Source organism: Streptomyces sp. NPDC126497 (assembly GCF_040302425.1).
Lineage (GTDB): Bacteria > Actinomycetota > Actinomycetes > Streptomycetales > Streptomycetaceae > Streptomyces.
The window spans coordinates 1-45,810 of record NZ_JBEORT010000056.1; the positions used below are offsets into that span (position 1 = coordinate 1).

Annotated in this window: 43 protein-coding genes and 1 pseudogene; 21 read left to right on the forward strand and 23 right to left on the reverse strand. The window is 73.2% G+C overall.

Annotated elements, in window-relative coordinates:
• The first annotated feature begins 330 nt into the window (after positions 1–330).
• From ABTY20_RS22220 to ABTY20_RS22230, 3 genes are read left to right on the forward strand one after another with little or no spacing between them, the layout of a single operon-like run.
• Complete coding sequence (locus tag ABTY20_RS22220) at positions 331–1,629, forward strand: bifunctional glycosyltransferase family 2/GtrA family protein (RefSeq protein ID WP_351998754.1); 1,299 nt, start codon at positions 331–333, stop codon at positions 1,627–1,629.
• Positions 1,626–2,900 carry a putative hexosyltransferase gene (locus tag ABTY20_RS22225; RefSeq protein WP_351998755.1) on the forward strand — a complete coding sequence of 425 codons (1,275 nt, stop codon included), beginning with the start codon at positions 1,626–1,628 and terminating at the stop codon, positions 2,898–2,900. Before ABTY20_RS22220 ends, ABTY20_RS22225 begins: the two co-directional genes overlap by 4 nt.
• A 15-nt stretch (positions 2,901–2,915) precedes the next feature.
• Positions 2,916–4,016: a CapA family protein gene (locus ABTY20_RS22230; protein ID WP_351998756.1), complete on the forward strand. Its 1,101-nt coding sequence runs from the start codon at positions 2,916–2,918 to the stop codon at positions 4,014–4,016.
• Between the two features lie 75 nt (positions 4,017–4,091).
• On the opposite strand, the gene ABTY20_RS22235 is transcribed toward ABTY20_RS22230, so the two are convergent.
• The 4 genes from ABTY20_RS22235 to ABTY20_RS22250 all read right to left on the reverse strand — a co-directional run bounded on the left by ABTY20_RS22235 (position 4,092) and on the right by ABTY20_RS22250 (position 8,969).
• Positions 4,092–5,111, reverse strand: a complete 1,020-nt coding sequence (locus ABTY20_RS22235) for a hemolysin family protein (protein WP_351998757.1) — start codon at positions 5,109–5,111, stop codon at positions 4,092–4,094.
• Positions 5,108–6,445, reverse strand: a complete 1,338-nt coding sequence (locus tag ABTY20_RS22240; protein ID WP_351998758.1) for a hemolysin family protein — start codon at positions 6,443–6,445, stop codon at positions 5,108–5,110. The genes ABTY20_RS22235 and ABTY20_RS22240 overlap by 4 nt, the downstream gene beginning before the upstream one ends.
• Before the next feature lie 164 nt (positions 6,446–6,609).
• Entirely contained in the window at positions 6,610–7,635 is a 1,026-nt protein-coding gene (locus ABTY20_RS22245; RefSeq protein WP_351998759.1) for a hemolysin family protein, read from the reverse strand.
• Entirely contained in the window at positions 7,632–8,969 is a 1,338-nt protein-coding gene (locus ABTY20_RS22250) for a hemolysin family protein (protein ID WP_351998760.1), read from the reverse strand. The genes ABTY20_RS22245 and ABTY20_RS22250 overlap by 4 nt, the downstream gene beginning before the upstream one ends.
• Before the next feature lie 280 nt (positions 8,970–9,249).
• Between ABTY20_RS22250 and ABTY20_RS22255 the strand changes: the two genes are divergently transcribed.
• The 4 genes from ABTY20_RS22255 to ABTY20_RS22270 all read left to right on the forward strand — a co-directional run bounded on the left by ABTY20_RS22255 (position 9,250) and on the right by ABTY20_RS22270 (position 12,428).
• Entirely contained in the window at positions 9,250–10,206 is a 957-nt protein-coding gene (locus tag ABTY20_RS22255; protein ID WP_351998793.1) for a sporulation protein, read from the forward strand.
• Positions 10,207–10,281: 75 nt separating this feature from the next.
• On the forward strand, positions 10,282–10,737 hold the full coding sequence (locus ABTY20_RS22260) for a tellurite resistance TerB family protein (RefSeq protein WP_351998761.1): 456 nt from the start codon (positions 10,282–10,284) through the stop codon (positions 10,735–10,737).
• Between the two features lie 290 nt (positions 10,738–11,027).
• Positions 11,028–11,663 carry a TetR/AcrR family transcriptional regulator gene (locus ABTY20_RS22265; RefSeq protein ID WP_502991860.1) on the forward strand — a complete coding sequence of 212 codons (636 nt, stop codon included), beginning with the start codon at positions 11,028–11,030 and terminating at the stop codon, positions 11,661–11,663.
• Between the two features lie 33 nt (positions 11,664–11,696).
• The gene (locus tag ABTY20_RS22270; RefSeq protein WP_351998763.1) at positions 11,697–12,428 is read left to right on the forward strand and encodes a Mut7-C RNAse domain-containing protein; all 732 of its coding nucleotides are present in this window, start codon (positions 11,697–11,699) and stop codon (positions 12,426–12,428) included.
• 60 nt (positions 12,429–12,488) lie between these two features.
• Here the strand turns inward: ABTY20_RS22270 and ABTY20_RS22275 are convergent, their stop codons facing one another.
• Entirely contained in the window at positions 12,489–14,576 is a 2,088-nt protein-coding gene (locus tag ABTY20_RS22275) for a thioredoxin domain-containing protein (protein WP_351998764.1), read from the reverse strand.
• Between the two features lie 58 nt (positions 14,577–14,634).
• Here ABTY20_RS22275 and ABTY20_RS22280 point away from each other — a divergent pair.
• Positions 14,635–14,861: pseudogene (locus tag ABTY20_RS22280) on the forward strand (hypothetical protein); the annotation flags it as partial.
• A 168-nt stretch (positions 14,862–15,029) separates the two neighbouring features.
• Here ABTY20_RS22280 and ABTY20_RS22285 read toward each other — a convergent pair.
• Both ABTY20_RS22285 and mca read right to left on the reverse strand, forming a co-directional pair.
• The gene (locus ABTY20_RS22285) at positions 15,030–15,278 is read right to left on the reverse strand and encodes a hypothetical protein (protein WP_351998765.1); all 249 of its coding nucleotides are present in this window, start codon (positions 15,276–15,278) and stop codon (positions 15,030–15,032) included.
• The gene (mca, locus tag ABTY20_RS22290; protein WP_351998766.1) at positions 15,271–16,152 is read right to left on the reverse strand and encodes a mycothiol conjugate amidase Mca; all 882 of its coding nucleotides are present in this window, start codon (positions 16,150–16,152) and stop codon (positions 15,271–15,273) included. Before mca ends, ABTY20_RS22285 begins: the two co-directional genes overlap by 8 nt.
• A gap of 148 nt (positions 16,153–16,300) precedes the next feature.
• Here mca and ABTY20_RS22295 point away from each other — a divergent pair, with 148 nt between their 5' ends.
• Together ABTY20_RS22295 and greA are read left to right on the forward strand one after the other, a co-directional pair.
• On the forward strand, positions 16,301–16,699 hold the full coding sequence (locus ABTY20_RS22295; RefSeq protein ID WP_351998767.1) for a DUF4307 domain-containing protein: 399 nt from the start codon (positions 16,301–16,303) through the stop codon (positions 16,697–16,699).
• Positions 16,700–16,867: 168 nt separating this feature from the next.
• The gene (greA, locus tag ABTY20_RS22300) at positions 16,868–17,365 is read left to right on the forward strand and encodes a transcription elongation factor GreA (RefSeq protein WP_351998768.1); all 498 of its coding nucleotides are present in this window, start codon (positions 16,868–16,870) and stop codon (positions 17,363–17,365) included.
• Between the two features lie 57 nt (positions 17,366–17,422).
• Here the strand turns inward: greA and ABTY20_RS22305 are convergent, their stop codons facing one another.
• The 3 genes from ABTY20_RS22305 to ilvA form a co-directional block, all read right to left on the reverse strand.
• The gene (locus ABTY20_RS22305; RefSeq protein WP_351998769.1) at positions 17,423–18,268 is read right to left on the reverse strand and encodes an ABC transporter permease; all 846 of its coding nucleotides are present in this window, start codon (positions 18,266–18,268) and stop codon (positions 17,423–17,425) included.
• The gene (locus ABTY20_RS22310; protein ID WP_351998770.1) at positions 18,265–19,260 is read right to left on the reverse strand and encodes an ATP-binding cassette domain-containing protein; all 996 of its coding nucleotides are present in this window, start codon (positions 19,258–19,260) and stop codon (positions 18,265–18,267) included. The genes ABTY20_RS22305 and ABTY20_RS22310 overlap by 4 nt, the downstream gene beginning before the upstream one ends.
• Before the next feature lie 187 nt (positions 19,261–19,447).
• On the reverse strand, positions 19,448–20,677 hold the full coding sequence (gene ilvA, locus ABTY20_RS22315; protein WP_351998771.1) for a threonine ammonia-lyase: 1,230 nt from the start codon (positions 20,675–20,677) through the stop codon (positions 19,448–19,450).
• Positions 20,678–20,839: 162 nt separating this feature from the next.
• Between ilvA and ABTY20_RS22320 the strand changes: the two genes are divergently transcribed.
• The 3 genes from ABTY20_RS22320 (at position 20,840) to ABTY20_RS22330 (ending at position 22,288) form a co-directional block, all read left to right on the forward strand.
• On the forward strand, positions 20,840–21,352 hold the full coding sequence (locus tag ABTY20_RS22320; protein ID WP_351998772.1) for a MarR family winged helix-turn-helix transcriptional regulator: 513 nt from the start codon (positions 20,840–20,842) through the stop codon (positions 21,350–21,352).
• Between the two features lie 181 nt (positions 21,353–21,533).
• On the forward strand, positions 21,534–22,043 hold the full coding sequence (locus ABTY20_RS22325) for a sigma factor-like helix-turn-helix DNA-binding protein (protein ID WP_351998773.1): 510 nt from the start codon (positions 21,534–21,536) through the stop codon (positions 22,041–22,043).
• Positions 22,040–22,288, forward strand: coding sequence for a hypothetical protein (locus ABTY20_RS22330; RefSeq protein WP_351998774.1), 249 nt, complete (start codon positions 22,040–22,042; stop codon positions 22,286–22,288). Before ABTY20_RS22325 ends, ABTY20_RS22330 begins: the two co-directional genes overlap by 4 nt.
• A 3-nt stretch (positions 22,289–22,291) precedes the next feature.
• Here ABTY20_RS22330 and ABTY20_RS22335 read toward each other — a convergent pair whose 3' ends face one another.
• Positions 22,292–23,449 carry a cystathionine gamma-synthase gene (locus ABTY20_RS22335; protein ID WP_351998775.1) on the reverse strand — a complete coding sequence of 386 codons (1,158 nt, stop codon included), beginning with the start codon at positions 23,447–23,449 and terminating at the stop codon, positions 22,292–22,294.
• A 143-nt stretch (positions 23,450–23,592) separates the two neighbouring features.
• Between ABTY20_RS22335 and ABTY20_RS22340 the strand changes: the two genes are divergently transcribed.
• Complete coding sequence (locus ABTY20_RS22340) at positions 23,593–24,711, forward strand: hypothetical protein (RefSeq protein WP_351998776.1); 1,119 nt, start codon at positions 23,593–23,595, stop codon at positions 24,709–24,711.
• A gap of 28 nt (positions 24,712–24,739) precedes the next feature.
• On the opposite strand, the gene ABTY20_RS22345 is transcribed toward ABTY20_RS22340, so the two are convergent.
• Entirely contained in the window at positions 24,740–25,780 is a 1,041-nt protein-coding gene (locus tag ABTY20_RS22345) for an NAD(P)-dependent alcohol dehydrogenase (protein WP_351998777.1), read from the reverse strand.
• A gap of 173 nt (positions 25,781–25,953) precedes the next feature.
• Here ABTY20_RS22345 and ABTY20_RS22350 point away from each other — a divergent pair, with 173 nt between their 5' ends.
• Positions 25,954–26,871, forward strand: coding sequence for a helix-turn-helix domain-containing protein (locus ABTY20_RS22350; protein ID WP_351998778.1), 918 nt, complete (start codon positions 25,954–25,956; stop codon positions 26,869–26,871).
• 106 nt (positions 26,872–26,977) lie between these two features.
• On the opposite strand, the gene ABTY20_RS22355 is transcribed toward ABTY20_RS22350, so the two are convergent.
• From ABTY20_RS22355 to ABTY20_RS22375, 5 genes are all read right to left on the reverse strand, one after another.
• On the reverse strand, positions 26,978–30,295 hold the full coding sequence (locus ABTY20_RS22355) for a S8 family peptidase (protein ID WP_351998779.1): 3,318 nt from the start codon (positions 30,293–30,295) through the stop codon (positions 26,978–26,980).
• Between the two features lie 190 nt (positions 30,296–30,485).
• Positions 30,486–31,202, reverse strand: coding sequence for an ABC transporter ATP-binding protein (locus ABTY20_RS22360; protein WP_351998780.1), 717 nt, complete (start codon positions 31,200–31,202; stop codon positions 30,486–30,488).
• Between the two features lie 78 nt (positions 31,203–31,280).
• Entirely contained in the window at positions 31,281–32,735 is a 1,455-nt protein-coding gene (locus tag ABTY20_RS22365) for an ABC transporter permease (RefSeq protein ID WP_351998781.1), read from the reverse strand.
• Between the two features lie 146 nt (positions 32,736–32,881).
• Positions 32,882–34,132: a L,D-transpeptidase gene (locus ABTY20_RS22370; protein WP_351998782.1), complete on the reverse strand. Its 1,251-nt coding sequence runs from the start codon at positions 34,130–34,132 to the stop codon at positions 32,882–32,884.
• Between the two features lie 239 nt (positions 34,133–34,371).
• Positions 34,372–34,776: a hypothetical protein gene (locus tag ABTY20_RS22375; RefSeq protein WP_351998783.1), complete on the reverse strand. Its 405-nt coding sequence runs from the start codon at positions 34,774–34,776 to the stop codon at positions 34,372–34,374.
• A gap of 109 nt (positions 34,777–34,885) precedes the next feature.
• On the opposite strand from ABTY20_RS22375, the gene ABTY20_RS22380 reads away from it, so the two are divergent.
• On the forward strand, positions 34,886–35,203 hold the full coding sequence (locus ABTY20_RS22380; protein WP_351998784.1) for a hypothetical protein: 318 nt from the start codon (positions 34,886–34,888) through the stop codon (positions 35,201–35,203).
• A gap of 45 nt (positions 35,204–35,248) precedes the next feature.
• Here ABTY20_RS22380 and hutH read toward each other — a convergent pair whose 3' ends face one another.
• The 5 genes from hutH to ABTY20_RS22405 form a co-directional block, all read right to left on the reverse strand.
• Entirely contained in the window at positions 35,249–36,787 is a 1,539-nt protein-coding gene (gene hutH, locus ABTY20_RS22385) for a histidine ammonia-lyase (RefSeq protein WP_351998794.1), read from the reverse strand.
• Positions 36,788–36,869: 82 nt separating this feature from the next.
• Positions 36,870–38,018 (reverse strand): GGDEF domain-containing protein, encoded by a 1,149-nt coding sequence (locus ABTY20_RS22390; protein ID WP_351998785.1) that lies wholly within the window; start codon positions 38,016–38,018, stop codon positions 36,870–36,872.
• A 66-nt stretch (positions 38,019–38,084) separates the two neighbouring features.
• Complete coding sequence (locus ABTY20_RS22395; RefSeq protein WP_351998786.1) at positions 38,085–38,885, reverse strand: enoyl-CoA hydratase/isomerase family protein; 801 nt, start codon at positions 38,883–38,885, stop codon at positions 38,085–38,087.
• A gap of 800 nt (positions 38,886–39,685) precedes the next feature.
• Positions 39,686–40,792, reverse strand: a complete 1,107-nt coding sequence (locus ABTY20_RS22400; RefSeq protein WP_351998787.1) for an adenylate/guanylate cyclase domain-containing protein — start codon at positions 40,790–40,792, stop codon at positions 39,686–39,688.
• Between the two features lie 391 nt (positions 40,793–41,183).
• Complete coding sequence (locus ABTY20_RS22405; RefSeq protein WP_351998788.1) at positions 41,184–42,050, reverse strand: biotin--[acetyl-CoA-carboxylase] ligase; 867 nt, start codon at positions 42,048–42,050, stop codon at positions 41,184–41,186.
• 110 nt (positions 42,051–42,160) lie between these two features.
• Between ABTY20_RS22405 and ABTY20_RS22410 the strand changes: the two genes are divergently transcribed.
• From ABTY20_RS22410 to ABTY20_RS22425, 4 genes are all read left to right on the forward strand, one after another.
• Positions 42,161–43,750, forward strand: coding sequence for an acyl-CoA carboxylase subunit beta (locus ABTY20_RS22410; protein ID WP_351998789.1), 1,590 nt, complete (start codon positions 42,161–42,163; stop codon positions 43,748–43,750).
• 9 nt (positions 43,751–43,759) lie between these two features.
• Entirely contained in the window at positions 43,760–43,969 is a 210-nt protein-coding gene (locus tag ABTY20_RS22415) for an acyl-CoA carboxylase epsilon subunit (protein ID WP_351998790.1), read from the forward strand.
• 89 nt (positions 43,970–44,058) lie between these two features.
• Positions 44,059–44,187, forward strand: coding sequence for a morphogenic membrane protein MmpB (mmpB, locus tag ABTY20_RS22420; protein ID WP_279334254.1), 129 nt, complete (start codon positions 44,059–44,061; stop codon positions 44,185–44,187).
• A gap of 31 nt (positions 44,188–44,218) precedes the next feature.
• Positions 44,219–44,839 carry a Maf family protein gene (locus tag ABTY20_RS22425; RefSeq protein WP_351998791.1) on the forward strand — a complete coding sequence of 207 codons (621 nt, stop codon included), beginning with the start codon at positions 44,219–44,221 and terminating at the stop codon, positions 44,837–44,839.
• Here the strand turns inward: ABTY20_RS22425 and ABTY20_RS22430 are convergent.
• The gene (locus tag ABTY20_RS22430; protein WP_351998792.1) at positions 44,808–45,311 is read right to left on the reverse strand and encodes a hypothetical protein; all 504 of its coding nucleotides are present in this window, start codon (positions 45,309–45,311) and stop codon (positions 44,808–44,810) included. The two genes, ABTY20_RS22425 and ABTY20_RS22430, sit on opposite strands and share 32 nt — an antisense overlap.
• 396 nt (positions 45,312–45,707) lie before the next feature.
• Between ABTY20_RS22430 and ABTY20_RS22435 the strand changes: the two genes are divergently transcribed.
• On the forward strand, positions 45,708–45,810 hold a 103-nt coding region (locus ABTY20_RS22435; protein WP_158786612.1), incomplete at its 3' end, for a biotin carboxylase N-terminal domain-containing protein.

Here is a 45,810-nt window from a genome sequence, read left to right on the forward strand (position 1 = left end):
GACCACGGGCGCCGGCTCCACGGCCCCCGGGTCCGGCGGCCCGTCGGCCTCCCTCCCTGCGGCCGCCGCGCCGGGCGCGACCGGGCGTGCCACGACGGCGCCGCCGCCGTCCTCCTCCGCGCCGCCGGCCCCCCCGACCTCCACGCCGTCGGCGCGGGGGCCCTCCGTCTCCGCCGGCGAGGAGCCGGCCCGCGGCGGTTAGCGCCGCCGACCGCCGGCCCGCGGACGCCCCCGTCCCGGGCCGTGTCCCCGACCATCACTCGGGCGCATCCGGCATGCCCGCACCCGGGCCCGTCATGCCGTACGCCGGAAGGAGAATGTGAACCCCTCATGAGAACCGCGAGGCGCCCGGCACCTGCCGGCCGCCGCTCGTCCGCCGCGTCCGCCGCACAGACGGCGCTGCCGCGCCGGGCGCCACTGCCTGCGCACCACCCGGGACCCGTCCTGGACGTGGTGGTGCCCGTGCACAACGAGGAGAACGACCTGGAGCCCTGCGTCCGGCGGCTCCACGCGCACCTGGCGGAGACCTTCCCCTACACCTTCCGGATCACCGTCGCCGACAACGCCAGTACGGACCGCACCCCGGCGATCGCCGAGCGACTGGCCCGGGAGCTGCCGGGGACGGAGTGGATACGGCTGGACGAGAAGGGCCGCGGCCGGGCCCTGCACACCGCCTGGTCCCGGTCGTCCGCGCCGGTGCTCGCCTATCTGGACGTGGACCTGTCCACCGATCTCGCGGCCCTGCTGCCGCTGGTGGCGCCGCTGATCTCCGGGCACTCGGACATCGCGATCGGCACCCGCCTGGCCCGCGGCTCCCGGGTGGTGCGCGGGCCGAAGCGGGAGATCATCTCCCGCTGCTACAACGGGCTGCTGCGCGGCGCCCTCGCGGTGCGGTTCTCCGACGCCCAGTGCGGTTTCAAGGCCGTGCGGCGGGACGTCGCCGAGCGGCTGCTGCCGCTGGTCGAGGACCGGGGGTGGTTCTTCGACACCGAACTGCTGGTGATCGCCGAACGCGCCGGGCTGCGCATCCACGAGGTCCCGGTGGACTGGGTCGACGACCCGGACAGCCGGGTCGACATCCTGTCCACGGCGCTGGCGGACCTGCGCGGCATGGCCCGGCTGGGCCGCGCGCTGGCCGGTGGCCGGCTGCCGCCGGCCGCGCTGCGCCGTCCCGAGGAGCTCGACGAGGCCGCCGGACTGCCGCCCGCCCTGGTCCCGCAGCTGATCCGCTTCGCCGCCGTCGGGGCCGCCAGCACCCTGTTCTACCTGCTGCTGTACAGCGTGCTCCGGCCCGCCGCGGGCGCCCAGGCGGCCAACGCGCTCGCCCTGCTGGTCAGCGCCGTCGCCAACACCGCCGCGAACCGGCGGCTCACCTTCGGGGTGCGGGGCCGGACCGGGGTGCTGCGCCACCAGCTCAAGGGGCTGGCGGCGTTCCTGGTCGGCCTCGCCCTCACCAGCGGTTCGCTGGCCGTGCTGCACCGCACGGCGCCCGGGGCCGGCCCCCGGGTGGAGCTGCCGGCGCTGGTCGCCGCCAACCTCGCCGCGACCCTGCTGCGCTTCCTCCTGCTGCGGGCCTGGGTGTTCCCCGGCCGGCGCCCCCGCCGTACGACAGGGACCTCCGCCTCATGACCACCGCTCCGACCAGTCAGGCCGGTCCGGCCCCCTCCCCCGCGCCCCGTGCCGAGGACGCCCCGCCGGCCGTCCCCGACCCGCGCGAGCGGCTGCGCCGCGCCGTCGCGCGGGTCGGGCCCGTCCTCGCGGTGTACGGCGCGCTGAAGCTCGTCGGCTTCGCCGTCTTCATGTACCTGCTGGACTCGGCCGGCGACTTCCGCGAGAAGCACCCGCGCTTCGGCGGCGGCGCCCACACCTGGGACGTCCTGGGCAGCTGGGACGGCTGGTGGTACCAGCAGATCGCCCTGCACGGCTACGACCCGGCGCTGGAACCCATTCCCGGCGCCACCGGGCTGATCACCCTGGAGGGCAACTCGGCGGCGTTCTTCCCGCTGTACCCGGCGCTGATGCGGTTGGTCTCGGAGGTCACCGGGCTCGGCCCGTACGGCGCCGGCATGACCGTGTCGGTCCTCTCCTCCTTCGTCGCGGCGCTCGGCGTCCACGCCGTCACGGCCCGCCTCGGCGGGTACCGGGCCGGTCTGGTCGCCGTCGGGCTGTGGGCCGTGTGGCCCGGCTCCGGCGCGGAGTGGGCGGTCTACTCCGAGTCCGTGTACACGGCGCTGGCCGCCTGGGCCTGCTACGCCGTGATGACCCGCCACTGGCTCACCGCCGGGGTGCTGACCTTCACCGCCGGCCTCGCCCGGCCCACCGCCGTCACCCTGGTCGCCGCCCTCGCCGTCGCCGGACTGCTCGCGGTGTGGCGCCGCGAGGAGGGCGTGCGCCGCCCGCTGGCCGCGGTGGCGATCGCCCCGCTGGGCGTGGCCGGCTACCTGGGCTGGGTCGGCTACCGGATGGGCGACTGGGGCGGCTACAACAAGCTCCAGGACGGGGCCTGGGCCCACAAGTTCGACTGGGGCCGGCACAGCCTCGACGTGCTGACCTCGGTACCCGTCGGGCACTTCGACTACCGGTTCGCGATGCCCGTGGAGGACCTGATCGGGGTCGGGGTGGTGCTGCTGGTGCCGGTGCTGACGGTGCTGCTGGTACGGCTGCGCCCGCCCGCCGTCCTCGTCGTGTACACGGTGCTGTCGTACCTGATGGTGATGGCGACCCAGCAGTACTTCGGCAACGTCTCCCGCTACCTGCTCCCCCTGTTCCCGCTGTTCGTGCCGCTCGCCCTGGCGATGCGCCGGCTGAGCCGGCCCTCGCTGGCCACGGTGCTGGGCACGGCCGCCCTGGCCTCCGGCTCGTACGCGGGCTACGTCCTGTTCGAACTGGGCGTGCCGTAGTCCTACGCTGGAGGCGTGGACGCCGGGGCGGTGAGGCTGTTCCTGTGCGGGGACGTGATGCTCGGGCGCGGGGTCGACCAGATCCTCCCGCACCCGGGCGATCCCGCGCTGCGGGAGGACTTCGTCCGGGACGCCCGCGGCTACGTGGAGCTGGCCCGGGCCGTGAACGGCCCGGTCCCCCGGCCGGTCCCGTTCTCGTGGCCGTGGGGCCGGGCGCTGGAGGTACTGGCGGAGGCCGCCCCGGACGTGCGGATCGTCAATCTGGAGACCTCGGTGACGCGGAGCGACGCGTTCGCGCCGGGGAAGGCCGTCCACTACCGGATGAGCCCGGCCAACGTGCCCGCCGTGGCGGTGGCACGGCCCGACGTGTGCGTCCTGGCCAACAACCACGTGCTCGACTTCGGGCGCCCGGGGCTCCGGGAGACGCTGGACGTGCTGCACGGCGCGGGCCTGCGGACGGCGGGCGCGGGACGGGACGCCGAGGAGGCGTACGCGCCGGCGGTGGTCCCCGTCGACGGCGGCCGGGTGCTGGTGTTCGCCCTGGGGGCGATGTCGAGCGGCATCCCGCCGGACTGGGCGGCGACGGCGGAGCGGTCCGGAGTGGCCTACCTCGCGGAACCCTCGGCCGCCGCGGCGGAGGCGGTCCTCCGGCGGGTACGGCGGGTGAAGCGTCCCGGTGACGTCGCGGTGGTGTCCGTGCACTGGGGCTCGAACTGGGGCCACCGCGTCCCGCGGAGCCATGTCGGCTTCGCCCACGCGCTGGTCGACGGGGGCGTCGACGTCGTCCACGGCCACTCCTCGCACCACCCCCGCCCGGTCGAGGCGTACCGGGGCCGGCTGGTCCTGTACGGCTGCGGCGACTTCGTCGACGACTACGAGGGCATCGCCGGACACGAGGAGTACCGCGACGACCTGCGGCTCGCCTGCCTGCTGTCGGTCGCCCCGGACGGCGGGCGGCCGTCCGGGCTGCGCATGGTGCCGCTGCGGGCGCGGCGGATGCGGCTGGAACCCGCCGCGGAGGACGAGCGGATCTGGCTGCGGGAGACGCTCGAGCGGATCAGCGGCGCGGACGTCGTCCTCGGCGCCGACGGCGCGCTCGTCCTCGCCTCCCGGTGACCGCTTCGGCCGGGCCTCCCGGGGGCGCCCCCGCCCGGCCGGGGCCGGTGGGCGGGGCGTCCCCGGCGGCGTCGGTCACGCCGTCTGCGGCTGCAGGAAGCGGGCCAGCAGGTCGTCCAGGCTCACCATGCCGGTGAGCCGCCCGGAGCCGTCGCGGACCACGGCCAGCGAGGCACGGCGGCGGCGCAGCAGGTCGATCGCGTCGGCGACCGTGGCGTCGTCGGTCAGCTCGGGCACCGGACGGGCCAGGGCGCGGGCGCCGGCCGCCCGCCCCCGGGCGCGCGCCACCAGGGCGTCCCGGGCGTGCACCGAGCCGAGGACCAGGCCGTGCTCGCGGACCAGGAGCCGGGTGCGGTCGCGGGCCGCGGCGACGCGCAGGATCTCGTCGACGTCGGCGCCGCCGCCCACCGAGACGATCTCGTCCGCCGGCACCTGCAGCTCCCGCACCGGGGTCTGGGGCTCGGTCAGCGACCGCGTCAGCAGCTCCGAGTCCGTCTCGCTGATCAGGCCGAGCCGCTCGGACTCCGCCACCAGGTGGGCGAGCTGCTCCCGGTCGTGGACGGGGGCCAGCTCGTCGCGCGGGGTGACCCGGCACAGCCGCACCAGGGCGTTGCTCACCGCGTTGAGCAGCCGGATCAGCGGCCGGACGGCCTTCACCACGGCCCGGAAGGGCGGCGACAGCAGCATCGCGGACCGCTCCGGGTGGGCGATGGCCCACGACTTGGGGGCCATCTCGCCGACCACCATGTGCAGGAACACGACCGCGATCATGGCGACGGCGAAGGCGACGCCGTAGCTGACCGCTCCCGGCAGGCCCAGCCCGCGCAGCAGCGGGTCGAGTTCGTGGGAGATCGCGGGCTTGGACACCGAGCCCAGGCCCAGGGTGCACACGGTGATGCCCAGCTGGGCGCCGGCCAGCATCAGGGACAGCTCACGCATGCCCGCCAGGGCCGCCCCGGCGCCGCGCCGGCCTTCGGCCGCGGCCTTCTCCATGCGGTGCCGCTTGGCGGCGACCAGCGCGAACTCGGCGGCCACGAAGAATCCGCTGCCGATCAGCAGCAGCACGGTGACGAAGAGCGCCGTAGGGAAACTCATACCTGCTCCTCCGTCCTGCGGACCGTCCGCTCGACGCGCACGCGGTCGGGCACGTGCCGGTCGAGGGTGCGCACGTCGACCACGGCGGCGGTGCCGTCGGGCAGCTCGACCGTGAGCCGGTCCCCGACGGCGGGGAAGCGGCCGAGCCGGTCGACGACCAGGCCGGCCACGGTGTCGTAGTCCTCCTCCGCGGGCAGTTCGACGCCGGTGGCCTCGGCCACCTCGTCCAGCCGGCGGCCGGCGTCCACCAGCCAGCCGTCGCCGTCCGCGACGGCGACGGCGGTGACGGTGTCGGTCTCGTCCGCGATGTCGCCGACGAGTTCCTCGGCGATGTCCTCGTAGGTGACGATGCCGGCCACGCCGCCGTGCTCGTCCAGGACGACCGCGAACTCGTCGCCGCGCTCGCGCATCTGGGTCACGGCGTCGGGCAGCGGGAGGGTGTCCGGCAGCAGCAGGGGGCGCCGGGCGAGAGCGCCGGCCGTGGTGGCGGTGAGGCGGTCGGCGGGCAGGCGCATCAGCTCGGCCACGCCGAGGACGCCGCCGACGTCGTCGGGGTGGTCGCCGAGGACGGGGTAGTTGGAGTGACCGTGCTCGGCGATCAGGCCGACCGCTTCGGCGGCGGTGGCGTCCTCGCGGACGAAGACGGCGTCCACGCGGGGCACCATCACCTCGTCCAGCGTCCGGTCGGAGAACTCCAGGGCGTGGTCGAGCAGCGCGGCGGTGTCCTCGGGCAGCGCGCCCTGCTCGTGGGACTCGCCGATCAGGTGGCCCAGCTCCTCCAGGGTGGCGCCGTGGTGCAGCTCCTCCACCGGTTCGATGCCGACCCGGCGCAGCAGCCTGTTCGCCGCCGCGTCGAAGACGTGCACGAGGGGGCCGACGACCTTCAGGTAGGCGAGCGTGGAGCCGGCCAGCGCCTTCGCCAGCCGTTCCGGCACGGCGATGGCGAGGTTCTTCGGGGCCAGCTCGCCGAGCACCATCTGCACGACCGTGGCCAGCACGAAGGCCAGGACGACCGCGATGCCGCTCACGGCGGCGCCGGGGAGGCCGATGCCGGACAGTGCGGGCCGCAGCAGCGCGGAGACCGACGGCTCGGCGATGAAGCCGACGACCAGTCCGGTCACGGTGATGCCGAGCTGGGCGCCCGACAGCATGAAGGACAGCCGCTCCAGCACCTTCAGGGCGCGGGCGGCCCTGCGGTCGCCGTTCCCGGCCTCGCGGGCCAGGGCGAGGCGGTCGGCGGAGACGTAGGCGAATTCCTGGGCGACGAAGTATCCGGTGCCGGCGGTCAGGACGAAGACGGCCAGCAGCCCCAGGAGGGCGTTCGCGGCACTCATCGAACACCATCCCGCCGCGTGCCGAGCTCAGGAAGTGCCTGGCGGGATGGTCGGGGACTGTGCCCCGGGGGGTCCGTCGGTCTGGCGGACAAGGACGTGCTCCTTCGGTGGGTGTGCGGTGTGCCAACGATTGCGGCCGGCGTGTTGTTCCCGGCCGGGGCGGGTCAGGCGGTGGCCGGGGCCGCCGGTCCGACCAGTTCGGACAGGACGTCCTCCATGGTCACGAAGCCGAGGACGGTGCCGCCCTCCCCCACGACGGCGGCCAGGTGGCTGCCCTCGGCGCGCAGGGCGGTGAGGGTGTCGTCCAGCGGGGTGTCGATGCGCACCCGGGTGACCTTGTGCAGCGCGGTGCGCGGGAAGGGCCGGTCGCGGTCGGTGACGCCGAGGGTGTCCTTGACGTGCAGGTAGCCCAGGACGGCGCCGTCGGGGCCGGTGACCGGGAAGCGGGAGAAGCCCGCCTCGGCGGCGAGGCGTTCCAGTCCGGCGGGGGTGATCGTGTGCGCGGCGGTGCGCATCCGGGGTGCGGGGACCAGGATCTCGCCCACCGGGCGGGTGCCCAGCTCCAGCGCGTCGCGCAGCCGTTCCCCGTCGGCGGGGCCGAGCAGCCCGGCCTCGCTGGAGTCGACGACCATCCGGGCGAGCTGGTCGTCGGTGAAGACGGAGTCGACCTCGTCCTTCGGTTCGACGCGCAACAGCCGCAGCAGGACGTTGGCGAAGGCGTTGACGCCGAAGACGAACGGCCGCAGCGCCCGGGTCAGCGCCGCCAGCGGCGGGCCCAGCAGCAGGGCGCTCGGCACGGGCGCGGCGAGCGCGATGTTCTTGGGCACCATCTCGCCGATCAGCATGTGCAGATAGGTGGCGAGGGTCAGGGCGATGACGAACGCGATCGGGTGCACCAGGCCGTGCGGCACGCGCACCGCCTCGAAGGCGGGCTCCAGCAGACGCGCGACGGCGGGTTCGGCGACCGCGCCGAGCACCAGGGAGGAGACGGTGATGCCGAGCTGGGCGGTGGCCATCATCGCGGACAGGTGCTCCAGCGCCCACAGCGTCATCCGGGCGCGCTTCTCGCCCGCCCGGGCACGGGGTTCGATCTGGCTGCGGCGCACCGAGATCAGGGCGAACTCGGCGCCGACGAAGAACGCGTTGGTCAGCAGGGTCAGGGCGCCGACGGCGAGCTGCAGGACGGTCATCGGACCGCCTCCCCGGTCCGGGGGAGCCGCGCCGTGACCGGTGCGGTGATGCGTATGCGGTCGGCGCGGTGGTGCTCGACCTCCAGCACCTCGAGCCGCCAGCCGTCGAGGTCCACCACGTCCCCCGGGACGGGGATGCGGGCCAGGCGGGTGGCGATCAGTCCGGCCACGGTCTCGTAGGGGCCCTCGGGCGCGGTGAGCCCCACGTCCGCGAGCCGGTCGGGGCGGACGCTGCCGCCGGCCTCCCAGACCGCGCGCCCGTCCGCCGTCGCCGGGGCGGACACCAGGTCGGGGACCTCCAGGGGGTCGTGCTCGTCGCGGACCTCGCCGACGACCTCCTCGACGATGTCCTCCACGGTGGCCACGCCCGCCGTGCCGCCGTACTCGTCGATGACCACGGCCATGGTGCGGTGCGCGCGCATCCGTTCCAGCAGCCGGTCGGCGGTGAGGCTGTCGGGGACCAGCAGGGGCGGTGCGGTCAGGCCGGTGACGGGTGTGCCGGCGCGCTTCTCCGGGTCCAGGGCGAGCACGTCGCGGATGTGGACGGTGCCGACCACCTCGTCGAGGGTGTCGCGGTAGACCGGGAAGCGGGACAGGCCGGTGGCGTGACTGAGGGCGGCCGCGTCGGCCGCGGTGGCGTGCGCCTCCAGCGCCTTGACGTCGACCCGCGGGGTCATCACGTTCTCCGCGGTCAGCTCGCTCAGGTGCAGGGTGCGGACGAAGAGTTCGGCGGAGTCCGCCTCCAGGGCGCCCTCTGCGGCCGAGTGCCGGGCCAGTGCGCCCAGTTCCTCGGCGGTGCGGGCGGAGGCCAGCTCCTCGGCGGGCTCCAGGCCGAAACGCCGTACGAAACGGTTGGCGGTGCCGTTCAGATGGCCGATGAACGGACCGAAGGCGGCGGTGAAGGCGCGCTGCGGGCCCGCCACCACCTTCGCGACCGCGGCCGGCCGGGAGATCGCCCAGTTCTTCGGCACCAGTTCGCCGACGACCATCAGCACCACCGTGGACACCAGGACGCCGAGCACGGTGGCCGCCGTCGGGGCGGCGTCGCCCAGGCCGGCCGCCCGCAGCGGTCCGCGCAGCAGCGCCGCGAGGGACGGCTCCGCCAGCATGCCGATCACCAGTGAGGTGACGGTGATGCCGAGCTGGGCGCCGGACAGCTGCAGCGTCAGCTGCCGTACGGCGTTCAGCGCGCCCTCGGCGCCGCGCTCGCCGGCCGCGGCGGCACGCTCCAGGTCACCGCGCTCGACGGTGGTCAGGGAGAACTCGGCCGCGACGAACACCGCGCACGCCAGGGTCAGCAGCAGGGCGAGCAGGAGCAGCAGGAGCTCGGTCACCGCGCCACCCCCGCTCCCTCGGTGGCCGGACGGCGGGAGGTGGCGCGGCTGCCACCGGGAGGATCACCCATCGGGAGACCGTCGCTCCTTCTCGGACGCGGGGGACGACATGTGTGGAAGCAGGATGTCCTGGCTCCGCACCAACTGTAAAGGAGACGCAAAGTGCCCCCGATCGATCCCCTATGCTTCTACTCGTTTGTAGAAGTTATAGCGCGTGCCGCCGTGTGCGCGGCACGCGCCCCCCATGGATCACACGCACGTTGAAGGAGTGGACGCCACCATGGTGTTCAAACGACTGCTCGGCTCGCTCGGCGTGGGCGGCCCCACCGTCGACACGGTGCTCGACCCCGGTCCGGTCCGGCCCGGCGGCGCGCTCACCGGCCAGGTCCACCTCAAGGGCGGTCAGGCCGGTTTCGACATCGAGGGCATCACCCTGGAGCTGGTGGCACGGGTCGAGGCCGAGCACGAGGAGGGCGAACGGGAGGGCGTCGTCGCCTTCGACCGGTTCACCGTCGGCGGCGGCTTCCGGCTCGCGGAGGGCGAGGAGCGGAGCGTGCCGTTCAGCGTGACGCTGCCCTGGGAGACCCCGGTCACCGAGCTGTACGGACAGCCGCTGGGCGTCGTGCTCGGCGTGCGCACCGAACTGTCGGTGGCGGGGGCGCGGGACAAGGGGGACCTGGACCCGCTGACCGTCGCGCCACTGCCCGCCCAGGAGGCGGTCCTGGAGGCGTTCGGCGCGCTCGGCTTCGCCTTCCGGTCGGCCGACCTGGAGTACGGCCGCATCGGCGGCACGGGGCAGCGGCTGCCCTTCTACCAGGAGATCGAGATCGTCCCGTCGCCGCAGTACGCGGACCGGGTGAACGAGGTCGAGGTGACCTTCCTGGCCGGTCCGGGCGGCATGGAGGTCGTCCTGGAGGCCGACAAGCGCGGCGGCCTCCTCTCCGGCGGCCACGACGCGCTGGCCAGGTTCACCGTCGGCCACCACGACAGCCGCGACTGGACCGCCGAGGTCGACGGCTGGATGCGGGAGCTGGTCGAACGCCGGGCGTCCCACGCCCCGTACGGTCACGCCCACGCTCCGTACGGCTCCCACGACGATCACCACCGGTCCGGCCCCGGCGTGGGGACCGCGATCGCCGCGGGCGCCGCCGGACTGGCGGTCGGCGTGGTCGGGGGCATGGTCGCGGCGGAGGTCGTGGACGAGGTCGGGGACTTCTTCGAGGGCGAGGAGGAGTAATTTCTACACTACTGTAGAAGTAATGGCGTCCGGGGCACTCGCGCCCGGACGCCTCCCGACACGTACGGAGTGCTCATGGCCCTGTGGGACCGCCTCAAGGAGTCCGCGTCGACGATGCAGACCCAGCTCATGGCGAAGAAGAACGATCTGAGGAGCGGCGCCTTCCGCGACGCGAGCATGGCGATGTGCGCCCTGGTGGCGGCCGCCGACGGCACGGTCGACCCGTCCGAGCGGCAGCGCGTGGCCCAGCTCATCGCCACCAACGAGGTGCTGCAGAACTTCCCCGCCGACGACCTGCGCCGCCGTTTCGAGGAGAACATCGGCAAGCTGACCGCCGACTTCGCCTTCGGCAGGGTGAGCGTCCTGCAGGAGATCGCCAAGGCGAAGAAGAAGCCCGCCGAGGCGCGGGCGGTCGTCCAGATCGGCATCGTCATCGGCGGCGCCGACGGAGACTTCGACAAGGACGAGCGGGCCGTGGTCCGCGAGGCGTGCTACGCCCTCGACCTGCCGCCGCACGAGTTCGACCTCTGAGCGGCCCCGGCCCCGGGGGGGGGGGCCCCTCCCCCGTGCGCCCCGACCCCCGCCGCCGGCGGGCCCCGGCGCACCGGTCGCGGGCACGTCGGTGCCCGGCTTCGACCTGACGGCCCCCAGCCCCGCGCTGCCGACGGCGGCCGGGGAGCTCGGCGCCACCACCGGCGAGCGGCAGGACGGCGGGCGCGTACACCGTCGCCCTCGCGGCGCCGACGCCCCGCCCCGGCGGCGGGCGCGGGCACCGCACCGGCCGTGGCCCCGCCTCCGGCGGATGCCCGACAATGATCCGTATGACGTCCGCACGCTCCCCCCTCTCCCCCGCCGACCGCCCGCAGCTGAGCCTGCGGGAACGGAAGAAGATCAAGACCCGCGAGGCGATCCGCGCCGCGGCCTACGGTCTGGTCCGGGAGCAGGGGTACGACGCCACGACGATCGAGCAGATCGCCGACCGCGCCGAGGTGTCGCCGTCGACCGTCTTCCGCTACTTCCCGACCAAGGAGGACATCGTCCTCACGGACGAGTACGACGCGATCCTCGTGGAGGAGTTCTCGGCCCGGCCCGCCGACGAACCCTGGGCGGTCTCCCTGCGGCACGTCATGCGCAGGGCCGTCGAGCTCGGGGCCGGCGAGGAGCGCGAGGTGACCCGGCTGCGGACGCGGCTGCTGGCCGACGTCCCCGCGGTGCGCTCGCGGATGCTGGAGGGCATGTCGGTCACCGGCCGCACGCTCGCCCGGGCCATCGCCGGGCGCACCGGCCTCGACCCCGACGGCCTGGAGATCCGGGTCCTGTCGATGTCGCTGACCGGCGGCCTGATGGAGACCTCCCGGTACTGGGCCGAGCACGGCCACCGCGACGACCTGGCCGACCTGGTCGACCGCGCCCTGGACGTCCTCGAGCACGGTCTGTCCGCCACCGGGAAACCCTGAGGCCGTCCCCCCGCGCCATGGCATCCTGGCCGGGTGAACGGTCCCGAGATCCACGTCGAGTTCGCCCCCGAGCTGCTCCTCTTCGTCCCCCGGGCACGGCCCACGGGCGCCACGAAGACCGCCACCGACGGCGTCTCCAGCCTCGGCCACGTCGTCGAGTCCCTCGGAGTCCCGCTGACCGAGGTCGGCGCGCTGTTCGTGGACGGCCGCGAGGTGCCCGCCGGCCACGTGCCCTCCGCCGGCGAGTCGGTGACCGTGCGCGCGGTCTCCCACCCCCAGCGGGTACCGGGCGCACCCCTGCGCTTCCTGCTCGACGTGCACCTGGGCACGCTGGCGCGCCGCCTGCGGCTGCTGGGCGTGGACACGGCGTACGAGTCGACGGACATCGGCGATCCGGCGCTGGCCGCGCGGTCGGCGGCGGAGCGGCGGGTCATGCTCAGCCGTGACCGGGGGCTGCTGCGGCGGCGGGAGCTGTGGGCCGGCGCGTTCGTGTACAGCACCCGGCCGGAAGAACAACTCCGGTACGTGATCGACCGGTTCGATCCCGAGCTACGGCCGTGGACCCGCTGCACCGCCTGCAACGGGCTGCTGCGCCGGGCCACCAAGGAGGAGGTCGCCGACCAGTTGAAGGGCGGCACCCACCGCACGTACGACGTGTTCGCACAGTGCGGTGCGTGCGGGCGGGCGTACTGGAAGGGCGCGCACCACGAGCAGCTGGAGGCCATCGTGGAGCACGCGCTGGCGCTGCGCTCGCAGCGCCGCTGACCCCGAGGGCCGCGGGGAACCGCGGGCCCGTCGCGGCCGGCCGCGGACACGGCCGCCGGTTCAGCCGCCCAGTGCCACGCGCAACCGGTCGGGATCGGTCGTCGGCGCGTCGCAGGTGAAGTTGCGGCAGACGTAGGCGGCCGGTTCGTCCCGGACCAGCGGGCGGTCGGCGAGCAGCGGGAACTCGTCGCTCCCCGGAGTCCCGGCGGCGACCACCGCGCCGGGCGCGGCGCCCAGGAGCGCCGTGCGGTGCAGGGCGGCCGTGGCCGGGTCGTCGAGCGCCGGACCGACCACCGCGACCTCCCGCGGACCGTCCAGTGCGGCCTCGGCGACCGCCAGCCCCCACCCGATGAACCGCGGGACCCGCGGGCCGAGCGTCTTCACCACGCCCAGCGCCCGTTCGGCGGCGGTGCGGTGGGACGCGGAGCCGGTGTGCGCGGCATAGCCGAGCAGGGCGCCCGCGGCGGCGGTCCAGCCGGACGGGGCGGCGTTGTCGGTCGGGTCCTGCGGGCGCCTGATCAGCCGCTCCGCGTCGGACGCCGTGTCGTACAGGGTGCCCGTGCCGGGGTCGGTGAAGCGGGTCAGGACGTGGTCGAGCAGCAGTCCGGCGAACTCCAGCCAGACGCCCTCCCCGGTCACCGAGGCGAGTGCCAGGAAGCCCTCGGCGACGTCGGCGTAGTCCTCCAGCACCCCCGCGTTGGCGCCGGCCCGGCCGTCCCTGCTGGTGCGGGCGATCCGGGCCCGGTCGTCCAGGTGCAGCCGGACCAGCAGGTCGCCGGCGGTGACGGCGGCCTCCGTCAGGTCCGGCCGGTCGAAGTAGGCGCCGGTCTCGGCGAGCGCGGCGATCGCCAGGCCGTTCCAGGCGGCGACCACCTTGTCGTCCCGGCCGGGGGCGGGCCGGGCGGAGCGCGCCGCAAGCAGCCGCTCCCTGATGCCGGCGATCCGCCCGGCGTCGAACACCTCGTCCCGCTGCGGAAGTTGCAGCACCGAGGCGCCTTCCTCGAAGGTGCCCTCCACGGTCACCCCGAAGTACCGCGCGGCGAGTTCCGCGTCGTCGTCCCCGAGGACCTCGCGCAGCTGCGCGGGCGTCCACACGTAGTACGCGCCCTCGACGTGCCGGCCCGTGCCGCCCTCCCGTCGCCCGCCGTCGCCCTCCTGAGGACTTCCTTCGGGCGACACCACCTCTTCGCTGTCGGCGTCCAGCGCGGACGCGAACCCCCCTTCGGGGGTGCGCAGTTCGCGGACCATGAAGTCGGCGGTCTCCAGCGCGACCCGGCGGGCGAGCTCCGAGCCGGTGGCCCGCCACAGGTGGGCGTAGACCCGGCACAGCAGCGCGTTGTCGTAGAGCATCTTCTCGAAGTGCGGCACCACCCAGTCCCGGTCCACGGAGTACCGGGCGAAGCCGCCGCCGAGCTGGTCGTAGATCCCGCCGCGGGCCATCCGCTCGCAGGTGTCCCGCGCCATCTGCAGCGCGCCCTCGGCACCGGTGCGGGCGTGGTGGCGCAGCAGGAACTCGATCACCATGGACGGCGGGAACTTCGGCGCCCCGCCGAACCCGCCGCGCTGCGGGTCGTACTCGCGCGTCAGCCCGAGCAGCGCCTGCGCGAGCTCCTGCTCGCCGGGCACCCGGTCGTCGCCGTAGGACATCTCCCGGCCGGCCAGGTCCCGGGCGATCTTCCCCGCCACCTCGTCGACCTCGCCCCGCCGCTCGTCCCACGCCTGGCGGACGCCCTGGAGCACCTGCCGGAACGACGGCATGCCGTGCCGGGGGGCGGGCGGGAAGTACGTGCCGAAGTAGAACGGCTCGGCGTCCGGGGTGAGGAACACGGTCATGGGCCAGCCGCCCTGCCCGGTCGCCGCCTGCACCGCCTCCATGTAGACGGCGTCGACGTCCGGGCGCTCCTCGCGGTCCACCTTGACGCTGACGAAGTGCGCGTTCATCTCCTCGGCGGTGGCCGGGTCCTCGAAGGACTCGTGCGCCATGACGTGGCACCAGTGGCAGCTCGAGTAGCCGACGCTCAGCAGCACCGGCACATCGCGCCGCCGCGCCTCGGCGAAGGCCTCCTCGGACCAGGCCCACCAGTCGACGGGGTTGTCGGCGTGCTGGAGGAGGTAGGGGGACGTGGCCTGCGCAAGTCGGTTCGCCATACGTCCATCCTGCCCGACGCACCGGGAACAGGCGCAGGACGGCGCGGCCGCCGCCCGCCCTCCCCCGGCGCCGGGCGGCACGGAGGCCGGCACGGCGGTGGCGCAGGAGGAGCTGTCCCAGCTGGGCCGGGCGGCCACGCCCTGCGCGACGGGAGGCTCGCCGACTGCGTGGAGGCCTACCAGCTCCTCCTGGAACGGGGCGTCACTCTGGAGGCGGGCCGGCAGACCTGGCACCCGGGCGTGGTCCCGGGCCGCCACGCCCGCGAGGTGATGGGGGTGCCGGTGGGCGAGAAGGCGTGGCCGCACTGGTCACCGCCCGGTGGCGTCCACCCGCGGCCGGCACCCGGCGCCACCGCGGGCCGGGGCGTCCGCGCGGCCCGGCGCCCACGGGGTGCCTCCCAGGCCCTCGAAGGCACGGGGAGGAGGCAGGACTGCCCGCGGTCGACGGCGGACTCAGCCCCGCTTCTCGGCGACGGCCGTCGCCTCCGCCTTCTCGGCCCCGGACCCCTCGGACTCCTCCGGGAAGTCCACGCGGCCCATGTGGCGGTTCATGGACTTCATCAGGGCCCACACCGCCAGAGCCATCACCGCGAACACGATGAACCCGAGAACACCGGGGGTCACCTTGTCCTCGTCGAGCTCCTTGGCCAGGGGCACCAGGTGGGTCATTGCCAGGCTTGCGCTTGCGCTCATGTCAGGCATTGTCCCGGATGCCCGCGAAGAGGTCGTCCTCGGGGAGGGAGGTATCGACGAGCGACTTCGCCAGCTCGTACTCCTCGGTGGGCCAGACCTCCTTCTGGAGGTCCATCGGCACCCGGAACCAGCCCCCGTCGGGATCGATCTGCGTCGCGTGCGCGATCAGCGCCTTGTCGCGGATCTCGAAGAAGTCGGCGCACGGCACGTGCGTGGTGAGCGTGCGCTCCTTGCGCTCGGACTCGCTCCAGCGCTTCAGCCAGTCCCCGTACGGCGACTCCATGCCGCGGTCCAGCATCGCGTGGTGCAGCGCCTCGGTGCGGGGGCGGTTGAATCCCTGGTTGTAGTAGAGCTTCAGCGGCTGGTACGCCGGGCCGTACTCGCCCTCCGGGTACTTCGCGGTGTCCGCCGCGCCCTCGAACGCCACCATCGTGATCTTGTGGGTCATGATGTGGTCGGGGTGCGGGTAGCCGCCGTTCTCGTCGTAGGTGGTGATCACCTGGGGACGGAAGGCGCGGATCCTGCGCACCAGCTCACCGGCGGCCTTGTCGACGTCCTCCAGGGCGAAGCAGCCCTCCGGCAGCGGCGGCAGCGGGTCGCCCTCGGGCAGCCCGGAGTCGACGAAGCCGAGCCACTCCTGCTTCACCCCCAGGATCTCCCGGGCCTCGTCCATCTCCTTCCTGCGCACCTCGTGGATGTGCTCCTCGAGGTACGCGTCGCCCTGCAGCTTCGGGTTGAGGATGGAGCCGCGCTCCCCGCCCGTGCAGGTCACCACCAGCACGTCCACCCCCTCGGACACGTACTTCGCCATGGTGGCCGCGCCCTTGCTCGACTCGTCGTCGGGGTGGGCGTGCACGGCCATCAGTCGCAGCTGGTCAGTCAAGACTCAATCCTCAAGTCGGTAGGCGCCCTCGGTGCGGCGGCGCGGTCGCAGGCTTCTATAGTGACCGAATCGGGGGACGAATAATTCCGGGGTTTTCCGCTCCGGGGCCGCCAGGGGACACCGGTCCCCTCCTGCCGAGGAGACGATCATGAGTACGCCGAGCACGCGGCTGCCCGAGGGCCGTTACGGCCGCTCCTCGGACCAGCGTGCCGACCGCACCCTCAAGGTCGTCGGCGCCGTGCTGTCGGTGCTGATGCTCGGACTGATCGGCTGGTTCGGCTACCACTACGTGGCCCAGAACGAGATCAGCGCCGAGGTGATCGGCTTCGACGTCTCCGACGACTCCGTGAAGGTGCACCTGGAGGTGCACAAGGACGCGGGGGTCGCCGGCTACTGCACGGTCCGCTCCCAGGCCGAGGACGGCGCCGAGGTGGGCCGCGCCGACTTCCGCTTCGACGAGGACGCCACGCGCGTCGACGAGGTCGTCACCCTGCGCACCACCTCCCCGGGCACCACCGCCGAGCTCGTCGGCTGCCACGCGGGCTGACGACACGGGAATACCTCACCACTGACCTGCGCTGACATGAGTCTGGTGGCTTATGTCCTCCCCCTGCGGGCAGTCAATTGTTAGGCTCGTGGTTTCGCCCGTGCCCGGAGGAACATCCTTCCGGGTAGGGCGATGCTTTGTATTTCCCAGTACCTACGAGGAGCACCTGTGACCCAGACCAGCGAGAACGTCACCTGGCTGACCCAGGAGGCGTACAACAAGCTCAAGGACGAGCTTGAGTACCTTACTGGTCCCGCGCGCACGGAGATCGCCGCCAAGATCGCCGCCGCGCGCGAGGAGGGCGACCTGCGGGAGAACGGCGGGTACCACGCGGCCAAGGAGGAGCAGGGCAAGCAGGAGCTCCGTGTGCGCCAGCTCACCCAGCTCCTCGAGAACGCCAAGGTCGGCGAGGCCCCGGCGGCCGACGGTGCCGTGGCGCCCGGCATGGTCGTCACGATCGCCTTCGACGGCGACGAGGACGACACGCTGACCTTCCTGCTCGCCTCCCGCGAGTACGCGAGCAGTGAGATCGAGACCTACTCGCCGCAGTCCCCGCTGGGCTCGGGCGTCATCGGCCACAAGGTCGGCGAGGACGCGGAGTACGAGCTGCCGAACGGCAAGAAGGCCTCGGTGAAGATCCTGGAGGCCAAGCCGTACAGCGGCTGACCTGCCCCGCGAGTCCCCGGCGGGCCCCCGGCACCCCGTGCGGTGCCGGGGGCTTCGTCATACCGCCGCCGAGCGGTACTTGCGCACGGCGAGCGTCCGGAAGAGCGCGATGATCAGGACCGAGTAGATCAGCGACGCCCACACCGGGTGCTGCATGGGCCAGGCCTCCGAGGTGGAGACCCCCGGGTTGCCGAAGAGCTCGCGGCAGGCCTGCACGGTGGCGCTGAACGGGTTCCAGTCGGCGATGTGGCGCAGCCAGGGCGTCATGTTGCCGGGGTCCACGAACGCGTTGGACACGAAGGTCACCGGGAAGAGCCAGACCAGTCCGCCGGAGGTGGCCGCCTCCGGGGTGCGCACCGACAGACCGATGAGCGCGCCGATCCAGGTGAACGCGTATCCCGCCAGCAGGAGCAGGCCGAACGCGCCGAGCACCTCGCCGGCGCTGGTGTGGGTGCGCCAGCCGACCAGGAGGGCGACGACGGCGAGCACGAGCAGGGTGAGCGCCGTCTGCACCATGTCGGCGAGGGTGCGGCCGGTGAGCACCGCGCCGCGCGCCATGGGAAGCGAGCGGAAGCGGTCGACGAGTCCCTTGTGCATGTCCTCGGCGATGCCCGCACCCGCTCCGGCGGTGGCGAAGGTGACGGTCTGCGCGAAGATGCCGGCCATCAGGAACTCGCGGTAGACCTGCGGACTCGTACTGCCGCCGATGTCCATGGAGCCGCCGAACACGTACGAGAACAGCACCACGAACATGATGGGCTGGATGAGGCCGAAGATCACCACTTCGGGGATCCGGGCCATGCGGATCAGGTTGCGTCGGGCGACGACCAGGGAGTCCCGGATCGACCGGCCGATGGGGTTGCCGGGGGCCGTGCCCCGTACGGCGTCGGTGACGGCGCTCATTTCGCGGTCTCCTCGGTGTCCTCGCCCTCGGCCCCGGCCTCCGCGACACGGCCGGTGAGGGAGAGGAAGACGTCGTCGAGGGTGGGGCGGCGCAGACCGATGTCGTCGATCTCGATGCCGTCGGTGTCGAGGTCGCGGATGATCTCGGCGAGGAGTTTCGCGCCGCCGGAGACCGGTGTGGTGATCTTGCGCATGTGCTCCTCGACCGTGGTGTCGCCCCGGCCGGCGCCGCGCAGGCTGTACTTGTCGAGGAGGGCCGAAGCGGTCCGGACGTGCTCGCGGTCGTGCACCACGACCTCGACGCGCTCGCCGCCGGTGCGGGCCTTGAGCTGGTCGGAGGTGCCCTGGGCGATGACCCGGCCGTGGTCGACGACCGCGATGTCGTGGGCCAGGTGGTCGGCCTCCTCCAGGTACTGGGTGGTGAGCAGCAGTGTCGTGCCGCCGGAGACGAGCTGCTTGATCACCTCCCACAGCTGCTGGCGGTTGCGCGGGTCGAGTCCGGTCGTCGGCTCGTCCATGAACATCACGGGCGGTGAGACGACCAGGGCGGCGGCGAGGTCGAGCCGGCGGCGCATGCCCCCGGAGTAGGTCTTCGCGATGCGGTCGGCGGCGTCCGCGAGGTGGAACTGCTCCAGCAGTTCGTCCGCGCGGGCCTTCGCCGCCTTCGCCTTCATCTGGTAGAGCTGTCCGACCATCTGCAGGTTCTCGCGGCCGGTCAGGTACTCGTCGACGGCGGCGAACTGGCCGGACAGGCCGATGGAGCGGCGTACGGCGTCGGGTTGTCCCAGCACGTCGAGGCCGGCCACGACCGCCCTGCCGCTGTCGGGCCGCAGCAGGGTGGTCAGGCAGCGGACGGTGGTGGTCTTGCCCGCGCCGTTCGGCCCGAGCAGGCCCAGGACGGTGCCCTCGGGGACATCGAGGTCGACGCCGTCCAACGCCCGTACGTTCCCGAAGGTCTTCACTAAGCCCTCGGCATAGATGGCGCCTGGCATATGAGTCTCCACGTCGTCGTGATCCTCCGGAAAGCCTAGGTTTGCGCGCGGCGGCGCGCTGAGGTTTTCCGCCGGGCGGGGGCGGCGGGGCACACGGCGGACCACCTCCGGCCACGAGACACACCATAACGCGATGTATCGCGTGTCACAACGGGATGGCCCGAAGGAGTGACGACCCCGCCGCGCGTCAGCCGATGACCGTGTGACCGGCCTCGCGCAGGGCCCGGTCGACCTCCGCGCAGTGCGCCGGTCCCTTGGTCTCCAGGTGCAGCTCGACCTCCGCCTCGGTGAGCCCGAGCCGCGGGTCGGTCCGTACGTGACGCACGTCGAGGACGTTGGCGTCGGCCGCCGACAACGCGCCCAGGAGCGACGCGAGCGCGCCCGGCCGGTCCGTCAGGCGCAGCCGTACGGCCAGGTAGCGGCCCTGCGCCGCCATGCCGTGCCGCAACACCCGCTCCATCAGCACCGGATCCACGTTGCCGCCGGACAGCACCGCGACGACCGGCCCCTCGAAGGCGCCGGGCCGGCTCAGCAGCGCCGCGACGGGGCTCGCCCCGGCCGGCTCGACGACCAGCTTGGCCCGCTCCAGGCACAGCAGCAGCGCGGCCGACAGCTCGTCCTCGGTGACCGTGCACACCTCGTCCACCAGCTCGCCGACGATCCCGAACGGCACGTCGCCGGGCCGCCCCACCCTGATCCCGTCGGCCATCGTCGCCGGGTCGCGCACCGACACCGGACGCCCGGCCGCGAGCGAGGGCGGGTACGCCGCCGCGCCCGCCGCCTGCACGCCGACGATCCGCACATCGGGCCGCGTCGCCTTCACCGCGACCGCGATCCCGGCCGCCAGCCCGCCCCCGCCGACCCCGACGACGATCGTGCGCACCTCGGGGCACTGCTCCAGGATCTCCAGACCCACCGTGCCCTGGCCCGCGATGACGTCCGGGTGGTCGAAGGGGTGGATGAAGACCGCGCCCGTCCGGTGCGCGTACTCCGTCGCCGCGGCCAGCGTCTCGTCGACCACCTGCCCGTGCAGGCGCACCTCGGCGCCGTACTCCCGGGTCGCGCTGATCTTCGGCAGCGGGGCGCCCCTCGGCATGAACACCGTGGACCGCACCCCGAGCAGCGACGACGCCAGCGCGACGCCCTGCGCGTGGTTGCCGGCGCTCGCCGCGACGACGCCGGCGGCCCGCTCCTCGGGCAGCAGCCCGGCGATCCGGACGTACGCGCCGCGCAGCTTGAACGACCCCGTCCGCTGCAGGTTCTCGCACTTCAGGTGCACCGGCGCGCCCACCCGCCGGGACAGGTGCCTGCTGCCCTCCAGCGCGGTCGTCCGGGCCACGCCCGACAGCATCCTCCGGGCGCCGCGCACGTCGTCGAGGGTGACGGTCCGCAGGGATTCGGCCGTGCTGTGACTCATGACTCCAGCATCGCAGTTCGCCGACCGCGCCGACCGGTGTGACCAACCCGCGGACTCGGCTTTGCGCAGCGCCGGTACGGGCCGCCGTCCGGCCGCGTACCCTGTCCCCCAATTAGCAGCCCTCCACGAAGTGAGCCCCCGGCCATGCCCACACCACCTGATATGTCGATGGACATGAGGACGGACCCGACGGCCGTCGGCGACCCGGGTCTCCTCGACACGCTGCAGCACGAGGTGGCGTTGTTCGCCCGCCGTGCCGAACAGACGCGGCTCGGCGGAGTCGGCCAGGTGCGCAACTCGATGGACCGTGCCGCGTACCTGCTGCTCAACCGCCTCGCCAAGGAAGGCCCCATGGGCGTCAAGGCGCTCGCCGCGAGCATGGGCATCGACTCCTCGACGGTCACCCGGCAGGTCGCCCCGCTCGTGGAGACCGGCCTGGTCAAGCGGACCTCGCACCCCGAGGACGGACGCGCGGTGGTGCTCCAGCTGTCCCCGCGCGGACAGTCCCGCCTGGAGGAAGTGCGCTCCTCACGCCGCCAGTTGATGGCCGAGCTGACCCAGGACTGGGACCCGGGGGAGCGCGAGGCGTTCTGCGCGCTCCTGTCACGCTTCAACGGCGCGCTGTCCGCGCGGATGTCCGCGCAGGGGACCTCGGAGGGCGAGCCGGCCTCCTGACCTCCGTCCCCGGGCGGGCCGGTGCGGCCCCGCCCGGTGGGACCGGTTCCTCCGGCGTGCGGGGGAGCGGGGGCCGGGGCGGGAAACCGGGGTCCGTCCGCACGTGCACGTCTCTTGACCGGGGGACGCCCCCTGGCCTGATATGAGAGCCGAAGGCTCTCACGGGCGACGGGAGGCGCGGTTGCACCCACGGCACACGTCCCAGGACGGCCTCCGCGCCCGCGAGTTCGAGGTCTACGTCGCGGGCGCGGGCACCCGGCTGCTGCGCACCGCGACGCTGCTCACCGCCGAGACCCCCGACGACAATCCGCACGCGCGGCACCTGCTGACCCTGGCCCTGGCCCACACGTACGCGAGCTGGGACCGGCTGCACGGCGGGGACCCCTACGCCCACACCCGCCAGTACCTGGCGACCCGCTTCGCGAACGGCGCCTGGCGCCGGCGCGGCGCACTGCTGCGCCCCCGCTCCCGCGCCCTCCTCGGAGGCCCACTGGCCCGGCTCACCCCGCAGGAACGCCTGGTCCTGGTACTGCGGCTCCACGAGGGGGTCGCCGAGGAACAGACGGCAGCGCTGCTCGGCCTGCCCGCGGAACGCGTGCGCGCCGTCCTCACCCGCGCGACGACCGCCGTACTGCGCCCGCCGCCGAGGCCGGCGCCCGCGGTGGGCGGCGCCGAGGCGGTGCCGTCGTGAACCGGATGAAACGCGAGGCGGCCGTGCGGCGGATGCTGGAGCAGCCGCCGCCGTCCCTGCCTCCCGGGCTCCACGCGGAGGCGGCGCGCCGTGGGGCCCGCATCCTGCGCCGCCGGGCGCTCACCCGCCGCGCGATGTGGCTGCTGGCGCTGGCGGCGGCCGCGGCCTTCACGGTGTGGGCGCTGACGGCCCGCCCGTGGGTGGAACCGCCGTCGGAGACGACCCCACCGCTCACGGGCTGGTGACGGTCACCGTCCGAGCGCCTGCTGGAGGTCTTCGAGCAGGTCGTCGACGTTCTCGATGCCCACGGAGAGACGCACCAGGTCGGCGGGGACCTCGAGCGCCGAGCCGGCCGCGGACGCGTGCGTCATCCGCCCGGGGTGCTCGATCAGCGACTCGACGCCGCCCAGGGACTCGCCGAGCGTGAACACCCGGGCCCGGTTGCAGACCTCGACGGCCGCCTCCTCGCCGCCCTCCACGCGGAAGGAGACCATCCCGCCGAAGGCCCGCATCTGCTTGGCGGCGACCTCGTGACCGGGGTGGTCCGGCAGGCCCGGGTACAGGACGCCCGTCACGCGCGGGTGGCGGCTGAGCATGTCGACGACCTTCGTCGCGTTCTCGCTGTGCCGGTCCATGCGGACCGAGAGCGTCTTGGTGCCGCGCAGCACCAGCCAGGAGTCGAAGGGGCCGGCGACCGCGCCCATCGCGTTCTGGTGGAAGGCGAGCTCCTCGCCCAGCTCCGCGTCGCCGGTGATCAGGGCGCCGCCGACGACGTCCGAGTGGCCGCCCATGTACTTGGTCAGGGAGTGCACGACGACGTCCGCGCCGAGCGAGAGCGGCTGCTGGAGGTACGGCGTGGCGAAGGTGTTGTCGACGACGAGCCGGACGCCCGCGTCCCGGGCGACCTGGGCCACGGCGGCGATGTCGGTGACGCCGAGCAGCGGGTTGGAGGGGGTCTCCACCCAGACGGCCCTGGTCTTCGGGGTGAGGGCGGCCCGCACGGCGGCCGGGTCGCCGGTGTCGGCCACCGACCACTCCACGCCCCACCGGGCGACGACCTTGGCGAAGAGCCGGAACGTGCCGCCGTACGCGTCGTTCGGGATCACCACGTGGTCTCCGGGGCTGAGCAGCGTGCGCAACAGGCAGTCCTCGGCCGCCAGTCCGGACGCGAACGCGAGGCCGCGGCGGCCGCCCTCCAGGGCGGCGAGGTTCTCCTCCAGCGCGGTCCTGGTCGGATTGGCGCTGCGGCTGTACTCGTAGCCGCCGCGCAGTCCGCCGACGCCGTCCTGCTTGTAGGTGGACACCTGGTAGATCGGCGGGACGACCGCGCCCGTCAGGGGGTCGGCGGTGTTGCCCGCGTGGATCGCGAGCGTCTCGAAGTGCTGACTGATGTGCCTGTCGCTCATGAGCACCGAGGGTAGTGCGCCCGCGGGGCGGATGAGGGACGCGGAGCGGGCGGGGCGGGTGGCGCGGGCGGACGCCGGGGGTTTTCCCCAGGGCCCGGCACCGGGTTGGCCAATTGTCGGCGCGGTCTGGTTCGCTTGGTGACATGGAGATTCTCTGGGTCCTGATCGCGCTCGTCATGCTCGGCTTCGTGGTGGTGCCGTATCTGCGGCGCAGGCGCGGGGCGATCACGCAGGTCCCCGCCGGCCACCCGGACGCGGCGGACCCGGCGAACTACGGCTTCGCCCGCGAGGAGGAGCTGGACATCCGCATGCCGGGCCCCGACCAGGACCTGCTCGACGTGCTGGAACTGGTGCAGCGCACCCAGGACTACCGCGCGGCGCAGCAACTGCTGGCCGGCACGGGCGCGGAGGGCGAGTCGCGCTGGCAGCGCGTCCAGGCGTTCGCCGGCGCGGCCTCGCTGGAGCTGCAGCAGCGGCCCGGCGGGGCGGGCGAGGCGCCCGGCGGGCAGTGGCTGCGGGTGTGGCGGACCGAGATGCCCAAGGACGCGGGGGGAGCCGCGGTGCACGCCGAGTTCCTGGTGCAGCAGGCGTGGCGCACGGCGGCGCCCGGGACGGACGAGTTCCGGATCATCATGGAGGAGGCGAGGACGGCGTGCGGCGAGGCCGCACTGCTGGCCCCCGGTGACCCGGTCCCGTACCTCGTGGAACTGTCGGTGGCCCGTGGACTGGGCTACTCCCGGCAGGACTTCGAGCAGGTCTGGCTGAAGATCCTGGACCGCGCCCCGGCCCACATGGGGGCGCACCTGGCCGCGCTGCACTACTGGTGCGAGAAGTGGCACGGCTCGCGTCAGGAGGCGTACGCGTTCGCGGAGGCCGCGGCGGCGCGGGCGCCCCAGGGCTCCCTCCTCGCCGCCCTGCCGCTCTTCGCGGTGTTCGAGCACCTGCCCGAGGTGAACCTGGTCGCCGGTTTCTACCAGAGCGAGACCGTCACCAGGGCGGTCCACGGCGCGCTGCACGCGGTGCACTCGGCCCGCCCCGGTGACCCGATGTCGGCGCACGTGCGGCACCTGCTGGTCTTCTTCCTGGTCCGCGGCGAGCGCTGGGCGGAGGCCATGAGCCAGCTCGTACACGTCGACGGCCACGTGGGCGCCCTGCCGTGGACCCTCTCCCCCGACCCGGCCGCCGAGTTCGCCGTCTACCGCGCCCTGGCGGTGGCCGGTTACGAGGCGAACGGCGGCAGCCCCGCGACGCTGCCGCACTGAGCGTCGGCGGCCGGGAAGGCGGCGAGGGTCAGATCGTCGCCGTGTCGATGACGAAGCGGTAGCGGACGTCGCTGTCCAGGACGCGCTCGTACGCCTCGTTGATCTCCGCCGCGCCGATCAGCTCGATCTCGGCGCCGATGCCGTGCGCGGCGCAGAAGTCCAGCATCTCCTGGGTCTCGGCGATGCCGCCGATCATCGACCCGGCGAGGGTCTTGCCGCCGCCGATCACCGAGAAGAGGTTGAGAGCGACCGGCTCCTCGGGGGCGCCCACGTTCGCCAGTGTGCCCTCCGTCCTCAGCAGGGACAGGTAGGCGCCGAGGTCCAGCGGGGCCGACACGGTCGACACGATCAGGTCGAAGGCGCCGCGCAGCTCCTCGAAGGTCTTCGGGTCGCTGGTGGCCCGGTAGTGGTCGGCCCCCAGCTTGAGGCCGTCGTCCTTCTTGCGCAGGGACTGCGACAGCACCGTCACCTCGGCACCCAGCGCGTGCGCGATCTTGACCCCCAGGTGGCCGAGGCCGCCCATGCCGAGGATCGCGACCTTCTTGCCCGGGCCGGCGCCCCAGCGCTTCAGCGGGGAGTAGGTGGTGATGCCGGCGCAGAGCAGGGGCGCGGCGACGTCGAGGGCCAGCCCGTCGGGGATGCGGAGGACGTAGTTCTCGTCGACGACGATCGACTGCGCGTAGCCGCCGTAGGTGGGCTCGCCGTTCCTGTCCAGGGCGTTGTAGGTGCCGACCATGCCGACGGCGCAGTACTGCTCCCGGCCGGCCCTGCAGTTGTCGCACTCGCGGCAGGAGTCGACCATGCAGCCGACGCCGACGCGGTCGCCCACCCGGTAGCGGGTGACGCCGGGGCCCACCTCGGACACCACGCCGGCGATCTCGTGGCCGGGGACCATCGGGAAGATCGCCTCGCCCCAGCCCTCACGGGCCTGGTGGATGTCGGAGTGGCAGATGCCGGCGAACTTGATGTCGATCAACACGTCGTGCTCGCCCACCTCGCGCCGCTCGATGGTCGTCCGCTCCAGCGGAGCCTTGGCGGCGGGGGCGGCGTACGCGGCGACAGTGCTCATACCGGGGTTCTCCTCGTGTGGTCGTGCGCCCGGCCCCCTTCCGTCCGGCCGGGCACGGCCACCAGCCTGCGGCGCCGTCCGGGATTCACCCAGCCCACCCCTGTGCCTACGTTGGCCGTGCGTACCACTGGCGGGGACAGGATGTCGTGCGTACGACCGGGAATACTGGAGTCATGGACGAGCAGTACACCCACCCGGCCGGCCCCGCGGGCGGCGGCCTCGACCCGCGGGCGGAGCTCAGCGAGTTCCTGCGCACCCGGCGGGCCCGGCTGAAGCCGGAGGACGTGGGCCTGCCGGACTTCGGACGGCACCGCCGGGTGCCGGGCCTGCGCCGCGAGGAGCTGGCGCAGCTCGCCGGGGTGTCCGTGGCGTACTACACGCGCCTGGAGCAGGGCAACGGGCGGAACGTGTCGGCGGAGGTGCTGGACTCGATCGCGCGCGCCCTGCGCCTCACCGACGCCGAGCGGTCGCACCTCACGCACCTGGCGAAGCCGAAGCGGCAGAAGCGCAAGCAGACGCCCCGGGCCCGGCAGGTCCGTCCCGCGCTGCGGCACCTGCTGGAGTCGATGGACGCGGTCCCGGCGTACGTGGTGGGCCGGCGCTCGGAGATCCTCGCCTGGAACCGGATGGCGGCGGCGGTCTTCGGGGACTGGGGGAAGATCCCGGCGCAGGAGCGGAACTGGGCGCGGCTGGTGTTCCTGGACCCGGACCACCGGGAGCTGTTCGTGGAGTGGGAGCAGAAGGCGTACGACATGGTCGCCTACCTCCGCATGGACGCGGGGCTCCACCCGGACGACCCGCAGCTGTCCTCGCTGGTCGGCGAGCTCTCCGTGAAGAGCGAGGAGTTCCGCAGGCTGTGGGCGGCGCACGACGTCAAGGAGAAGAGCCACGGCGTCAAGCGCGTCCGGCATCCGCTGGTCGGTGAGCTGACGCTGCTGTGGGAGTCGTTCCGTCCGGCCGGCGACGACAGCGGGCAGTCGCTGGTCACGTACTTCGCGGAGCCGGATTCGCCGTCGGCGGAGGCGCTGAGGCTGCTGTGCAGCTGGGGTACGGACGCCAGGCGGGCGGGGGCGGACGCCACGTCGACCTGAGGCCGGGCGGGACCCGTTCCGGTCCTTCCGCGCGCCGGGCGCGCGACGGCGGACGCGGAACGGCCCGCCGGGGAGCGGCGCTCCCGGCGGGCCGTCCGTTCACGGACTACTTGCCGTAGTACGCGTTGTAGATCGAGATCGTCGACTTGTTGCCCTTCTTGTCGGCGATCTTGGCGCGGAAGGAGATCGCCTTCCCCTTCGACGGGTTCTTGAAGGTGATCCCGCCCTTCTTGACCGTGCTCTTCTTCCAGGTCTTGCCGTAGTCGTACGACACGTACACCGACAGGGACTTGAGGTTCTTGCCCTTGGCGGAGCCCTCGACGGTGACCGGGACGGTGACCTTCTTGCCGGCCGTCACCTTGCTGTCCAGGCCGGTGGTCGCGTTGAAGCGGACCGTGGAGGCGGGCAGCTGCGTGAAGTCGGTGGTCTTCTTGGAACGGAAGGTCCAGCTCGCGTCGATCCGCGTGGAGGCGGCGGCGACCTTGGCGCTGCGCTTGACCGAGGTGGTCAGCTTGTAGGAGGCGTCCGCGGACGGGACCTTGAACTCCTCACCGCCGAACAGCGGGTCGTCGTTCGAGCCGACCTTCTTGCCGTTGCGGTAGAGGCTGGTGGTGGCCGAGGTGTAGACCGAGGAGCCCACGTGGCCCTTGCCGTCGGCGAACAGCGGGAGCATCCCGGTGATGCTGTTGCCGTCCCGGAAGATGCCGTCCTCGGAGGTGAGGCGCGGCCCGAAGACGGCCGTGTTCACGGTCTCCCGGTACGTCTTGCCGGCCTTGTAACCCTTCGCGCCACCGAGGAAGTACCCGGCCTCGAAGACCGGCCAGCCCTCCGCGTCGACGCCGCCCTGCTGCTCGAAGTCGAGGTCCCACTTGACCCCGTTCGAGGTGGACAGGTGCAGCGTGCGGGTGCCGGGCAGGTTCTGCGCCTGGCCGAACGAGGAGGCGCCGCTGCTCACGGGCAGCACGCCGAAGGCGTTGACGACACCCTTCTTGCCGCTCGCCGCGGCGCCCATGCCGACCTTCACCGTGGCGAACTCGCCCGCCTTGTAGTTCCGGGTGTACCCGGTGGCGAGGTTCTTCACCTTGGCGCCGATGACGGTGCTGTACTGCTCCTTGGCGCCCTTGCTGAAGTGGGCGTCCCACTGCTGGCTCAGCGAGCCGTCGGTGATCTGCGGGCCGAGGTGGGCGGAGCGGAAGTTGTCGTACGAGTCCAGCCACCAGCCGAAGCCGTGGGCCGAGTCGTTCGTCTCGACGGTGTAGTCGGCGGAGGCGAACTCCGGCTTGGCCGCCTTGTCCGGCACGGTGATCTTCACCGGCTTGGCCTTGCGGGCGTCCACGGTGATCGTCGTGTTCTTGGCGACGTTCAGCTTGGGCTGGGCGATCCAGTCGGCGCCCTGGTAGTCCTCCGGGTCGGAGCCGACCAGGATGCTGGTGTCCAGGACGTAACCGCCCTTGGGCACGCGGACGGTGACGGTGCCGTCGGCGTCGTAGGGCTGGTGCCAGCGGTCGGCGCCGAGACCGGAGATGCCGTACAGGCCGGCGACGTAGTTGGCGGCCGGCTTGCCCGCGCGGTCGAGGAACTTCAGGGTCACGTCGTACGACTCGACCTCGCGCTGCACCGCGGCCGCCGTGCGCACGGTCTGCCCGCCGCCGGTGGCGACCACGTACGCCGAGTAGGCGCCGTCGAGCGTGCCGCCGAGCCGGGTGTCGACCGTGGCGTCCACGGAGGCCTTGCCGCCCGCGGGGACGGTGACCGTGGTGGCGCCCAGGGTGAAGAAGCCGGCCGGGGCCGCCTTGCCCTTGGGGCCGGTGGCGGTCGACGTCAGCGTGAGGGTGACGTCCTGGGTGCCGAGGTTGCGGTAGGTGAGCTGCTGGGTGACCGGCTTGTCGTCGGTGTGCGGCCACTGCTGGACGCCGAAGCTCAGCGACACCGGGTCGGCGATCACGGTCTGCTTGATCGCCTTGTCGACCTGGACGCGGCCCGAGCCCTGCTCGAACGGCGTGTACCTGCCGTCCTTGGTGGAGCCGGTGAGCGCGCCCTTCAGCTCGGTGTAGGTCCACTCCGGGTGCTGCTGCTTGAGGATCGCCGCCGCGCCCGCGACGTGCGGGGTCGCCATCGACGTGCCGGAGATGGTCATGTAGCCGGCCGGCTTCTCGCCGACCTCCTCGGCGATGTCGTTGCCCTTCGCCGAGGCGGCCGTGACGTCCACGCCGGGAGCGGTGACGTCCGGCTTGATGGCGCCGTCGCCGACGCGCGGGCCGGTGGAGGAGAAGTCGGCGAGCTTGTCCTTGTCGTCGACGGCGCCGACGGTGAGGGCGGCGTCCGCGCTGCCGGGCGAACCGACCGACTGCGGGCCCTCGTTGCCGGCCGCGACGGCGAACAGGACGCCCTTCTCGGCGGACAGCTTGTTGACCGCCGCCTCCAGCGGGTCGACCTCGGGCGTGTCACCGGCGCCCAGGCTCATGTTGACGACGTCGGCGCCCTGTGCGGCCGCCCACTCCATGCCGGCGAGGATGCCGGAGTCGTCACCGTAGCCGGCGTCGTCGAGGACCTTGCCGTTGAGGATCTTCGCGCCGGGCGCGACACCCTTGTACGTGCCCTTGGACCGCGCTCCCGTACCGGCCGCGATGGACGCGACGTGGGTGCCGTGGCCGACCTTGTCGCCAGCGGTGGCCGCGGAGCTGAAGTTCTTGGACGCGGTCACCTGGCCCTTGAGGTCCGGGTGGGTGGCGTCGACACCGGTGTCCAGGACGGCGATCTTCACGCCCTTGCCGTCGTAGCCGGCCGCCCACGCCTTCGGGGTGCCGATCTGCGCCACCGACGTGTCGAGGGAGGCCTTGCGGACCCCGTCGAGCCAGACGTGGGCGATGCCGGAGGCGGTGCGGTCGCCGTCGGTGACGGCGTCCCAGAGCTCGGGCGTGTCCTCGTGCGGGGTCTGCACCGCGTCCGCGTTCAGGGACTTCAGGGTGCGGCGGACCGTGCCCGCGTCACGGACCTCGGCCTTGGCGTTCGCCGCGCCGCCCCGGTAGCCGACGATGACCTTCAGGCCCCGCTTCTGGGAACCGCGGACCGTGGCCTTGTTCAGCTCGGTGACGTCGAACAGCCGCCGGTCCAGCTTGCCGCTCGCGACCAGCCGTGCGGCGTCGGCCGGCAGCACGAGGGTGTGGCCACCGGTGCGGCGGACCTGCACGGGTATGTGCTCACGGCCCTCGGCCCGCTCCAGGCCGACCACGCGGCCCTTGGCGTCCACGGCGACCCGGTCTCCCGTGATCAGCGTGATCCGGTGCTTGGCCTTCGACGCGGACGCCCCCGTCGAGGAGTCGGCGGCCGCGCGCTCCCCGTTCGCCGACGCCGGGCCGGCCATGCCCGCCGCGAGCGCCACGGCGGTCGCCGTGGCGATCGTGGCCGCGCACGCTCTCTTCACTTGTCTGCGCAAGGTTCCCCCTAGCGGTGTCCCCGGGCGAACTCGCCGTCACCCGGTCGGGGGTGGTCTCGTACGCGTGCGCGCACCCCCCGGAGCACGCAGTATGCCGAGGGGTGATCAAGCGTCTCAAGGGACACCGGAAAGGGTGCCGAAGTCGACGGGCCGCTGTAACGCTTCCGCCGGGACTCCGTTACACAACCGCGTGGTTGGCCCCTCCCCCCGGTCGGGCCCGGGGGTTCTCCCGCACGGTGATCCGGCCCTTGCGGATCGTCGCCAGACGCGGGGCCGCCTTCGCGATCGCCGAGTCGTGGGTGACCATGACGAAGGTCAGCCCCAGCTCCTCCCACATGCGGATGAGCACGTCCATGATCTCGTCGCGCATGGACTCGTCGAGGTTTCCGGTGGGTTCGTCGGCGAGCAGCACCTTCGGCTCCTTCACCAGCGCCCGCGCGATGGCCACGCGCTGCTGCTGGCCGCCGGACATCTCGCCGGGCAGGTGCCCGAGCCGCTCGCCCAGACCGACCGACGTCAGCGCCTCGGCGGCCTTCTCCCGGCGCTCCTTGGCCTTCACGCCGAGCGGGACGAGCGCGGTCTCGACGTTCTCCTGCGCGGTGAGCGTGGGGATCAGGTTGAACGACTGGAAGACGAAGCCGATGCTCTCGCTGCGCACCCGGGTGAGCCGGGCCTCGGACAGCCCTGCCAGGTCGGTGCCGTCCAGGACGACCTCGCCGGAGCTGGGCCGGTCGAGGCCGCCGAGCATCTGCAGCAGCGTGGACTTCCCGCCGCCGGTGGGGCCCTGGATGACGAGCCGGTCGCCGTCGGGGATGGTCAGGTCGATTCCGTCGAGGGCGTTGACGGTCTCCTTGCCGCGCGTGTAGCGCCGGGTGACGCCTCTGAGTTCGTACATGGGTCTGCTCCTGGATCGCGTACGGGGGGGTGGGGCCCGTCCGCCCGGGCGGGCCCCGGGGCCGGTGCCGGGCGGGTGTTACCCGACGCGGCGGAGCGCGTCGGCCGGCCGCAACCGGGAGGCGCGCCAGCCGCCGAAGGCGCCGGCGACGAGACCGCCGGCCACGGCGAGGCCGACCGCGAGGGCGAGGGTGGTGAGGCTGACCGGCGCGGTGAGCGCGACGTCGAGGGTCTTGGCGGCGGCCTGCCGTCCGGGGCCGCCCGGGCCACCGCCGGGTCCGCCCATGCCGCCGCCACCACCGCCGAGCTGGGCCTGCAGGGTGGGGCCGACGGCGGTGACCGCGTAGGCGCCCGCCAGGCCGAGCACGATGCCGAGGGCGCCGCCGATCAGGCCCTGGACCATGGACTCGCCGACCACCTGCCGGGTCACCCGGCCGGACGTCCAGCCCAGCGCCTTGAGGGTGCCGAACTCGCGCACCCGGCGGGAGACGGCGGAGGAGGTGAGCAGACCCGCGACGAGGAAGGCGGCCACGAGCACCACGACCGACAGCCACCTGCCGACGCCGGCGGCGAGCGAGGAGGCGGTGGACAGGGAGCCGGAGACGGTGTCCGCGAGGTCGGCGGAGGTCGTGACGGTCGTACCGGAGATGTTCTTCCGGATCCCGGACTTGACGCTGTCGATCCGCTGGGAGTCGGTCGCCCTGACGTAGATCGTGGTGACCTTGTCCTCGGCGTCGGCGAGGGTCTGCGCCTGCTTCAGCGGCAGGTAGAGGTTGGCCGCCGCGTCCCCGCTGGTGGCGGTGGCGATGCCGATGACCTTGTATCCGGTGCCCTTGACGGTGACGGTGTCACCGGTCCCGATCTCCTTCTCCTTGGCGTAGGCGGAGTCGGCGACGGCGACCTTCGCGTCGGTCTCGGTCGTCCTGAAGGTGCGTCCGTCGGTGATCTCGGAGGAGGTCAGCGGGCCGAGGGCGGGCTCGGTGACGTCGGTGCCGTAGACGGAGTAGCTGTTGACGTCGAAGGTGGCGCCGCCGCCCTCGACCCGGCCCTGCGGGGAGGACTGGCCGCCACCGGGGCCGCCGCCCTGACCGCCCTCGGCGTCCTGGCCGTCCTGCTGGAACTGACCCCGCGTGAACTCGCCGCTCACCTTCATGACCTGGAGGCTCAGTCCGCCGACCGCGTCGGCGACGCCGTCCTGCTCGCCGACCTCGGCCACGGTGGAGCCCGCCAGGGTCTGGAAGCCCTGCACCATGACGCGGTCGCTGCTCTGCTCCTCGCCGGAGTCGTCGTCCCGGGCGTCGAACCGGAACCGGGGGCGTTCGCCGGTGCTCTGGGCCTCCGCGGCCTTGGTGACCGTCATGTCCGTGCCGAGCCCGTACAGGGACTGCAGGACCTTCTCCTGCGCCCTGCTCATCCCGGAGGACACGGAGTTGACCACGATGACCAGCGCGATGCCGAGCGCGAGCCCGGAGGCGACGACGAGGGCCGCCTTTCTGCGGCGGCGCAGCTCGCGCCTCAGGTAGGTGAAGAACATGGCCGCAAGCTAGGGACACCGGGTGATGAAGTGATAAGCGCCCCCTGAGAGCCCGATGAGAAGGCCGATGCCGCCGCCCGCTCCCCGTGAGGGGCGGACGGCGGCATCGGCCGGGTGGTGGGGTGAGGCGCCGCGCGCGGCCGGCGTCAGACCTCCGAGCCCGCCTTCCACTGCTCCCAGCTCATGTTCCAGCCGTTGAGGCCGTTGTCCGGGGCGATGGTCTTGTCACCGGTGTTCTGCACGACGACCACGTCGCCGATGATCGAGTTGTCGTAGAACCAGGCGCCCGGCGTGTTCGGGTCGTTCGCGCCCTTGGTGTCGGACAGGCCCACGCAGCCGTGGCTGGTGTTGACGCTGCCGAAGATGGACTTGGCACCCCAGTAGTTGCCGTGGATGAAGGTGCCGGAGGTGCTCAGACGCATGGCGTGCGGCACGTCCTTGATGTCGTACTCGCCCTTGCCGTCGTCGTCGGTGAAGCCGACCGTCGCACCGTTCATCCGGGTCTCCTTGAACTTCTCGGAGATCACCATCTGGCCCTCGTACGTCTTGTTGTCGGGCGAACCGGCGGAGATCGGGATGGTGCGGACGGTCTTGCCGTCCTGGGTGACCTTCATCTGCTTGGTCTCGGCGTCGACGTACGTCACCTGGTTGCGGCCGATCTTGAAGGTGACCGTCTTCTGCTGGACGCCGACCACGCCCTCGGCGCCCTCGACGCCGTCGAGGGCCAGCTTCAGCGTGACGGTGGAGCCCTCCTGCCAGTACTCCTCGGGGCGGCAGTCCATGCGGTTGGCGTTGAACCAGTGGCAGGCGACCTCCTGACCACTGGTGGACGAGACGGTGATGCCCTTCTGCACCGCGGCCTTGTTGGTGATCGCCTTGTCGAAGTTGATCGACACCGGCATGCCGACGCCGACGGTGGTGCCGTCGTCCGGGGTGAAGGTGCCGATGAAGCTGTTGTCCGGGGCGACCGTGGTGAACGAGGCGTTCTCGTGGGCGGCGAGGCCCGCGGCGTCCTTGGCCGTGGCCGACAGCTTGTAGGTGGTGGCGCGCTCCAGCTGGGTGCTGGGCTTCCAGCTCTTCTTGTCGGCGGATATCTCACCGGCGACGGCGGTGCCGTCGGCGGTGGTCATCTTCACCTCGGTGAGCGTGCCCTTGGCCACGGTGACGGTGGCGGAGTTGTTGATGGAGGCGTTGTTGGAGCCGTCCTTGGGCGTGATCTTGATCTGCGCCTCGGAGGACTTCTTGGCCGCCGCCTCGTCGACCTGGGCCTGTGAGTCGCCCTTGCCGCTGTCGCCCGAGGCCCCGTCGTCACCGCCGGAACACGCCGAGAGCACCAGCACTCCGCCGAGCAGAGCGGACGCGGCCGCCAGACCCCTGCGCCGCTTACCGTCCGTCATCACACGCTTCTCCATCGTTGCCGAATCCCGACCCCACGAGGCCCCGCCCGAAGCAGAAGGACCTCGTCCACAACTCTCAACGCTACGACCGGGTTCCCCCGTTCCCCACGGCCCACGGGTGTGGGGCTCGCCACGTCCGCCGGAGCGGACGGCGACGGTTCCGGCCGGTGCGTCGTCGCTTGAGACGTCGTCACCCGGGCGGCGGTTGCCGCCCGGGGTCACGATTTCCTCAAGACACCTCAGCCGGCCCTGCCCGTCCCGCCCTCGCCCTCGCCCTCGCCCTCGCCCTCGTCACCGTCGCCCTCGTCGTCGTCGCCATCGTCGTCAACGTCGTCGTCGACATCGTCGAGGTCCCACTCCGGCGAGTCGGGGTCGTAGTCGATCTCCTCGCCGCTCCAGGAGGCCTGCAGCAGTTCCGCCCCCGGCACCTCGCCGACCAGGGCGAACGGGTCGACGAGCTGGGCGAGGGCCTCCGCGGTGTCCTCCGTCACAGCGCTCTCGGCGTGTACCCGTTCCTCGTCCGGCATGCCGTCGTCGTCCGCGATCCTGCGCAGTGCCGCCCTGGTCACCGCGTCCTCGTCCTCGATCTCGAGGACGAGCTCCACGCGAAGCCGTACAAAACGTGATGTCTCCGGGGTGCTCATGACCGGAGCGTACGGCCCCGGACCCCTGCGGCTTTCCCGTGACCCGCGCTGTTCACTAACATCGCCCCACACGGCCAATTCGCCAGCGCCACAAGGGGATCGATATTCCGTGTCATCCGCGCTCCGTCCGTTGCTGACCGCCACCGCCGCGGGCACCCTGCTGTGCGCCCTGTGGTTCGTCCCGTCCGCGAATGCGACCTCGGCGTCGGACGCGCCCTCGGCACAGCCGTCTCCGCAGGTCACGGAACAGGCGAGAGCCGTCTCGCACACCACGTCCACGGCCGTGCGGGGCGCCGGCGAGGACGTCCGCCTCGCCGACACCGGCAGCTTCGACAGCACGCCGTACGTCGTCGGCGGCACGGCCTGCCTCGCCCTCGGCGCCGGTTTCGTCGTCTATTCGGTGCGTCGCGAGCGCCTGGGCCTCTGACGCGCGTGCCGGGCTCCGGCGGGGGACCGCCGGGGCCCGGCCGGTTCAGCTCAGCGGTCCGGTGACCGCCTCCACGGCCGCGACCAGCCGTCCGTCCCGCACGAACGCGTCCGCCGCGGCGAGATCGGGAGCCAGGTGGCGGTCCGGTCCGGGGCCGCCCACACCCGCCTTCCGCACGGCCTCGACGACCGCCCGCGTGGCCGGCGCCGGGGTCAGCCCCTCGCGCAGTTCCACGGCCCGTGTGGCCGCGTACAGCTCGATCGCGACGACCCGGGCGAGGTTGTCGACGGCCGTCCGCAGTTTGCGCGCCGCCGACCAGCCCATGGAGACGTGGTCCTCCTGCATCGCGGAGGACGGGATCGAGTCCGCCGAGGCCGGCACGGCGAGCCGCTTCAGCTCGCCGACCAGGGCGGCCTGCGTGTACTGCGCGATCATCAGCCCGGAGTCCACGCCGGCGTCGTCGGCGAGGAACGGAGGCAGCCCGTGGCTGCGGTTCTTGTCCAGCAGCCGGTCGGTGCGGCGCTCGGTGATGGAGGCGAGGTCGGCGACGGCGATGGCGAGGAAGTCCAGGACGTAGGCGACCGGCGCCCCGTGGAAGTTCCCGTTGGACTCGACCCGGCCGTCCGGAAGCACCACCGGATTGTCCACGGCCGACGCGAGTTCGCGCTCGGCGACCAGCCGGGCGTGCGCCAGGGTGTCCCGTCCGGCGCCGGCGACCTGCGGGGCGCAGCGCACCGAGTAGGCGTCCTGGACGCGGGGAGCGTCGTCCTGGTGATGCCCCGTCAGCCCCGAACCTCTCAGTACCGCCAGCATGTTGGCGGCGCTGGCGGCCTGACCGGGGTGCGGGCGGATGGCGTGCAGCTCGGGGGCGAGCACCTTGTCGGTGCCGAGCAGCGCCTCCAGGCTCAGGGCGGCCGTGACGTCGGCGGACGTGTAGAGGAGGTCCAGGTCGGCGAGGGCCATGACCAGCATGCCGAGCATGCCGTCGGTGCCGTTGAGGAGGGCGAGCCCCTCCTTCTCGCGTAGTTCGAGGGGCCGGATGCCGTGCTCGGCGAGCAGTTCGCCGGCCGGCCGCACGCCGCCGTCGGGGCCTTCCGCCTCCCCCTCGCCCATCAGGGCGAGGGCGCAGTGGGACAGCGGGGCCAGGTCGCCGGAGCAGCCGAGGGAGCCGTACTCGTGCACGACGGGGGTGATGCCGGCGTTCAGCACGGCGGCCATCGTCCGCGCGACCTCGGGGCGCACCCCGGTGCGCCCCGAGCAGACGGTCTTCAGCCGCAGGAACATCAGCGCCCGCACGACCTCGCGCTCGACCCGCGGTCCCATGCCCGCGGCGTGCGAGCGGACGATGTTGCGCTGCAGCCGGTCGCGCAGCTCCGGGCTGATGTGCCGGGTCGCCAGGGCTCCGAAGCCGGTGCTCACCCCGTACACCGGCTCCGGCTTCGCGGCCAGGGCGTCCACGATCCCGCGGGACTCGGCCAGGGCGGCCACCGCCTCCGCGGACAGTTCGACGCGGGCACCGCCGCGCGCCACGGCGATCACGTCGGACGCGGTCACGCCGGAGGTCCCCACCACCACAGTGTGCATACTCATATTCAGGAGCGTACGCAGTGAATTCAACGATGTCACCACCGGGCGCGCACCGCGCCCCTTACCGGCGGGCCGTGCGCTACGGCGAATGCCGCCCCCGGAAGCGCCGCCGCTCCCCGTCCGCCACCCGCGAGGGCTCGTCCGCCAGCCGTACGACGGGGTCGTCCGGCCCCTCCCGCCCGGCCACCACGGGGTGCGCGGCACGCTCGGCCTTGGCCCGGTACTGCGCCGCGTCGGCCAGCCGGAACAGCCGCCGGGCGGAGTGCACCGGCCCGACGGGATCCGCGGTGGACGCCACGCCGCAGGCCACGCCGTCCCCGATGCCCAGCTCCACCGCCCGCCGGCACACCTCGTCGGCCGTCTTGACGACCTCGTCGGCCGGCGGCCCCACCGCCAGCAGGCAGAACTCGTCCCCGCCGAGCCGCGCGACCAGGGCGCCGGGCAGCATGGCCCCGCACAAGGACAGCACGGTCCCGAACCGCTCCAGCAGCCGGTCGCCCACGGCGTGCCCCAGGGTGTCGTTGACCCGCTTCAGCCCGTTCAGATCGCACACCACGAGGCTGACGACGGCCCCGTCCCGCCGGTGCCGCTCCACGGCCTCGTCGAGCCGCGCGTCCACGGCGCGCCGGTTGGCCAGCCCGGTCAGCGAGTCCGTGTACGCCAGCCGCCGGGCCTCCTCCAGCCGCTCGGTCTGCGCGATCCCGGCGGCCACGACGGCGGCCAGCACCGTCGCGAAGTCGGCGTCCCCCCGCCCGAAGACGGGCGCACCGGCGGGCCGGGCCACGTACAGCTCGCCCCAGGCCCGCCCGTGCAGCACGATCGGCGCGACCACACAGCACCCCCGCCCCCGCCGCCTGAGCGCGGCCACCCGCTGCTGGCAGTACCCGGCCCGGCCCGCCGAGGGTCCCTCGGCGGTCTCCACCCACGCGTCGGGCTCACCGCCCCCCGCCCACCGCTCGTGCAGGAACTCGGTGATCTCGGCGAACTGGTGCACCGGATAGGACTCGTCCTCCGGGAACTCCTCCTCGCCCTCGGCCAGCTCCCCGACGTTCACCAGCACCCGCAGCCGCCCGAGCTCCCGCTCCCACACCGACAGGGCGGCGAAGCTCCCGCCCAGCGCCCGGCGGGCCCCGTGGGCCGCGGCCCGCCAGGCCTCCCGTGACCCGTGTGCGGCGGCCATGCCCTGAGCCAGCGCCACCACGGCCGCCAGCCGGCTCTCCTCACCCATCTCTCCAGATTAGGAAGATTCGGGACCGACCGGGACATTAAAGGAGCGAACGGGGCTCACCGGGACCTATTCCCCGGGCCACTCCGGCCTGCGTTTCTCGTTGAAGGCGGCGACCCCCTCCGCCCGGTCCCCCGAGAACGCCACCGACCGCCAGGCGGCGTCCTCGACCTCGAGCCCGGCGGGCAGATCCAGCCCGTGCCCGAGCCGCAGCGCCCGCTTGGCCGCCCGCAGTCCCACCGGCGAGTTCCCGGCGATCCTGGACGCCATGGCGAGGGCCTCCTCCCGGTCCCGCCCCTCCTCGACCAGCTCGTCGACGAGCCCCAGCTCCCGGGCCTCGCCGGCCTCCACCCGCCGCGCCGTGAAGATCAGCTCGGCGGCCCGCGCCGCCCCCACCCGCCGGGGCAGCAGCTGCGTACCGCCCCCGCCCGGGATCACCCCGACCGACACCTCGGGCAGCCCCACGACCGCCGTACGGTCGGCGACGATCACGTCGCACGCCAGGGCCAGCTCGAACCCGCCGCCCAGCGCGAACCCGTGCACCGCCGCCACCGTCGGCACCGGCAGGTCGAGCACTCCGGTGTACGCCGCGCGCGCCACGGGCCGCTGGCGCACCAGATCGGCGTCGCTGAAGGAGTTGCGCTCCTTCAGGTCGGCCCCCACGCAGAACGCCCGCTCGTGCGAGGAGCTCAGCACCACCGCCCGTACGCTCCGGTCCTCCCCCAGCGCCGCACAGGCACCGGCGAGGGAGCGGGCCATCCCGGTCGACACGGCGTTCATCGCCTTGGGCCGGTCGAGAACGAGCTCCGCGACATGCCCCCGCCCATGCCGGCGCACCAGCACGAACTCCCCGAACCGTTCCTCACTCATCGACGCCCTCCGGTTAACGCGGGTTAACTCCACTCGCTCCGATCATCGCAGTCCGCACCCCCCGGGGAAAAGGGCGCACGCCCGGTTCCCTCGCCACCTCCCGTCCACCCGTTCGAGTGACATCACCCCGGCTCCGGCCCGGCCCCCTCACCGGAGCGCATAGCGTGCGCGGACCGCGACGCGTCGGAGGCGCGCACGCAGGGAGGGAACACGATGACACCGACACCACCCACCGACGGACCACCGGCCCGCACCGTCCGCCTCCGGGGCCGCCACCGCAGGCCCCGCCCCCGCAAGGTCCTGTCGACGGCGGGGAGCCTGGCCGTGGCCGCGAGCGTCGTGATCCTGGTCCACCTGGCCACCCCCCAGGGCGGCGGCACGGACACCGGCGCGGAGGCGGGCCCCCGCCCCGTCCCCCACACGGACGCGGGCACACCCGCCGGCCCCCGGCCCGCGAGCAGGGCCGCCGCACCCGCCCCCGGGGCGAGCCCGTCCTCACCCATGGCCCTGGGCGGCAAGGCCCCGAGCCCGCTCACCGCGCCCGGGCCGTCGCTGTCGGCCCGGCCCACCACGGCCGTCCCGGACAGCGCGGACACTCCGGCCGCACCGCCCGCCACCGCGTCGGCCCGCGGCCCGCGCTCACCCGCACTCCGGCGGCCCCCGCGCGACACACCGGAACCGCCCCCGCCGGCCCCTCACGACCCGCCGTCGCCCCAGCCGGACGAACGCACCCCGGACCCCGCCCCCCGCCCCGGCCCGTGCGTACCGGTCATCGGCGTCCGCGTGGGCGGCGACCCGGATCAGGAGGGTGCGGAAGCCCCGTTCCGCCGTGTGAGCAGCCAGGGCTCCACCACACCCAGACCACGCACGGGCCGCTGCCACATCGGCTGGAGCGCGAACCGGTAGCCCGGCGGCTCCTCGCCCTCCTTCTCCGCCGCGGCCACCGCCTCGGCCGCCGCCGCCTCGGAGGCGGGCGCGTCACCGGTGCGGATCAGCTCCTCGGCGAAGGCGCTGTCGACCAGCACGGCGTCCCGCGGGGCTATGGAGGTGAGCCGGGAGGCCAGGTTCACGGTCGTGCCGAACACATCGCCCATCCGGGTGGTCACCGTGCCGAACGCCATGCCGACCCGCAGCTCCGGCATGGTCTCGTCGTTCGCCAGGGTCTCGATCAGCCGCATCGCGATGTCCGCGGCGATACCGGCGTCGTCGGCGACGTAGAGCACCTCGTCGCCCAGGGTCTTGATGAGCCGCCCGCCGCGTGCGGCGACCAGATCGGCGGCGGTGGTCTCGAAGGCCTCGACGAGCTCGCCGAGCTCCTCCTCCTCCATCCGCCGGGTCAGCCGCGTGAACCCCACGAGGTCCGCGAAGGCGACGGCGAGCCGCCGGTCGACCATCTCCTCGTCGTCGCCGCCCTGCACCACCCGCCCGGCGGAGGCGGCGAGCTGCCGCCGCCAGACGTACACGAGGAACTCCTCCAGCTCGGGCAGGAGCAGCTCGACGATCGGGTACGTCACCTCGGTACGGGTCATGCCCGGCTCGGGCGGCTCGGTCAGCCCCTCCAGGAACGAGTCGATCTGCCACTCGGCCAGCCGGGCGGTGGTCTGTCCGGTGGACCGCGCCACCTGCACCGCCATGGCCTCGCTCAGCAGGCCCGCCTCCACCAGACCGGCGAGGCGGCGCAGCGCGAGCACGTCGGCCTCGGTGAGGGCCTTGGCCTGGCCGACGTCGGCGAAGCCCATCGCCCGCCAGAAGCGGGTGGCCAGCTCCATGGTGACGCCGGCGCTGCGGGCCGCCTGGAACGGTGTGTAACGGCGCTCGGCGCCCAGGATGAGGTGTTCGAGGCGCAGGGCAAGCGGATCCTCGCCGGCGCCCTGCGCGTCCGTGGAACCCGAGTCGTCGACGGTCACGCGTGCCCTTCCGATCTGCCATGGCCAGGTATCGACCGGGCTCAACTCTACGGCAGGTGTGCGCCAGCTCACTCCGTCAGGTTGGGCCATGGGACGAGGTGACCGGCGGTGGCCCGGCGCCTGCACGGTGGCCCCCGCCGGCGTCGGTGCGGGGTGGCTCCGCGGCCCGGTGCCCGCGGGTGACCGGCGCTTGCGCGGTGCCTCCCCCGTCGCCCCTGGGGGTACCTCCCAGGCCTTCAAGGCACTGGGGGAGGCACGGCCGCCCGCGGCTGACCCGGCAGGGGGCCGGCGCGTCCGCGCCCCGCGCCCCTCCGGCGGACGTGATCCGCTCCGGGCCGGGGACGGACGCCCCCGGTCCGGCCCCGGCCCACCCGTCCCCCCGCCGTGGGCGTCAGTGGGCGCGCAGATGGACGATGTCACCCGCCCCCACCGGCTTCTGCACCCCCGCCTCCGTGGCCAGGACCAGCCGGCCGTCGCCGTCCACCGCGACCGCCTCCCCCACCAGCTCCCGATCCCCCGGCAGCTCCGCCCGCACCACCCGTCCCAACGTCGCGCACCCCGCCGCGTACGTCTCCTGCAGCCCGCTGGCCCCCGGGTCGCCCCCCGCCGCGCGCCACCGCCCGTACCACTCCTCCAGCGACCGCAGCACCCCCCGCAGCAACGGATCCCGGTCCGTGCTCACCGCTCCGGCCAGCACCAGCGACCCCGCGGTGGGCACCGGCAGCTCATCGGCCCGCAGGCTCACATTGATCCCCGCACCGATCACCACTCCGTCGTCCCCGGCCCGCTCCGCCAGGATCCCCCCGGCCTTGCGCTCCTCTCCCCCCACCGTGACCAGCAGGTCGTTGGGCCACTTCAGCGCGGTGTCGACGCCCGCCGCCCGCGACAGCCCGGTCGCCACCGCGACACCGGTGAGCAGCGGCAGCCACCCCCACCGCGCCACGGGCACCTCCGCGGGCCGCAGCAGCACGGAGAAGAACAGCCCCGACCGGGCCGGCGCCGTCCACCGCCGGTCGAGGCGCCCCCGCGCGGCGGTCTGCTCCTCGGCGACGAGGACGACCCCCTCCTCCAGCCCCTCCTCGGCGGCCCGGGCCACCAGATCGGAGTTGGTGGACCCGGTGCGCTGCACCACGTCCACCTCCCGCCACAGCGCTCCCTCCCGCACCAGCCCCCGCCGCAGAGCGGTGGCGTTGAGGGGCGGCCGGTCCAGATCGGACCACCGGCTGTGGGCGGATTCGGAGTCATCTCGGGGCGTCATGCAACCCACCCTAGGTGTGGGAAACACCGCACTGCCGAACGGAGGGCCCCCCACTACGCTACGGATGAGTAACCGTCCCCCCTTTTGAGCAGGCAGGGAGCCGCATCCCGATGTCCGAGCCGGAAGAGCAGCAGCCCGACATCCACACGACCGCGGGCAAGCTCGCGGATCTCCAGCGTCGCATCGAAGAGGCGACGCACGCCGGCTCCGCACGCGCGGTCGAAAAGCAGCACGCCAAGGGCAAGCTGACGGCCCGCGAGCGGATCGACCTCCTGCTCGACGAGGGTTCCTTCGTCGAACTGGACGAGTTCGCCCGGCACCGCTCCACCCACTTCGGCCTCGACGCCAACCGCCCCTACGGCGACGGCGTCGTCACCGGCTACGGCACCGTCGACGGCCGTCCGGTCGCCGTCTTCTCCCAGGACTTCACCGTCTTCGGCGGGGCGCTGGGCGAGGTCTACGGCCAGAAGATCGTCAAGGTGATGGACTTCGCGCTGAAGACCGGCTGCCCGGTCATCGGCATCAACGACTCCGGCGGCGCCCGCATCCAGGAGGGCGTGGCCTCGCTGGGCGCGTACGGCGAGATCTTCCGCCGCAACACCCACGCCTCCGGCGTGATCCCGCAGATCAGCCTGGTCGTCGGTCCGTGCGCGGGCGGTGCGGTGTACTCCCCCGCGATCACCGACTTCACCATCATGGTCGACCGGACGTCCCACATGTTCATCACCGGACCGGACGTCATCAAGACGGTCACCGGCGAGGACGTCGGCTTCGAGGAGCTCGGCGGCGCCCGCACCCACAACACCGCCTCCGGCGTCGCCCACCACATGGCCGGCGACGAGAAGGACGCGATCGAGTACGTCAAGCAGCTGCTGTCCTACCTGCCGTCGAACAACCTCTCCGAGCCCCCGGCGTTCCCGGAGGAGGCGGACCTGACGGTCACCGACGAGGACCGCGAGCTCGACACCCTCGTCCCGGACTCGGCGAACCAGCCCTACGACATGCACACGGTGATCGAGCACGTCCTCGACGACGGCGAGTTCTTCGAGACGCAGCCGCTGTTCGCGCCGAACATCCTCACCGGCTACGGCCGCGTGGAGGGCCGCCCCGTCGGCGTCGTCGCCAACCAGCCGATGCAGTTCGCCGGCTGCCTGGACATCACCGCCTCCGAGAAGGCGGCCCGCTTCGTGCGCACCTGCGACGCCTTCAACATCCCGGTCCTCACCTTCGTCGACGTCCCCGGCTTCCTGCCCGGCGTCGACCAGGAGCACGACGGCATCATCCGCCGCGGCGCCAAGCTGATCTACGCCTACGCCGAGGCCACCGTCCCCCTCATCACCGTGATCACCCGCAAGGCCTTCGGCGGCGCCTACGACGTCATGGGCTCCAAGCACCTGGGCGCCGACCTCAACCTGGCCTGGCCCACCGCCCAGATCGCCGTGATGGGCGCCCAGGGAGCGGTCAACATCCTGCACCGCCGCACCATCGCCGACGCGGAGGACCCGGAGGAGACCCGCGCGAGGCTGATGCGGGAGTACGAGGACGCCCTGCTCAACCCCTACGTCGCGGCCGAGCGCGGCTACGTCGACGCGGTGATCATGCCGTCCGACACCCGCCGGCACATCGTCCGCGGGCTGCGTCAGCTGCGTACGAAGCGGGAATCCCTGCCCCCGAAGAAGCACGGCAACATCCCCCTGTAAGGAGCCGACGTGATCAAGGTCGTACGGGGCAACCCCACCCCGGAGGAGCTGGCCGCCGCACTGGCGGTGGTCCGGGCGCGCGCCGCGGCGGCGTCAGCCGTGCCGTCCGGCGCGCCCACCCCCCGCGACGCGTGGTCCGACCCGTCCCGGATCGCGGCCCACCACGTCCCCCGTCCGGGCCCGGCCTCGTGGACGCGCACCTACTGGCCGGGCCAGTGACCTGAGTCGGGGCGTGGTGAACAACGCCACGCCCCCACTTGAGTACGCGTACTCAGGCACCCGGCCGGTCCGGGCCCCACGCTGGTGGCATGCTCTGGTCCGACCCCGAGAACGAGCCGCCCAAGGAACTGCGGGACACGCAGGACATGCTGCGGCGGCTGGGCGTTCTCGTGGCGCTGGCCATGGTGCTCGCCATGCTCGTGATCGGCGTGAGGTGAGGCGTCCGGGCGACGTCGATACGCTGAGCGCATGACAGATCAGCCGCGCCGCCGACTCGTGCTCGCCTCCCAGTCCCCCGCCCGGCTCGGGTTGCTCCGCCAGGCCGGGCTGGATCCCGAGGTGATCGTCAGCGGGGTCGACGAGGACGCCGTCACCGCTCCCACCCCCGCCGAGCTGGCGCTCGCCCTGGCCGAGGCCAAGGCGTCCGTCGTCGCCGCGAAGCCCGAGGTCAAGGGCGCGCTGGTGATCGGCTGCGACTCGGTCCTGGAACTGGACGGCCGGGCCCTCGGCAAACCCGCGGACGCCGGGGAGGCCGTCGCGCGCTGGAAGGACATGCGGGGCCGCGCGGGAACGCTGCAGACCGGCCACTGCGTGTACGACACCGTCGGCGGACGCTACGTCTCCGCCACCGCCTCCACCGTCGTCCGCTTCGGCGAGCCCAGCGACGAGGAGATCGCCGCCTACGTGGCCTCCGGCGAACCGCTCCACGTCGCCGGCGCGTTCACCCTGGACGGCCGTTCGGCCCCGTTCATCGACGGCATCGACGGCGACCACGGCAACGTCATCGGCATCAGCCTGCCCCTGGTCCGGCGCCTCCTCGCCGACCTGGGAGTCGGCATCACGGAGCTGTGGGCGCGGCCGGAGGAGTGACCGGAGGCGTCACCGGGGAGCCGTCACCGCCGGCGCCGCCCTCGGGGGCGGCGCCGGACGCGGTGGCGGCCGGACGCTCCGGACGGCCGTCGTACGTCATCAGCAGCAGCACGATGAGCCCGAGGACGACCAGCATGGAGGCGAACGCGGTCCAGTGGACCAGGTTCCAGGCGACCGCCCCCAGCAGCGCGTGCACCACCGCCGCGCTGATCAGCAGGACCTTGCCGAGTCCGGCGGGCTCCCGGTCGCGCACGGCGACCAGCAGGGCCACCAGAGCGCACAGCGCGAAGTAGAGCCCGAAGACGATTCCGCCGCTCTTCGCGGACGTCGACATCACGTCCGGGTCGAGCCCGGCCAGCGACATGTGCTGCCGGTCGACGACGACGCCCAGGAACCAGTTCAGCGCCGCGACGCCGAGTGCCTCGGCGAACAGGACGAGCGCCACGACCCACGCCACCGGTCTGCGTACCACCGGCCCCCACCCACTTTCGAGCACGACTGTGGTTACCCCGAGTACGTTCGGGTCGACGCGAAGGCTACACGGGGGTCCCCCCGGCTCGTGAGGAGTCCCGAAGAGGGTGAACCTCGGGACAGGACTCCCGCGGAGGGCAAAGAATCATTGGGCCATTCGTAGGGACTCCACAAAGAAACCGAGTGGGCCGCAGCACGCTCTCACAGAGACCTTGACCACACGGGACGGCTAGGGTTTCCGGGAGGAGTCCTGCGTACCACGGTGCGACAAGGGATTTCGCGGGTCGGGCGAGCCCCGCATCACGCTCCGTGTGGGCAAGCTCACCAGTGGGGACGGGTCGAAGTGCCGTGTCGGCAGTCCCTAAACTCGGCTTGTTTCAAGGAGGGAGCCTCAATCGTGCGCAAGGTGCTCATCGCCAACCGTGGCGAAATCGCTGTCCGGGTGGCCCGGGCCTGCCGGGATGCCGGGATCGCGAGCGTTGCCGTCTATGCCGACCCGG

Coding starts and splice junctions, on each gene's coding strand:
- ABTY20_RS22220 (WP_351998754.1), top strand. CDS start 331: ATGAGAACCGCGAGGCGCCCGGCACCTGCCGGCCGCCGCTCGTCCGCC.
- ABTY20_RS22225 (WP_351998755.1), top strand. CDS start 1,626: ATGACCACCGCTCCGACCAGTCAGGCCGGTCCGGCCCCCTCCCCCGCG.
- ABTY20_RS22235 (WP_351998757.1), bottom strand. CDS start 5,111: ATGAGTTTCCCTACGGCGCTCTTCGTCACCGTGCTGCTGCTGATCGGC.
- ABTY20_RS22240 (WP_351998758.1), bottom strand. CDS start 6,445: ATGAGTGCCGCGAACGCCCTCCTGGGGCTGCTGGCCGTCTTCGTCCTG.
- ABTY20_RS22245 (WP_351998759.1), bottom strand. CDS start 7,635: ATGACCGTCCTGCAGCTCGCCGTCGGCGCCCTGACCCTGCTGACCAAC.
- ABTY20_RS22255 (WP_351998793.1), top strand. CDS start 9,250: ATGGTGTTCAAACGACTGCTCGGCTCGCTCGGCGTGGGCGGCCCCACC.
- ABTY20_RS22260 (WP_351998761.1), top strand. CDS start 10,282: ATGGCCCTGTGGGACCGCCTCAAGGAGTCCGCGTCGACGATGCAGACC.
- ABTY20_RS22265 (WP_502991860.1), top strand. CDS start 11,028: ATGACGTCCGCACGCTCCCCCCTCTCCCCCGCCGACCGCCCGCAGCTG.
- ABTY20_RS22275 (WP_351998764.1), bottom strand. CDS start 14,576: ATGGCGAACCGACTTGCGCAGGCCACGTCCCCCTACCTCCTCCAGCAC.
- ABTY20_RS22285 (WP_351998765.1), bottom strand. CDS start 15,278: ATGCCTGACATGAGCGCAAGCGCAAGCCTGGCAATGACCCACCTGGTG.
- ABTY20_RS22295 (WP_351998767.1), top strand. CDS start 16,301: ATGAGTACGCCGAGCACGCGGCTGCCCGAGGGCCGTTACGGCCGCTCC.
- ABTY20_RS22305 (WP_351998769.1), bottom strand. CDS start 18,268: ATGAGCGCCGTCACCGACGCCGTACGGGGCACGGCCCCCGGCAACCCC.
- ABTY20_RS22310 (WP_351998770.1), bottom strand. CDS start 19,260: ATGCCAGGCGCCATCTATGCCGAGGGCTTAGTGAAGACCTTCGGGAAC.
- ilvA (WP_351998771.1), bottom strand. CDS start 20,677: ATGAGTCACAGCACGGCCGAATCCCTGCGGACCGTCACCCTCGACGAC.
- ABTY20_RS22320 (WP_351998772.1), top strand. CDS start 20,840: ATGTCGATGGACATGAGGACGGACCCGACGGCCGTCGGCGACCCGGGT.
- ABTY20_RS22335 (WP_351998775.1), bottom strand. CDS start 23,449: ATGAGCGACAGGCACATCAGTCAGCACTTCGAGACGCTCGCGATCCAC.
- ABTY20_RS22340 (WP_351998776.1), top strand. CDS start 23,593: ATGGAGATTCTCTGGGTCCTGATCGCGCTCGTCATGCTCGGCTTCGTG.
- ABTY20_RS22345 (WP_351998777.1), bottom strand. CDS start 25,780: ATGAGCACTGTCGCCGCGTACGCCGCCCCCGCCGCCAAGGCTCCGCTG.
- ABTY20_RS22350 (WP_351998778.1), top strand. CDS start 25,954: ATGGACGAGCAGTACACCCACCCGGCCGGCCCCGCGGGCGGCGGCCTC.
- ABTY20_RS22360 (WP_351998780.1), bottom strand. CDS start 31,202: ATGTACGAACTCAGAGGCGTCACCCGGCGCTACACGCGCGGCAAGGAG.
- ABTY20_RS22365 (WP_351998781.1), bottom strand. CDS start 32,735: ATGTTCTTCACCTACCTGAGGCGCGAGCTGCGCCGCCGCAGAAAGGCG.
- ABTY20_RS22370 (WP_351998782.1), bottom strand. CDS start 34,132: ATGACGGACGGTAAGCGGCGCAGGGGTCTGGCGGCCGCGTCCGCTCTG.
- ABTY20_RS22375 (WP_351998783.1), bottom strand. CDS start 34,776: ATGAGCACCCCGGAGACATCACGTTTTGTACGGCTTCGCGTGGAGCTC.
- hutH (WP_351998794.1), bottom strand. CDS start 36,787: ATGCACACTGTGGTGGTGGGGACCTCCGGCGTGACCGCGTCCGACGTG.
- ABTY20_RS22390 (WP_351998785.1), bottom strand. CDS start 38,018: ATGGGTGAGGAGAGCCGGCTGGCGGCCGTGGTGGCGCTGGCTCAGGGC.
- ABTY20_RS22395 (WP_351998786.1), bottom strand. CDS start 38,885: ATGAGTGAGGAACGGTTCGGGGAGTTCGTGCTGGTGCGCCGGCATGGG.
- ABTY20_RS22405 (WP_351998788.1), bottom strand. CDS start 42,050: ATGACGCCCCGAGATGACTCCGAATCCGCCCACAGCCGGTGGTCCGAT.
- ABTY20_RS22410 (WP_351998789.1), top strand. CDS start 42,161: ATGTCCGAGCCGGAAGAGCAGCAGCCCGACATCCACACGACCGCGGGC.
- mmpB (WP_279334254.1), top strand. CDS start 44,059: ATGCTCTGGTCCGACCCCGAGAACGAGCCGCCCAAGGAACTGCGGGAC.
- ABTY20_RS22425 (WP_351998791.1), top strand. CDS start 44,219: ATGACAGATCAGCCGCGCCGCCGACTCGTGCTCGCCTCCCAGTCCCCC.